Origin of the sequence: Amycolatopsis bullii, from assembly GCF_014654205.1 — a bacterium.
GTDB lineage: Bacteria > Actinomycetota > Actinomycetes > Mycobacteriales > Pseudonocardiaceae > Amycolatopsis > Amycolatopsis plumensis.
In genome coordinates this window covers 56,596-112,109 of the sequence record NZ_BNAW01000027.1, presented here as the reverse complement: position 1 = coordinate 112,109, position 55,514 = coordinate 56,596, and the positions used below count along the sequence as shown (strand labels likewise).

58 protein-coding genes (2 of these 58 only partly in view) are annotated in these 55,514 nt (G+C 71.1%); 36 read left to right on the top strand and 22 right to left on the bottom strand.

Features of this window, described 5'->3' with window-relative positions:
• The 7 genes from IE317_RS27045 to IE317_RS27015 all read left to right on the top strand — a co-directional run.
• Positions 1-190 carry the final stretch of an LOG family protein gene (locus IE317_RS27045; RefSeq protein WP_191314151.1) on the top strand. Its footprint begins 596 nt before the window's first position, so only the last 190 of its 786 coding nucleotides appear in the window; its start codon lies beyond the left edge, outside the window; its stop codon occupies positions 188-190.
• Positions 190-774, top strand: a complete 585-nt coding sequence (locus tag IE317_RS27040) for an LOG family protein (RefSeq protein WP_191314150.1) — start codon at positions 190-192, stop codon at positions 772-774. Before IE317_RS27045 ends, IE317_RS27040 begins: the two co-directional genes overlap by 1 nt.
• Before the next feature lie 554 nt (positions 775-1,328).
• Positions 1,329-2,963, top strand: a complete 1,635-nt coding sequence (locus IE317_RS27035) for a glycosyltransferase family 4 protein (protein ID WP_229902933.1) — start codon at positions 1,329-1,331, stop codon at positions 2,961-2,963.
• Positions 2,951-3,859, top strand: a complete 909-nt coding sequence (locus IE317_RS27030) for a glycosyltransferase family 2 protein (protein WP_229902932.1) — start codon at positions 2,951-2,953, stop codon at positions 3,857-3,859. The genes IE317_RS27035 and IE317_RS27030 overlap by 13 nt, the downstream gene beginning before the upstream one ends.
• Positions 3,860-3,922: 63 nt before the next feature.
• A complete protein-coding gene (locus IE317_RS27025; RefSeq protein WP_191314149.1) occupies positions 3,923-5,857 on the top strand; it encodes a hypothetical protein in 1,935 nt (644 codons plus the stop codon).
• A 42-nt stretch (positions 5,858-5,899) separates the two neighbouring features.
• Positions 5,900-7,228, top strand: a complete 1,329-nt coding sequence (locus IE317_RS27020) for an acyltransferase family protein (RefSeq protein WP_191314148.1) — start codon at positions 5,900-5,902, stop codon at positions 7,226-7,228.
• 41 nt (positions 7,229-7,269) lie between these two features.
• Positions 7,270-8,133, top strand: a complete 864-nt coding sequence (locus tag IE317_RS27015) for a class I SAM-dependent methyltransferase (protein ID WP_191314147.1) — start codon at positions 7,270-7,272, stop codon at positions 8,131-8,133.
• A 2-nt stretch (positions 8,134-8,135) separates the two neighbouring features.
• Here IE317_RS27015 and IE317_RS27010 read toward each other — a convergent pair whose 3' ends face one another.
• Positions 8,136-8,810, bottom strand: coding sequence for a lysophospholipid acyltransferase family protein (locus IE317_RS27010; RefSeq protein WP_191314146.1), 675 nt, complete (start codon positions 8,808-8,810; stop codon positions 8,136-8,138).
• A gap of 51 nt (positions 8,811-8,861) precedes the next feature.
• Between IE317_RS27010 and IE317_RS27005 the strand changes: the two genes are divergently transcribed.
• On the top strand, positions 8,862-9,764 hold the full coding sequence (locus tag IE317_RS27005; RefSeq protein WP_191314145.1) for a glucosyl-3-phosphoglycerate synthase: 903 nt from the start codon (positions 8,862-8,864) through the stop codon (positions 9,762-9,764).
• Here the strand turns inward: IE317_RS27005 and cydC are convergent.
• From cydC to IE317_RS26985, 4 genes are all read right to left on the bottom strand, one after another.
• Entirely contained in the window at positions 9,700-11,292 is a 1,593-nt protein-coding gene (gene cydC, locus IE317_RS27000; RefSeq protein ID WP_191314164.1) for a thiol reductant ABC exporter subunit CydC, read from the bottom strand. The two genes, IE317_RS27005 and cydC, sit on opposite strands and share 65 nt — an antisense overlap.
• A 119-nt stretch (positions 11,293-11,411) precedes the next feature.
• A complete protein-coding gene (cydD, locus tag IE317_RS26995; protein WP_191314144.1) occupies positions 11,412-12,968 on the bottom strand; it encodes a thiol reductant ABC exporter subunit CydD in 1,557 nt (518 codons plus the stop codon).
• An 8-nt stretch (positions 12,969-12,976) separates the two neighbouring features.
• Complete coding sequence (locus IE317_RS26990; RefSeq protein WP_191314143.1) at positions 12,977-13,945, bottom strand: cytochrome d ubiquinol oxidase subunit II; 969 nt, start codon at positions 13,943-13,945, stop codon at positions 12,977-12,979.
• Positions 13,946-13,948: 3 nt separating this feature from the next.
• Complete coding sequence (locus IE317_RS26985) at positions 13,949-15,109, bottom strand: cytochrome ubiquinol oxidase subunit I (RefSeq protein ID WP_191314142.1); 1,161 nt, start codon at positions 15,107-15,109, stop codon at positions 13,949-13,951.
• 60 nt (positions 15,110-15,169) lie between these two features.
• Between IE317_RS26985 and IE317_RS26980 the strand changes: the two genes are divergently transcribed.
• From IE317_RS26980 to IE317_RS26960, 5 genes are read left to right on the top strand one after another with little or no spacing between them, the layout of a single operon-like run.
• Positions 15,170-15,487 carry a helix-turn-helix transcriptional regulator gene (locus IE317_RS26980; protein ID WP_091304396.1) on the top strand — a complete coding sequence of 106 codons (318 nt, stop codon included), beginning with the start codon at positions 15,170-15,172 and terminating at the stop codon, positions 15,485-15,487.
• Positions 15,484-16,152 (top strand): permease prefix domain 1-containing protein, encoded by a 669-nt coding sequence (locus IE317_RS26975; RefSeq protein WP_191314141.1) that lies wholly within the window; start codon positions 15,484-15,486, stop codon positions 16,150-16,152. The genes IE317_RS26980 and IE317_RS26975 overlap by 4 nt, the downstream gene beginning before the upstream one ends.
• Positions 16,149-16,472 (top strand): DivIVA domain-containing protein, encoded by a 324-nt coding sequence (locus tag IE317_RS26970; RefSeq protein WP_191314140.1) that lies wholly within the window; start codon positions 16,149-16,151, stop codon positions 16,470-16,472. Before IE317_RS26975 ends, IE317_RS26970 begins: the two co-directional genes overlap by 4 nt.
• A complete protein-coding gene (locus tag IE317_RS26965) occupies positions 16,469-16,927 on the top strand; it encodes an SRPBCC family protein (RefSeq protein ID WP_191314139.1) in 459 nt (152 codons plus the stop codon). Before IE317_RS26970 ends, IE317_RS26965 begins: the two co-directional genes overlap by 4 nt.
• Positions 16,920-17,483 carry a DNA-3-methyladenine glycosylase I gene (locus tag IE317_RS26960; RefSeq protein ID WP_191314138.1) on the top strand — a complete coding sequence of 188 codons (564 nt, stop codon included), beginning with the start codon at positions 16,920-16,922 and terminating at the stop codon, positions 17,481-17,483. Before IE317_RS26965 ends, IE317_RS26960 begins: the two co-directional genes overlap by 8 nt.
• Positions 17,484-17,502: 19 nt before the next feature.
• Here IE317_RS26960 and IE317_RS26955 read toward each other — a convergent pair whose 3' ends face one another.
• Entirely contained in the window at positions 17,503-18,297 is a 795-nt protein-coding gene (locus IE317_RS26955) for an enoyl-CoA hydratase-related protein (protein WP_191314137.1), read from the bottom strand.
• A 199-nt stretch (positions 18,298-18,496) separates the two neighbouring features.
• Here IE317_RS26955 and IE317_RS26950 point away from each other — a divergent pair, with 199 nt between their 5' ends.
• Together IE317_RS26950 and IE317_RS26945 are read left to right on the top strand one after the other, a co-directional pair.
• Complete coding sequence (locus IE317_RS26950; protein ID WP_013222969.1) at positions 18,497-18,664, top strand: DUF3117 domain-containing protein; 168 nt, start codon at positions 18,497-18,499, stop codon at positions 18,662-18,664.
• A gap of 90 nt (positions 18,665-18,754) precedes the next feature.
• Positions 18,755-20,218 (top strand): leucyl aminopeptidase family protein, encoded by a 1,464-nt coding sequence (locus IE317_RS26945; RefSeq protein ID WP_191314136.1) that lies wholly within the window; start codon positions 18,755-18,757, stop codon positions 20,216-20,218.
• 436 nt (positions 20,219-20,654) lie between these two features.
• Here IE317_RS26945 and IE317_RS26940 read toward each other — a convergent pair whose 3' ends face one another.
• On the bottom strand, positions 20,655-21,554 hold the full coding sequence (locus IE317_RS26940; protein WP_191314135.1) for a LysR family transcriptional regulator: 900 nt from the start codon (positions 21,552-21,554) through the stop codon (positions 20,655-20,657).
• Between the two features lie 62 nt (positions 21,555-21,616).
• On the opposite strand from IE317_RS26940, the gene IE317_RS26935 reads away from it, so the two are divergent.
• Positions 21,617-22,795, top strand: coding sequence for an MFS transporter (locus IE317_RS26935; RefSeq protein ID WP_191314134.1), 1,179 nt, complete (start codon positions 21,617-21,619; stop codon positions 22,793-22,795).
• Positions 22,796-23,058: 263 nt separating this feature from the next.
• On the opposite strand, the gene IE317_RS26930 is transcribed toward IE317_RS26935, so the two are convergent.
• Entirely contained in the window at positions 23,059-23,703 is a 645-nt protein-coding gene (locus IE317_RS26930) for an O-methyltransferase (protein ID WP_191314133.1), read from the bottom strand.
• 190 nt (positions 23,704-23,893) lie between these two features.
• Here IE317_RS26930 and sigE point away from each other — a divergent pair, with 190 nt between their 5' ends.
• The 6 genes from sigE (at position 23,894) to IE317_RS26900 (ending at position 29,551) form a co-directional block, all read left to right on the top strand.
• Complete coding sequence (gene sigE / locus IE317_RS26925; protein WP_191314132.1) at positions 23,894-24,505, top strand: RNA polymerase sigma factor SigE; 612 nt, start codon at positions 23,894-23,896, stop codon at positions 24,503-24,505.
• The gene (locus tag IE317_RS26920) at positions 24,502-25,155 is read left to right on the top strand and encodes an anti-sigma factor family protein (RefSeq protein WP_191314131.1); all 654 of its coding nucleotides are present in this window, start codon (positions 24,502-24,504) and stop codon (positions 25,153-25,155) included. Before sigE ends, IE317_RS26920 begins: the two co-directional genes overlap by 4 nt.
• A 640-nt stretch (positions 25,156-25,795) precedes the next feature.
• Positions 25,796-27,313, top strand: a complete 1,518-nt coding sequence (locus IE317_RS26915; RefSeq protein ID WP_191314130.1) for a S1C family serine protease — start codon at positions 25,796-25,798, stop codon at positions 27,311-27,313.
• 77 nt (positions 27,314-27,390) lie between these two features.
• Positions 27,391-27,804, top strand: coding sequence for a Sec-independent protein translocase protein TatB (tatB, locus tag IE317_RS26910; RefSeq protein WP_191314129.1), 414 nt, complete (start codon positions 27,391-27,393; stop codon positions 27,802-27,804).
• Positions 27,801-28,250, top strand: a complete 450-nt coding sequence (locus IE317_RS26905; protein WP_191314163.1) for a GNAT family N-acetyltransferase — start codon at positions 27,801-27,803, stop codon at positions 28,248-28,250. The genes tatB and IE317_RS26905 overlap by 4 nt, the downstream gene beginning before the upstream one ends.
• Before the next feature lie 248 nt (positions 28,251-28,498).
• Entirely contained in the window at positions 28,499-29,551 is a 1,053-nt protein-coding gene (locus IE317_RS26900) for a hypothetical protein (RefSeq protein WP_191314128.1), read from the top strand.
• Positions 29,552-29,557: 6 nt separating this feature from the next.
• On the opposite strand, the gene IE317_RS26895 is transcribed toward IE317_RS26900, so the two are convergent.
• From IE317_RS26895 to IE317_RS26880, 4 genes are read right to left on the bottom strand one after another with little or no spacing between them, the layout of a single operon-like run.
• A complete protein-coding gene (locus IE317_RS26895) occupies positions 29,558-30,703 on the bottom strand; it encodes an Mrp/NBP35 family ATP-binding protein (protein ID WP_191314127.1) in 1,146 nt (381 codons plus the stop codon).
• 10 nt (positions 30,704-30,713) lie between these two features.
• Positions 30,714-31,214 carry a DUF1003 domain-containing protein gene (locus IE317_RS26890; protein ID WP_191314126.1) on the bottom strand — a complete coding sequence of 167 codons (501 nt, stop codon included), beginning with the start codon at positions 31,212-31,214 and terminating at the stop codon, positions 30,714-30,716.
• Positions 31,207-32,484, bottom strand: coding sequence for a magnesium transporter MgtE N-terminal domain-containing protein (locus tag IE317_RS26885; protein WP_191314125.1), 1,278 nt, complete (start codon positions 32,482-32,484; stop codon positions 31,207-31,209). Before IE317_RS26885 ends, IE317_RS26890 begins: the two co-directional genes overlap by 8 nt.
• 10 nt (positions 32,485-32,494) lie before the next feature.
• The gene (locus IE317_RS26880) at positions 32,495-33,403 is read right to left on the bottom strand and encodes an aminoglycoside phosphotransferase family protein (RefSeq protein ID WP_191314124.1); all 909 of its coding nucleotides are present in this window, start codon (positions 33,401-33,403) and stop codon (positions 32,495-32,497) included.
• 92 nt (positions 33,404-33,495) lie between these two features.
• Here IE317_RS26880 and IE317_RS26875 point away from each other — a divergent pair, with 92 nt between their 5' ends.
• A complete protein-coding gene (locus IE317_RS26875) occupies positions 33,496-34,371 on the top strand; it encodes a slipin family protein (protein ID WP_191314123.1) in 876 nt (291 codons plus the stop codon).
• Between the two features lie 4 nt (positions 34,372-34,375).
• On the opposite strand, the gene IE317_RS26870 is transcribed toward IE317_RS26875, so the two are convergent.
• Positions 34,376-35,038 carry a DUF4190 domain-containing protein gene (locus tag IE317_RS26870; RefSeq protein ID WP_191314122.1) on the bottom strand — a complete coding sequence of 221 codons (663 nt, stop codon included), beginning with the start codon at positions 35,036-35,038 and terminating at the stop codon, positions 34,376-34,378.
• 165 nt (positions 35,039-35,203) lie between these two features.
• Here IE317_RS26870 and IE317_RS26865 point away from each other — a divergent pair, with 165 nt between their 5' ends.
• The 6 genes from IE317_RS26865 to IE317_RS26840 all read left to right on the top strand — a co-directional run bounded on the left by IE317_RS26865 (position 35,204) and on the right by IE317_RS26840 (position 41,596).
• Positions 35,204-36,400, top strand: coding sequence for an acyl-CoA dehydrogenase family protein (locus IE317_RS26865; RefSeq protein WP_191314121.1), 1,197 nt, complete (start codon positions 35,204-35,206; stop codon positions 36,398-36,400).
• Positions 36,401-36,512: 112 nt separating this feature from the next.
• Positions 36,513-37,037, top strand: coding sequence for a general stress protein (locus IE317_RS26860; RefSeq protein WP_167455155.1), 525 nt, complete (start codon positions 36,513-36,515; stop codon positions 37,035-37,037).
• A 243-nt stretch (positions 37,038-37,280) separates the two neighbouring features.
• Positions 37,281-38,603 carry an ABC transporter substrate-binding protein gene (locus IE317_RS26855; RefSeq protein ID WP_191314120.1) on the top strand — a complete coding sequence of 441 codons (1,323 nt, stop codon included), beginning with the start codon at positions 37,281-37,283 and terminating at the stop codon, positions 38,601-38,603.
• Positions 38,600-39,571, top strand: a complete 972-nt coding sequence (locus tag IE317_RS26850) for a carbohydrate ABC transporter permease (protein WP_191314119.1) — start codon at positions 38,600-38,602, stop codon at positions 39,569-39,571. Before IE317_RS26855 ends, IE317_RS26850 begins: the two co-directional genes overlap by 4 nt.
• Positions 39,571-40,410 carry a carbohydrate ABC transporter permease gene (locus tag IE317_RS26845; protein ID WP_191314118.1) on the top strand — a complete coding sequence of 280 codons (840 nt, stop codon included), beginning with the start codon at positions 39,571-39,573 and terminating at the stop codon, positions 40,408-40,410. The genes IE317_RS26850 and IE317_RS26845 overlap by 1 nt, the downstream gene beginning before the upstream one ends.
• A gap of 4 nt (positions 40,411-40,414) precedes the next feature.
• Entirely contained in the window at positions 40,415-41,596 is a 1,182-nt protein-coding gene (locus IE317_RS26840; protein ID WP_191314117.1) for an ABC transporter ATP-binding protein, read from the top strand.
• A 62-nt stretch (positions 41,597-41,658) separates the two neighbouring features.
• Here IE317_RS26840 and IE317_RS26835 read toward each other — a convergent pair whose 3' ends face one another.
• Positions 41,659-42,504, bottom strand: coding sequence for a hypothetical protein (locus tag IE317_RS26835; protein ID WP_191314162.1), 846 nt, complete (start codon positions 42,502-42,504; stop codon positions 41,659-41,661).
• Between the two features lie 287 nt (positions 42,505-42,791).
• Here IE317_RS26835 and IE317_RS26830 point away from each other — a divergent pair, with 287 nt between their 5' ends.
• On the top strand, positions 42,792-42,986 hold the full coding sequence (locus IE317_RS26830; RefSeq protein ID WP_191314116.1) for a PspC domain-containing protein: 195 nt from the start codon (positions 42,792-42,794) through the stop codon (positions 42,984-42,986).
• Between the two features lie 395 nt (positions 42,987-43,381).
• On the opposite strand, the gene IE317_RS26825 is transcribed toward IE317_RS26830, so the two are convergent.
• The gene (locus IE317_RS26825; RefSeq protein ID WP_191314115.1) at positions 43,382-44,047 is read right to left on the bottom strand and encodes a TetR/AcrR family transcriptional regulator; all 666 of its coding nucleotides are present in this window, start codon (positions 44,045-44,047) and stop codon (positions 43,382-43,384) included.
• 119 nt (positions 44,048-44,166) lie between these two features.
• On the opposite strand from IE317_RS26825, the gene IE317_RS26820 reads away from it, so the two are divergent.
• Positions 44,167-45,666, top strand: a complete 1,500-nt coding sequence (locus IE317_RS26820) for an MFS transporter (protein ID WP_191314114.1) — start codon at positions 44,167-44,169, stop codon at positions 45,664-45,666.
• A 30-nt stretch (positions 45,667-45,696) separates the two neighbouring features.
• On the opposite strand, the gene IE317_RS26815 is transcribed toward IE317_RS26820, so the two are convergent.
• The 3 genes from IE317_RS26815 to IE317_RS26805 are packed head-to-tail and all read right to left on the bottom strand — an operon-like array spanning position 45,697 to position 48,319.
• Positions 45,697-46,356, bottom strand: a complete 660-nt coding sequence (locus tag IE317_RS26815; protein WP_191314113.1) for a response regulator — start codon at positions 46,354-46,356, stop codon at positions 45,697-45,699.
• A complete protein-coding gene (locus tag IE317_RS26810; protein ID WP_191314112.1) occupies positions 46,353-47,489 on the bottom strand; it encodes a sensor histidine kinase in 1,137 nt (378 codons plus the stop codon). The genes IE317_RS26815 and IE317_RS26810 overlap by 4 nt, the downstream gene beginning before the upstream one ends.
• Positions 47,486-48,319 (bottom strand): CPBP family intramembrane glutamic endopeptidase, encoded by an 834-nt coding sequence (locus IE317_RS26805; RefSeq protein ID WP_191314111.1) that lies wholly within the window; start codon positions 48,317-48,319, stop codon positions 47,486-47,488. The genes IE317_RS26810 and IE317_RS26805 overlap by 4 nt, the downstream gene beginning before the upstream one ends.
• 157 nt (positions 48,320-48,476) lie before the next feature.
• On the opposite strand from IE317_RS26805, the gene IE317_RS26800 reads away from it, so the two are divergent.
• Positions 48,477-48,965: a SigE family RNA polymerase sigma factor gene (locus tag IE317_RS26800; RefSeq protein WP_191314110.1), complete on the top strand. Its 489-nt coding sequence runs from the start codon at positions 48,477-48,479 to the stop codon at positions 48,963-48,965.
• Positions 48,965-49,675, top strand: a complete 711-nt coding sequence (locus IE317_RS26795; RefSeq protein ID WP_191314109.1) for a hypothetical protein — start codon at positions 48,965-48,967, stop codon at positions 49,673-49,675. The genes IE317_RS26800 and IE317_RS26795 overlap by 1 nt, the downstream gene beginning before the upstream one ends.
• Here the strand turns inward: IE317_RS26795 and IE317_RS26790 are convergent.
• Positions 49,672-50,718, bottom strand: coding sequence for a zinc-binding dehydrogenase (locus IE317_RS26790; RefSeq protein ID WP_191314108.1), 1,047 nt, complete (start codon positions 50,716-50,718; stop codon positions 49,672-49,674). The genes IE317_RS26795 and IE317_RS26790 overlap by 4 nt on opposite strands.
• A gap of 68 nt (positions 50,719-50,786) precedes the next feature.
• Between IE317_RS26790 and IE317_RS26785 the strand changes: the two genes are divergently transcribed.
• The gene (locus tag IE317_RS26785) at positions 50,787-51,548 is read left to right on the top strand and encodes a helix-turn-helix transcriptional regulator (RefSeq protein ID WP_191314107.1); all 762 of its coding nucleotides are present in this window, start codon (positions 50,787-50,789) and stop codon (positions 51,546-51,548) included.
• Here the strand turns inward: IE317_RS26785 and IE317_RS26780 are convergent.
• The 3 genes from IE317_RS26780 to corA all read right to left on the bottom strand — a co-directional run bounded on the left by IE317_RS26780 (position 51,534) and on the right by corA (position 54,283).
• A complete protein-coding gene (locus IE317_RS26780) occupies positions 51,534-52,373 on the bottom strand; it encodes a chromosome partitioning protein ParB (protein ID WP_191314106.1) in 840 nt (279 codons plus the stop codon). The genes IE317_RS26785 and IE317_RS26780 overlap by 15 nt on opposite strands.
• Positions 52,373-53,020 (bottom strand): metallophosphoesterase family protein, encoded by a 648-nt coding sequence (locus IE317_RS26775; RefSeq protein ID WP_191314105.1) that lies wholly within the window; start codon positions 53,018-53,020, stop codon positions 52,373-52,375. The genes IE317_RS26780 and IE317_RS26775 overlap by 1 nt, the downstream gene beginning before the upstream one ends.
• A 180-nt stretch (positions 53,021-53,200) precedes the next feature.
• The gene (gene corA, locus IE317_RS26770; protein ID WP_191314104.1) at positions 53,201-54,283 is read right to left on the bottom strand and encodes a magnesium/cobalt transporter CorA; all 1,083 of its coding nucleotides are present in this window, start codon (positions 54,281-54,283) and stop codon (positions 53,201-53,203) included.
• 320 nt (positions 54,284-54,603) lie between these two features.
• Between corA and IE317_RS26765 the strand changes: the two genes are divergently transcribed.
• Entirely contained in the window at positions 54,604-55,107 is a 504-nt protein-coding gene (locus tag IE317_RS26765) for a MaoC family dehydratase (protein WP_191314103.1), read from the top strand.
• 7 nt (positions 55,108-55,114) lie between these two features.
• On the top strand, positions 55,115-55,514 hold the 5' portion of the coding sequence (locus IE317_RS26760) for a DUF2332 domain-containing protein (protein WP_191314102.1). The gene runs 695 nt beyond the window's last position; only the first 400 of its 1,095 coding nucleotides appear in the window; the start codon lies at positions 55,115-55,117; the stop codon falls past the right edge of the window.

Below are 55,514 nucleotides of genomic sequence, written 5' to 3'. Positions count from 1 at the left end.
CACGAAGTTCCCGGTGGTGCTGTTCGGCAGCGACTACTGGGGCGGCCTCTACGACTGGATCAAGAACTCGGTGATGGCCGAGGGCAAGATCAGTCCGGGTGACCTGGACCTGCTGCACCTCACCGACGACATCGACGACGCCGTCCGCGTGGTCCAGGAGTCCTACAAGGCGTGGGAGGACACCCACTGATGCGCCGGATCTGTGTGTTCTGCGGCTCGTCGATGGGGTTTTCGCCCCGGTACGCGGAGCAGGCGGCGGCGCTCGGGAAGCTGCTGGCCCAGCGCGGCATCGGCCTGGTCTACGGCGGGGCGAGCGTGGGCACGATGGGCGTGGTCGCCGACGCCGCGCTGGCGGCGGGCGGCGAGGTGATCGGCGTGATCCCGGAGGCGCTCTCCAGCGTCGAGATCGCGCACGCCGGGCTGACCGAGCTGCACGTCGTCGCGGACATGCACGAGCGCAAGGCCAAGATGGCGGCCCTGTCCGACGGCTTCGTCGCGCTGCCGGGCGGCGCGGGCACCCTCGAAGAGCTGTTCGAGGTCTGGACCTGGGCCCAGCTCGGCCTGCACGGCAAGCCGATCGGCCTGGTCGACGTCGACGGGTACTACGCGCCCCTGATGACCTTCGCCGACCACATGGTCACCGAGGGCTTCCTCAAGGACGGCTACCGGCAGCTCCTGCTCACCGACGCCGACCCGGCCGCGCTGCTCGACCGGTTCGAGACGTACGAGCCGCCCGCGCCGCCGAAGTGGGCGAAGGAAGCGCCGGGGATCTGACCGCCGTGGCCGGGGTCACGGACCGGGGCCGGAACGGCGGTTCCGGCCCGGGGGACCGCCGTCGATGATTCGGCGAGGTTGCCGCCGTGTTTCAGTAACGCTGTTGTGCAATTCGTGCACGGCAAATCCGCGTGAGTTGTCCGGTGGCAACAAAGTTTCCGCGACTCCGGCCGGGCCGGGGGCCGCGGCGAGCCGGCCGCCGGTGGGTCCGGCCCCGGCGCCCCGCCCCGCGAGCAGGCCGGTCACGGCTGCGGACGCCCAGGTCGGGACCCCGGCGAGGGCGTGCTCCCGCGCCCGGAAACGGGCCGCGAGGCCATTCGGGTAGCATCCCTCGTGGTTTGGTGAGCCGAATCCTCTTGTCACCCTGTGCAACGGGAACCCGCGTGCAGATGGGTGACTTTTGACCCCTATAGTGTGGTTCTGCGTAGCGTCGTCGGGGGTCAGTTCGGCGCTTGCCCGAAGCCGGGGAACCGATTTCGACCAGCTTCGTGGAGCAGCAATGTTTCATGGTTGGTCAGAGCTTTCCGAAAGGGAAACAGACTGATGGGGCGGGCGTGAGTACCGATTTGCTGGCTGAGACGTTCGAAGTTGTCGACGACCGTGGCGTCGGTCTCGTCGGGGACGGTGCCCTCGACGAGCGCGAGCGCCGGCTGGTCATCGGCGCGGCCAACTACCACTCCCTGGTGCGGCGCGGCGCGACCCTGCGCCTGACCGTCGTCCGGGCGCTGCACCACGGCTACCCGTCGCTGACCGACGAGCGCTGCCTGCACATCGGCTGGACCCAGGACCGCGAGTCGGTCGGTTCGGTGGTCGTGCGCAGCCTGGTCGCTCCCGAACCCGGGGCGTCGGCCCCGGGCGGGTTCGTCGACCTGGTCATCGACGTCGGCGGCAAGCCGATCGTGCAGAACGGCTACCAGCAGCTCAACGGCCCGATCGGCAAGGCCAAGAAGCTGGTCCGGTCGCGGGTCCCGTTCCAGTACGACCACCTGCGCCAGCTGCGGACCGACGTCGTCGAGCGGCGCATGCGGTCCACGCAGCTGCCGCGGCGGCTGCCGGTCGCCGGCAACACGAACTACCACCGCGCGGCCACCACCGCCCGGCCCGCCATCCTGTTCGGCCTGCACTGGCTCGAGCTCGGCGGCGCGGAGCGCTGGGCGCTGGACTGCATCCAGCTGGCCAAGGAAGCCGGGTTCGTCCCGATCGTCGTCACCGACCGCGACTCGGCCCACCCGTGGATCACCCGTCCCGAGTTCGACGACACGGTGTTCATCCCGATCACCCACCCGATCAAGCTCGGCACCGATTCCGCGTTGTTCAACGGGCTGTTCTCCGCCTTCGACATCCGCGGCATCCACGTGCACCACAACACCTGGCTCTACGACCGGCTGTCCTGGGTGAAGTCGGTCTGGCCGGACGTCCCGGTCGTCGACTCGCAGCACGTCCTGGAGTGGCGGACCGGCGGTTTCGTCGACCACGCCGTCCAGGTGTCGGCGATGATCGACCAGCACCACGTGATCTCCCCGCAGCTGCGCGACTACCTCGTCCACCGGCAGAGCATCCCGGCGGACAAGGTCGTCCTCGCCACCCTCGCGAACGCCACCACCGCCGGGATCACCCCGGACACCGCCGCCGCCGAGGCGAAGTCCACGCCGTTCACGGTGACCTTCATCGGGCGCTTCCACCAGCAGAAGCGGCCGCACGTGTTCCTGAAGCTCGCCGCCGAGCTCAAGAAGTCGTCGCCGGTCCCGGTGCGGTTCATCATCCAGGGCGACGGCCCGCTCGCGGACGAGGTGCACGCCCTGCGCGGCCGGCTGGGCCTGACCGGCGTGCTCGAGGTCCGCGCGGCGGACCACCCGGTCAAGGAGACCCTGGCCGAGTCCGACGTCCTGGTCGTCACCTCGGAGAACGAGGGCCTGACCCTGACGACCTTCGAGGCGACCGCCGCCGGCGTCCCGGTGGTCTCGTCCGACGTGGGCTCGCAGGCCTCGGTGGTCCCCGAAGGACTGCTGTGCCCGCGGCACCCGTACGCTTTCGTGCGGCAGGCGGCCGAGAAGATCCGGACCATGATGTCTTCGCCGGACCAGCGCAAGCGCTGGTTCGAGGAGCAGGCCGCCAAGAACGAAGCCTTCGCCAAACTGCCCAAGGCCAGCGCCTGGGCCAAGGAGCTGTACCAAGGGTGGAAGCAGTGAACAAGGTCGCCGCGGTCGTCGTCACCTACAACCGCAAGGACAAGCTCCGCAAGGTGCTCGACCACATCCTGGCCCAGAGCCTGGCCCCCGAGTGGGTCGTGGTCGTCGACAACGCGTCCACCGACGGCACCGAAGAAGTGCTCGCGTCGTACCAGACCGACCCCCGGGTCACCGTGCTGCGCCTGTCCGAGAACACCGGCGGTGCCGGCGGCTTCTCGGCGGGCATGGCCAAGGGCTACGAGCTGGGTGCCGACTTCCTCTGGATCATGGACGACGACTGCTACGCGCAGCCGGACGCGCTCGAGGAGATGGTCAACGGCCTCGACAAGGCCGAACAGACCCTCGGCCACCAGATGCCCTTCGCCTGCTCGCTGGTGAAGTGGACCGACGGCGGCATCTGCGAGATGAACAACCCCGGCACGACCTGGGACTGGGGGCGGCTGATCTCCCTCGGCCAGCAGGCGGTGCTCGTCAACCACTGCTCGTTCGTGTCCGTGCTGATCCCGCGCTGGACGCTGACCCGCTTCGGGCTGCCGCTGACCGACTACTTCATCTGGTTCGACGACATGGAGTACACCCTTCGCGTGGCCCAGGCCGCGCCCGGGCTCCAGGTGCTGACCAGCGTCGTCGTGCACGACCTCCCGGAGAACCGGGGCGTCAACTTCGGCATGATCAACCACCAGAACGTGTGGAAGTACGAGTACGGCGCCCGCAACGAGCTCTCGTACCGGCTGCACCACGAAAGCCCGTTCGCCGCCCTCGGGTTCGCCATGCGCGTGCTCCGGGGCATGGCGCAGGGGCACGTTTCCCGGTCCCTGCGGCTGCGCATCGTGAAGGCCCTGGCGCGCGGGGTGAAGTTCGACCCGAAGCCGAAGTTCCCGCGCTCGGTGCTCTGACACCCGCTCCGATCCGCCACCGCGGCCGTGCCGCGAGTCGTGCCGTCGTTCAGGAGAACCCCGATGAAAGACCTGGTCAAGGACCCGACGCCGGTGACCGGCCAGGACGGCGAGCCGGCCGGTGCCGAACCGGCCGGCCCCACCGAGTCGCGCCGGCTCGGTGACCGGTTCCGCGCCTGGCGGCTCGTGGCCGAGGCCCCCTCCCGGGCGACGCTCCTGCTCAGCGGCCTGCTCACCATCCTCACCTGGCAGGTGCCGGCGTTCTCGCCCATCGAACCCAAGGGCGACTACGACTACGGGCTGCTGATCGCGATGGCCCGGCACTTCGGCCTGAGCTTCGGCGACCGGATCGCGACGACCTACGGGCCGCTGTACTTCCTGGCGATCCCGTCGACCACCGTCCGGGCCGAGGTGCTCGTCGGCTTCCTCTTCTGGTTCGTGTTCACCACCGGCTGCATCGCCGCCTGCTTCCAGGCGTTCCGCGGCCGGATCGGCACCGGGTGGGCGTGGGCGGCCTGCGTGGCGATCGCGGTGAGCTTCAGCATCGTGCCGCTGACCAGCGTCATCACCGCCACGCCCGGCTTCGTCGTGGTGCTGGCCGTCTGCCACGCCCTCGGCCTGCTGCCGAAGTGGGCGGAACGCTCGTTCCCGGTGGTCATGGGCCTGCTGGTGGCCGCCATGCTGCTGACGAAGTTCTCGGTCGGGCTGATGTGCGGCCCCATCGTGCTGGGCGCGGTGCTCGTCCGGCCCGGCAGGCGGCTGCGGGAGTTCGCCGAGTTCGCGGTCTCCGGCCTGGTCGGCCTGGTCCTGCTCTGGATCGTCGCGGGGCAGCCGCCGACGCAGGTGGTGCAGTACGTCGTCCGCGCGCTCTCGGTCGGCAGCGGGCACGCGCAGTCGATGGGCCTGGAACCGACGAACGCGGCGTGGGAGTACCTGGTCGCCGCCGCGGTGACGATTGTGCTGGCCGTCGCACTGGCCCGGATCAAGATGGACGGCCCGCGCTGGCCGCTGTGGCTGGGCCTGCTGGCCGGCACCTGGCTGCTGTTCAAGCAGGGGTTCGTGCGGCACGACTCGCACTCCGCGCAGTACTTCGCCGTGCTGTTCGCGCTCGCCGTCCTGGTCGCCGTGCTGCGGCGCAGCGCGGTGCTGGCCGTGGTCGCGGGCATCTCGCTGCTGGCCCAGGCGGCCAGCTTCGGCGGCGGCCTGTGGGTGATCGACCCGGCGCGCTCCCTGCACACCTTCGCCGACGGCGCCACCGTCGTCGTCTCCGGCTCCCACCGGGACGCCGTCCAGGAGGAAGCGCGGGCGGAGCTGCGCAAGCGCACCGACATCCCGCAGCGGTTCCTGACCCGGATCGGCACGCAGTCGGTCCGCTCCGAACCGTTCGACCAGGCCATCGAATGGACCTACGGCCTGAACGCGGCCATCCCGCCGACTCTGCTCAACTACGGCGCGTACACCGAGCTGCTCGACAAGATGAACGAGTCCTGGATCGCCGACGACGCCGAGGCGCCCCGGTTCATCATCCGCGAGAACACCCGGACGACGCTCGACGGCCGGTTCGCGCTCTGGGACCCGCCCCGCACGGAGCTCGCCGAGACCTGCCGGTACAGCCTGGTCGACTCCACGGACCACTGGCAGCTGCTCGAGCGCGGCCCGAACCGGTGCGGTGCCGAGCGGGAACTGTCCAGCACGCAGGTGGCCGCCGGGCAGTCCGTCCCGGTGCCTGCCGCCGCCGACGGCGTGGTCGTCGCCCGGGTGTACCCGGAGCAGTCGCTGGCCGAGCGCGTCTGGGGATTCCTCTTCAAGCCGGACGAGCTGCACGCCAGCCTCGACGGCGAGGCGTTCCGGCTGCCCTGGACGCACAGTGACGCGCCGCTGATGGTCGCCGCGCCGCAGGAACCGTCGGTCGCGCTGGCCGGGCGGCCGCTGCAAGCACGGACCCTGTCGATGAGCGCGCCGGGACGTGTGGTTTTCTCCGTGGTCAGCCGGCACTGACCCGGCCCAGCTCGAACACCGGAACGCGGAGGAAGCCCGACGATGGACGCAGAGAACGGCCGTGTGCTGACGGCGCCCCCGGCCGGGGCGCCGGCGGTGGCCGTCGCCGCCGACGGGGCCGCCACGCCGAAGACCGAGGCGAAACCGGCCAAGTCCGCCAAGCCGGGTGCGCACATCGGCCAGCTCACCGGCATCCGCGCGGTGGCCGCGCTGTGGGTGCTCGCCTTCCACTTCCGGCCGGAACTGCTGAAGTCGTTCGGCTTCCTGTACCCGCTGGTCCCGCTGTTCAACGTGGGTTACCTCGGGGTGGACCTGTTCTTCGTGCTCAGCGGGTTCATCCTGACCTTCACCCACCTCGACCGGATGGCCGAGGGCTGGGGACCGAAGAAGATGGCCGGGTTCCTCTGGCTGCGGCTGTCCCGGATCTGGCCGGTGCTGTTCTTCATGCTGCTCGTGTGGGGGGCCTACCACGCCTTCTCGCTGGAGGCGAACAACGACGGGCGGCTGCAGGCGGCGCTCGACCCGTCCCGCTTCCTCTCGCACGTCTTCCTGGTGCACGCCTGGAGCACCGCGCACCACGACTGGAACCCGGTCGACTGGTCGCTGAGCGCCGAATGGCTGGCCTACCTGGCCTTCACCGTGCTCGTGGTGGTGCTGGCCCGGATGCTCGTCCACGTCAGCAGCCGCGCGCTGCTGGTGACCGCGGGGATCCTCGTGATGCCGATGGTGGTGATCGGCATGGGCTTCCAGGACGGCAGCGACCTGCTGTGGAACGGCGACACGATCGTCGCGGGGATCGTCCCGTTGCGGGTGCTCACCGAGTTCTTCGCGGGCGCGGTGGTCGCCCTGCTGGTGATGCGGCACGGCGCGACCGTGAAGCTGCCGTGGTTCCTGAAGCCGTCCGCGATCCTGGTGGCGATCGTCGTGGTCGTCTACGCCGTGCAGCGGTGGGACCCGGCGCCGCGGTTCCGCTTCGACCAGGACTGGCGGATCAACGGCCACCTCATGTGGGGTTCGACCGAGACCGTGGTCGTGGTGCCGCTGTTCCTGCTGCTGATCGGCTCGCTGGCGGTGAGCCGCCGCGACCCGGCGACGAAGGTGCTGGCCAGCCGGGTGCTGGTGTGGGGCGGGAAGATCTCCTTCGCCCTGTATATGGTGCACTGGTTGTTCCTCGACCTGGCGCGCAAGGTGATTTCGACGAAGTTCGTCATCCCCGACGAGCTCTCCGGCTGGCAGAGCTGGCCGTACCGGCTTACCGTGCTCGTGGCGATCGGGCTGGCGGTGCTGAGTGCCCACCTGGTGTACCGGTTCGTCGAAGAGCCCTGCCGCCGGATCATGCGGACCCTGCTGCCCTCCTCGATGAGGGTGTGAGCGCAGGCCGCGGCCTGGACGTGAATCGGAAGGACATTGCCATGCGCGACCTCATCCGCCGGAGCCTGCGGGCCGACCGGCTTCGGCGTTCCCTGCGCGACAAGGTCGCGCGGGCGGTCGAAGAAGCGGTCGGCCGGCACTTCGCGGAGCAGTCCGCCAAGCTGGACGACCTGAGCCGGGAGGTCGCCGAGCTGCGGCGGCAGGTGCCCGCGGAAGCCGGCGTCCAGACCGAGCGGGTGGTCGAGCGGGTGATCGAGCACATCAGCCACGTCGAGCACCGCGTCCGCCGGGACCTGGAGTTCGCGGGGGAGGCCGAAGCCGCGTCCCGCAGTGCCGCGTTCGTCCGGGACCACATGAAGGCCGCCCGTCCGTTCCCCTCGCCGCACAGCACGCTGGAACACGGCCTGTCGCTCGCCCCCGCCGGCGGCCTGGCGCTCGAGTTCGGCGTGTACTCGGGGACCACGCTCAAGATCATCGCCAACGCCCGCGGCGGCGAGTCGGTGTACGGCTTCGACTCCTTCGAGGGACTGCCGGAGACCTGGCGCTCGGGTTACCCCGCCGGGACGTTCGACATGGACAGCCTGCCCGACGTGCCGGGCGCCGAACTGGTCGTCGGCTGGTTCGACGACGTCCTCCCCGGCTTCCTCGAGGAGCACCCCGGGCCGGTGGACCTGCTGCACGTGGACTGCGACCTGTATTCCTCGACGAAGACCGTCCTCGAACTCGTCGGCCCCCGCCTGCGGCCGGGGTCGATCGTGGTGTTCGACGAGTACTTCAACTACTCCGGCTGGCAGGAGCACGAGCACCGGGCGTGGCTGGAGTACGTCGAGCAGGCCGGGATCAAGTTCGAGTACCTGGCCTACACGGTCGACCACGAGCAGGTCGTCGTGAAGGTGCTCGGCTGACTTCAGGCCGCGCCTTCGCTCGGCCGCTTGTGGTAGGTGTCGACGTACTCCTGGCCCGAGATGTCCAGGATCGCGTACATCACCTCGTCGGTGACCGACCGGCGGATCGCCGGCGCGTAGTCCTGGCCTTCGTAGCGTGAAAAGTCCAGTGGCTTGCCGAACGTGATGGCGATCTTCGCCAGGCGCGGGATGCGGGCGCCCTTGGGCTGGAGGTTCTCGGTGCCGGTCAACGCGACCGGCACCACCTTCGCGCCGGTCGCCAGGGCCAGCGCCGCGACGCCGGTGTGGCCGCGGTGCAGGCGGCCGTCCAGGGAGCGGGTGCCCTCGGGGTAGATCGCGAAGACGCCGCCCGCGTCGAGCACCTTGCGGGCCGCCTCCAGGGCGGCGAGCCCGGCCTGGGCGTTGCCGCGCTCGACCGGGACGTACCCGAGGCCGCCGAGGAACGCGGCCAGCGCCTTGCCCTTGAGGCCCTTGCCGGCGAAGTACTCGGCCTTGCCGAGGAACTTGACCTGCCGCGGGGTCGCGAAGGTGATCACGCCGGTGTCGAGGGCGGCGCGGTGGTTGGCCGCCAGGAGCACCGGGCCGCTGAGCGGCACGTTCTCCACGCCGTGCACTTCGGGCCGGTACACCGCCCGGACGAGCGGGCCCAGCACGAACCGGACAAGCAGCGCGATCAAGTGATCCTCCTCCTCGGTGGCGATGCCCCCAGCATGGCACGATCGCTACTCGTGAGTTGGTTCGAGCGGCGTACGTGGCAGGAGCCCGGTTGGACGCCCGAAGACATCCTGGCCGCGAAGGGTGACCGGACGGTTTCGGTCGTGCTACCGGCCCTGGACGAAGAGCGGACCGTGGGTGACGTCGTGGCCTCGGTCCGCCCGCTGGTCGGCTCGGTCGTCGACGAGCTGGTCGTCATGGACTCGGGTTCCACGGACGCGACCGCCGAAACCGCCGCGGCCGCGGGAGCGCGGGTCGTGCGGCGCGAGGACGTCCTCCCGGACCTGCCGCCGGTGCCCGGCAAGGGTGAGGTGCTCTGGCGGTCGCTGGCCGCGACCAGCGGCGACTTCGTCGTCTTCCTCGACTCCGACCTGGTCGACCCGGACCCGGCGTTCGTGCCGTCGCTGCTCGGTCCGCTGGTCACCGGGAGCGGCGTCCACCTGGTCAAGGGCTTCTACCGCCGCCCCCTGCGGCTGGAGAGCACCGGCGGCGGGCGCGTCACCGAGCTGCTGGCGCGGCCGGTGCTCTCGGCGCTGCGTCCCGCGCTCGGCGGGCTGATCCAGCCTCTCGGCGGCGAGTACGCGGGCACGCGCGAGTTCCTCGAGTCGGTGCCGTTCGCCGCGGGCTACGGCGTCGAGATCGGGCTGCTGCTCGACGCCGAAGCGCGGTACGGCCTCGACGGGCTGGCCCAGGTCAACCTGGGCGTCCGCAAGCACCGGAACCGCTCGCTGCACCAGCTGGGCGCGATGTCCCGGCAGATCCTCGGCACGGCACTGGACCGCTGCGGTGTCCCGGCCGCGGACGCGCCGTTCACGCAGTTCGTGCAGGTGGACGAGGAGTGGCTGCCGGACGTCACGGACGTCCGCGTCGCCGATCGGCCGCCGATGCGGGAAGTGCTCGCCCGTCCTCGAGGGTGACGACCTCGTCGAAGCCGTCGAGGTGTTCGGGGCGGTGGGTGACGAGGACCACGCTGCCGGTCGCCTGCGCGAGGACCCGGTTCAGGACGGCGTCGCCGTGCGCCGGGTCGAGCCCTTCGACGGGTTCGTCGAGCACGAGCACGTCCGGCGCGGCCAGGACGGCCCGGGCGAGGATCAGCCGCTGCCGCTGACCGCCGGACAGCGCGTCGCCGTCCGGGCCGGTGTCGCGGTCGAGGTCCAGGTCGAACCCGGCGGTCTCGCAGGCGTGTGCGAGTTCTTCGTCGGTCGCGTCCGGCTTGGCGAGCAGGAGGTTCTCGCGGACGGTCGTGTGGAAGACGTGGGCGTCGGCCTCGGCGCCCGAGATGAGCGCCGGCAGGCCGGCGTACTCGCCGAGCGGGTGGCCGTCGAGGGTCACCCGGCCGTCGGTGGGGGCCTGGCTGCCGAGCAGGAGGCGGAGGAGGGTGGTCTTCCCGGCGCCGCTGGGGCCGAGGATCCCGACGCGCTTGCCGGGCGGCAGGTCGAGATCGACGTCCTTTAAGGCAGGTGCCCGCCCCGGATGGCGGACGCCGGCTTTCTCGAGCCGGAAATGGCCTTCCCGCGGGGTGCGGGTCCCGGCCGGGACGGCCGGTTCGCTCAGCACGGCGCGCACCCGGGAGGCGGCGGCCCGGATCTCGGGCACCCGCCGCGCGGCCCCGATCAGCGGGAGCACGACCTCGAAGGCGCTCACGGCGCCCAGGGTCAGGGCGGCGGTCCACGGCACGGAGGCGTGGCAGAGCACCCCGACGGCGACGGCGGTGACCAGCTGGACGAGCACCCCGGCGGCGGTGAGCAGGGCGGTCTTGCCGGCGGCCGCTCGTTCGTTCCCGGTGATGTCGTCGACGACCCGGGTGGCGGCACGCTGGTGTTCGTCGAGCGCCCCGGCGGCGACGAGTTCCCGCCGCCCGGTGACGAGCTCGACGGCCCGTTCGGCGAGTTCGGCCCGCTTCGGGGCACTTTCCCGCGCGGCGGCCGCGGTGAGCCGGACGACGAGCCACGGAAGAAGAACCCCGGCCACGACCAGCCCGCCGCCGAGCACCCCGGCGGCGGGCGCCGACGCGGTGGCCGTCACGACGACGGCGAACGAGCCCACGATCCCGGCCACCCCCGCGGGCAGCAGCCACCGCAGGACGGCGTCCTGCAGGGCGTCCACATCGGACACCAGCCGGGTGACGAGATCACCGCCGGAGTACCGGGTGCCGGGGACGAGGGCCTGGTAGACGCGCGTCCGCAGCTCGCCGAGCCACCGGAGGACGACGTCGTGCCCGGCAAGCCGTTCGGCGTACCGGAGACCACCGCGCAGCAGGGCGAGGGTCCGGACGGCAACAATGGCGAGGGTGAGCGCGGCGAGCGGCGGTCGTTCGGCGGCGCGGAGCAGCAACCAGGCGGCGGTGGCCATGAGAGCCAGGGCGGCGAGTTCGGCCGCGGCTCCTAGGAGAGCGGCGCGGAGGAGGCGGAAGAGGTCCTTTGTGGACACGGCCCAAATCCCCAGAGCAGCCCCCACCCGTCCCGGGGGGCGTCCCCGGTTCCATCCTACCGGCCCCACCCCGGAAACAAGGGCCGCTCGGCGATCTGTGGACAACTGCCGCCCTGTGGATGGCGAACTTGACATCACGCTGCCACCTCCGTATGCACCCGGCCGCCGCGGAGCTCGATCACCCGGTCGGCCAGCGAGACCATCGCCGGGCGGTGGGCCACCAGCACCGCCGTCCGTCCCGGCAGCAACCGCCGGGTGGCCGACAGCACCGCCTCCTCCGTCCGGGAATCCAGCCGCGCCGTCGGCTCGTCCAGCAGCACCAGCCCCGCCGAAGTCCGCGCCAGCGCCCGCGCCAACCCCACCCGCTGCCGCTGCCCGGCCGACAACACCTCGCCCAGCTCACCCACCGGCGTCTCGTACCCCGCCGGTAGTCCCGCGGCCACCGAATCGAGTGCCGCCGCCCGGGCCGCCGAACGAACGTCGGCCGCCGGAAGGCCGAGGCGGATGTTCGAGGCCAGTGACCCCCGGAACAACGTCGGCCGCTGCGGGACCCACGCCACCTCGGCCAGCCAGTCCGGCGAAGCCAGCGAGCGCAGGTCCACGCCGTCCACCAGCACCCGCCCCGACGAAGGCGTCACGAACCCCAGCAGCACCGCCAGTACCGTGCTCTTCCCCGATCCGCTGGGCCCGATCAGCGCCACCCGCGCGCCGGACGGCACCGAAAAGTCCACATCGGACAACGCCGGAATCCCGTCGTAAGCCACCGACACCCGCTCGAAGACCACCGAAGGCGCACCCCGTCGCCGGGTGAGAACCGCCGGCCGCGAACGAACGACCGGCACGGAGAGGGCCTCCCGCAACGCCGCCAGTCCCTCCGCCGCCGCGTGGAACTTCGCGCCCGCCGCCCGCAGCGGCAGGTACGCCTCGGGTGTCAGCAGCAGGATCAGCAGCGCCGTCCGCGCGTCCAGCCCGCCCGACAGCAACCGGAAGCCGATCGGCACCGCGACCAGCGCGACCGAAAGCGTCGCCACCAGTTCCAGCACCAGCGCCGAAAGGAACGCCACCCGCAGCGTCTTCATCGTCGCGTCGGCGTGGGCAGCGGCCATCGAACGCACCGTCGCCGCCTGGGCCGCCGCCCGGCCGAACACCTTCAACGTCCCGAGGCCGCGGACGACGTCGAGGAAGTGCCCGCCCAGCTTCGTCAGCAGCTCCCACTGGACCGCCGCCTTCGCCTGCTTCCCGACCAGGATCGCGAACACCGGGATCAGCGGCAGCGTGAGCACCACGACGAGCGCGGACGCCAAGTCCGCCGCGAACAGCCGCACGAGCACCGCAGCCGGCACCACCACCGACACGACCAGCGACGGCAGGTAGCCGGTCAGGTAGCTGTCCGTGGCGTCGACACCGCGCGTGACCTGCGTCGCGACCACCCCGGCACGGTCCGAAGTGGACCCGAGCAGGCGAAGTCGCAGCGCATCCCGCACCGAGGCCGCAAACCGTCCACTGAGGACGCCGTGGCTCCAGGTGAGCAGCACCCGCGCGGCGATGGCCACGACCAGGAGCAGTGAAACCCCGCCACCGGTGAGCAGCGTGGCGAGCCCCTCGGCCTGGAGGAGCACCGAAGCCGCGGTGAGCACCGCGAGCAATCCCAAAACGACCAGGTACCGCCGGAGTCCGGGCAGCGCGGGCACGTGTCCTCCTAGAAGTGCAGCAGCGAGCGCTGGTCGACGGGACGGCGGTGCGCCCGCCAGGTCAGCCACTGCACGACCAGCAGCACCACCAGGGCCGGGGGCGCGAACCAGGCCAGCACCGCGAAGGTCTCCGGCGCCGTCGCCGCCTCCGTCACGTCGAGCGGGCCGGCCGGAGTCACCACGACGGTGGGGAACCGCAGGAGGCCGACGAGCAGCGCCGGACACGCCGAAAGCACCATCGACCCGACGAGCGCCACCCGGTGGCGGCCGGTCCGGAGCCCCAGCCACGTGCCGCCCCAAGCCAGGAAGGCCAGCGCCGCGACTCCGGCACCGAAGGCCGTGACGCCGCGCAGGGCGAAGAACCCCCAGCCCGCGGCGACCACCAGGAAAGCCAACGCGGGCGCGGTGAACGCCCGGGCCAGGCGCACCGCCCGGCCGGTCAGCTCGGCCGGCGCGCGCACCGCGAGGAAAGCCGCACCCTGCAGGCAGAACAACGCGACGAACCCGAGTCCCCACAGCGCGGCATACGGGTTGAAGAGCGCGAGCACGTCGGCGACCGGCGGCAGCCCGATGACGAGGTTGCCGAGGAACAGGCCCCACGACAACGCCGTCACCAGCGCGCCGCCGACGATGCCCGCCGTCCAGGCGCCGCGGCGCGCGTCCGGGCGGCGGCTGCGCAGCTGCATCGACGCCGTGAACGTCACGAGGCCGAGCAGCAGCGTCACGACCAGGACGTACGCCCCGGCGAACACCTTGCCCTCCAGGTGCGGGAACGCGCCGAACAGCAGCCCGACGGCCGCCACCAGCCACACCTCGTTCGCCAGGAAGAACGGCCCCAGCGCGCCGAGCGTCTGACGTCGTCGCCGCTCGTCGGCCTCGAACGCGGGCAGCAGCATGCCGACGCCGTAGTCGTACCCCGCGAGCGCGAAGTACCCGCAGGTCAGCAGGCCCAGGACGCACCACCAGAAGATCGTCATCGGTCAGACTCCGCTCAGGACGGGCAGTTCGGCGGACGCTTCGACCGGCTCCGGGCCGCGCTTGGCGACGCGCGCCATGAGCACCCAGTCGGCCACCGCGAGCGCGGCGAACAGCAGCGTGAAAGCGATGAAGGAGAACAGGATCTGGCCGGCCGGGACGTCCGCGATCGCGTCGGCGGTCTTCAGCTTCCCCCAGACCAGCCACGGCTGACGGCCGAGCTCGCGCACCAGCCAGCCCATGATCGCCGCGAGGAACGGCAGCGGGATCGCCGCGACCATCAGGTAGTGCAGGAACCGCGCCTTGGTGAGCCAGTTCCGGATCAGCAGCAGCGCACCCAGCAACGCGCACAGGAACATGACGAACCCGAGCATGATCATCAGGCCCAGCGGCAGCCCGACGCCGGTTTCCTTGAGCTTGTCCGGCTGGTACTTCGCCAGTTCGCCGAACTGCGCGAAGCCCTGGTTGACCACGAAGATCGAGCCGACGAGCGCCGCGACGACACCGATCCGCATCGAGCGGCGGAAGAACTCGACCTCGCCGGTGCGCTTGAGGAAGTGCCACGCGCTGACGCCGACGACGAAGAACCCGCCGGTCACCAGGGCGGCGCTGAGCACGTGCGGCAAGGACGCGGCCAGCGCCGGGTTGGCGAACAGCGCGCCGAAGTCGTCGAGGCGCAGGGTGCCGTTCTCGACGCGGCTGCCGACCGGGTTCTGCAGGAACGAGTTGGCCAGCATGATGAACAGCGCCGACGCGTACGCGGTCAGCGTGACCAGCCAGAGCAGCGTCAGGTGCAGCCACTTGTTCATCCGCCCGAAGCCGAGGATCCACAGGCCGAGGAACGTCGACTCGAGGAAGAACGCGACCAGCGTCTCGATGGCCAGCGGCGCGCCGAAGACGTCGCCGGCGAAGGCGGACAGGCCGGTCCAGGTCAGCCCGAACTGGAACTCCATCACGATGCCGGTGACGATGCCGAGCGCGTAGTTGATCACGTACAGGCGGCCCCAGAACCGCGTCATCCGCAGGAGCTCGGGCTTGCCGCCGAGCGTCCAGCGCGTCTGCATCACGGCCACCAGCGTGACCAACCCCAGCGTGAGCAGCACGAACAGGAAGTGGAACGAAGTCGTCGTCGCGAACTGGAGTCTCGCGACCGGGAGTGCGTTCATGTAGGCAGACTACACATAGCCTGGCTACATGTAGCAAGGCGACGTGTAGACTGCGTACCCATGAAGGCGGACACCCTGCGCGGGCACCTCGACGCGTTGCTGCTGGCCGTGCTCGACGGCCGGAAACTGCACGGCTACGCGATCATCGAGGCGCTCCAGCTGCGCAGCGACGGCGCGCTCGACCTGCCCACCGGCACCGTCTACCCGGCGCTGCGCCGGCTCGAGCGGGCCGGCTGGCTGGCCAGCGAATGGGACGTCGTGTCCGGCCGCAAGCGCCGCACGTACCGGCTCACGCGCTCCGGGGAGCAGGCCCTGGCGGCGGAACGCGCCGAGTGGCGGGAGTTCACCACGGTCATCGGGGGAGTGCTGGGAACGTGATCGACGCATACCTGGGGGAGCTGGACCGCAGACTGCACGGCTGCGGGCGGTTCAAGGCCGACCTGCTGGAAGAGGCCCGCGACGGGCTGCACGACGCCGCCGAGGCCTACCGCGCGGGCGGCTGGACCGACGAAGAGGCCGAACGCCGAGCCGTCGCCGACTTCGGCCCGGCGGCCGTCGTCGCCCGCGACTACCAGGCCGAGCTGGGCATGCTCAGCGGCGTCCGCACCTTGTGGAAGCTCGTCATCGGCGTCCCGGCCATGCAGATGCTCTGGGACTACGCGCGGATCCTCACCTTCGGCGAATGGACGAAGCTGTCGACGCCGACCCCCGGGTGGTACAAGGTCGTCGCGCACGTCTCCCACGGCGCGGTGTTCGTCGTGCCGGTGATCGGGGTGCTCGCGCTGCTCGGCATCCGCTGGCTGAGCCGCCGCCTCGACGGCACCGGGCTCGCCCGGTTCTGCGGGGTCCTCATCGCGCTCGCGGTCGGCGTCAACCTCGCTTCGGTCGGCCTGCTGATCGCGGCGACCGGCGTCGTCGACGTCTCGAGGCTGTTCCTCAGCGTCCCGTGCGCGCTGCTGATGCTCGCCTGGGTGGCGCTTTCCGTCCGGCTCGTCGTGCTCGCGAGACGTTCCTGGGGTGGGTATGCCACGATCGTCGCGTGACGACCGCGCTGATCTACCTCGTAGTCATGCTGCTGGTGGCCGCCGTGGTGTTCCTGCTCGCCGCGGTGGTGTTCGGCCGGGGTGAGGAGCTCGCCCCGCTGCCGCCGGGCAGCTCGCCCACGCGGCTGCCCGCCGAGGACATCACCGGCGAGGACCTGGCCGACGTCCGCTTCCAGCTGGTGTTCCGCGGCTACAAGATGTCCGAAGTGGACTGGGTGGTGCGGCGGCTCGGTGTCGAGATCGACGAGCTGCGCGCCCGCGTCGCCGAACTGGAGCAGCGCGAACGCGAGCGGGAGAGCTCGCCAGAGGCTTCCCCGTGACGGATCTGATCCTCTCGGTCGACGTCCGCGCCCCGGCGGGGACGACCTGGCTGGCGCTGACCGACTGGGCGCGCCAGGGCGAGTGGATGCTCGGCACCGAGGTTGAGGTGGTCGAGGGCAACGGCCGCAGCGTCGGTTCGCGGCTGTCGGCGTTCACCGGCGTGGCCGGCCTCGGCTTCACCGACACGATGGAGATCACCAGCTGGGAGCCGCCGGTGCGGTGCGGGGTCCGGCACCTCGGCAGCTTCGTGGCCGGGACCGGCGTGTTCCAGGTGGTGCCGAAGGGGCCGGCGCGCTCGACGTTCGTCTGGGCCGAGCACCTGCGGCTGCCGTTCGGGCCGCTGGGCCGGCTGGGCTGGCCGGTCGTGCGGCCGGCGTTCGCGCTGGGGGTGCGCCTGTCGCTGCGGCGGTTCGCGCGGTTCGCGGAGAACTATTCGGTGGGTGGGGATGAGTGAGCTGATCGGCGCCGACGGCGTCGCACGGTGCAGCTGGGGCAATTCGACCCCGGACTACGCCGCGTACCACGACGAGGAGTGGGGCACGCCGCTGCACGGGCAGGACGAGCTGTACGAACGGCTGTGCCTCGAGTCGTTCCAGTCGGGCCTGTCGTGGATCACGATCCTGCGCAAGCGCGAGGGCTTCCGGAAGGCGTTCAAGCAGTTCAAGCCGGCGAAGGTGGCGAAGTTCGGCGACGCCGACGTCGAGCGGCTGATGCAGGACGCGTCGATCGTCCGGAACCGGGCGAAGATCCTGGCCGCGATCAAGAACGCGCAGGCCATCGCGGCCTTGGACACTCCGCTGGACGAGCTGCTGTGGTCGTTCGCGCCCGCTTCGCACGTCCGTCCGCGCACCATGGCCGACGTCCCGGCGATCACGGACGAGTCCAAGGCGATGGCGAAGGAGCTGAAGAAGCGCGGCTTCGTCTTCCTCGGCCCGACGACCTGCTATGCCCTGATGCAGGCCACCGGCATGGTCGACGACCACGTCGCCGGCTGCTTCCGGGCGGTCTGAGCCCGGAAGCAGCCGGACGTCACCTGCCCTGGAAGGACGGCTTGCGCTTGCCGACGAAGGCCTCGACAGCCTCGGTGTGGTCGGCGGTCGCGCCGAGCGCCGTCTGGGCCGCGTCCTCGGCGTCGAGGGCCGCCTCGAACGTCGACTGCGCGGCGAGGTTGAGCACGCCCTTGATCTTCGCGTAGGCGACGGTCGGCCCGGCCGCCAGCTTCGCCGCGACCTTCTGGGCGCGGGCGGCGAGCTCCTCATCGGGCACGACCTCGCCGACCAGGCCGAGCCGCAGCGCCTCGGCCGCGTCGACGGTGCGGGCCAGCAGCATCAGCTCGGCGGCGCGGCCGTAGCCGACCAGCCGCTGCAGCGTCCAGGACGCGCCCGAGTCCGGGCCCAGCCCGACGTTGGCGAACGCCATCAGGAACGACGACGACTCGGCGGCGATCCGCAGGTCGCTGGCGTAGGCGAAGGCGGCCCCGGCGCCGGCGGCGGTGCCGTTGACCGCCGCGATCACCGGTTTCGGCATGGCCACGATCGTCTTGACGATCGGGTTGTAGTGCTCCTTCACGGTGTGTAGCGGGGCCGGGTCACCCGCTTGCAGCAGCCCCACGTGTTCCTTCAGGTCCTGCCCGGCGCAGAACGCCTTGCCCGAACCGGTGAGGACGACCGCGCGGACTGCTTCGTCGTCCGCCGCCTCGCGCAGCGCCGCGAGCAGTGCTTCCTTCAGCTCCACGGTCAGCGAGTTGTACGCCTGCGGCCGGTTGAGGGTGAGGGTGCGCACCCCGTCGGCATCGGCGGTCAACAGGACGTCGGATGTGGTCACGTCTTCTCCTTGCGCGGAAAACTTCGGTCGGCCGAGAGTCTTTCACCTCGCGCGGGCCGCATACCAGCACCGATACGGCGGCAAAAGATCCCCTCCGCTGATGCGCCCGGCCGCTGATGAGGGACAATGGACAGCAGACCCGGCTGGCTTTCACGCGAGCGCGACCCGGGCGCGCCGGTTGAGACGGAGGGAGCACGCTATGGCGGCCATGAAGCCCCGGACCGGAGATGGTCCCCTCGAAGTGACTAAGGAGGGGCGGGGCCTCGTGATGCGCGTACCGCTCGAGGGTGGTGGGCGACTCGTCGTCGAACTCTCCGCGGAAGAAGCGAAGGACCTCGGCGCCGCACTGGCGGAGGTCACCGGCTGAGCCTGCCTTCCCGATCCGTCCTTCCTTCGCACCCCGGTCTCCCTTCGGAGGCCGGGGTCGCGGTTCCTCTGCGCCCGAAGGTTGCTCACTGTGCGTAATCCGCTACCGCCCGTTCCGGCTACCCTGCTCGACCTCGAGGTCGCGGGACAGCTTCGCCGCGGCGTCCCGACGGCCCGGCTGGTGGCCGCGCCCGACAGTGATCCCAACAACGATGACGTGGAGCCCTTGGAGATCGAGGGCGTCCGGATCACCGGCAAGGCGGGCGACGTCCAGACGGTGCCCGGCGACGGGCCGCGCTGGGTCGCGGGCCTGGGCGGCGGCGAGCCGAAGGAGTACCGCAAGACCGGCGCGGCGCTGGTCCGCGCGGTGAACGCGGCGCTGGCCGAGGACGTCGAACACGGCGGCAAGGCGTTCCGCGCGGTGCAGCTGGAGCTGCCCGAAGAGGCCTCGGGGGAGCACGTCACCGAGCTGGCGCTGGGCCTCCTGCTGGGCGGCTACCGGTACAAGGTGACCGGCACGGACCCCTCGCCGTCCGTGCGGACGGTGCGGCTGGTGGGCGACGACCCCGCGCTGCCGTCGCTGGTCGAGCGCGCTTCGGCGCTGGCGGCGGCGACGGCGCTCACGCGTGACCTCGCGAACACGCCGTCCAACGTGAAGACACCAGCCTGGCTGGCGGACACGGCGGCGCGCGTCGCCGGCCCGCGCGTCGAGGTGACGGTGCGGGACGAGAAGTGGCTCGCGGCGGAGGGCTTCGGCGGCGTCCTGGCGGTCGGCGGCGGTTCCGCGCGCCCGCCGCGGCTGATCGAAATGGCGTACAAGCCGTCGGGGGCGTCGTCGCACCTGCTCCTGGTCGGCAAGGGCATCACGTTCGACACGGGCGGCCTGTCGATCAAGCCGGCCGACGGGATGCACCTGATGCGCACGGACATGGCGGGCGGCGCGGCGGTGATCGCGGCGATCCGCGGCATCGCGGCCCTGGGCCTGCCGGTGCGGGTGACGGCGCTGATCCCGTGCGCGGAGAACCACGTGTCGGGTTCGTCGTACCGCCCGGGCGACATCGTCCGCCACTACGGCGGCAAGACGACCGAGGTGGGCAACACGGACGCGGAGGGCCGGATGGTCCTGGCGGACGCGCTGGTCTACGGGATCAAGCGGTTCACCCCGGACTACGTGGTCGACGCGGCGACGCTGACGGGCGCGATGAAGGTCTCGCTGGGCCTGCGCACGGGAGGGTTGTTCGCCTCGGACTCGGCACTGGCGGCAGCGGTGATTTCGGCGGGCGAGCGCGTGGGCGAGGCGTGGTGGCGCATGCCGCTGGTGGAGGACTACGCGGAGAACGTCCGCGGCGAGTTCGGCGACGTCCGCCAGACCCCGGGCGGCCCGGGCGGCATCACGGCGGCGCTGTTCTTGAGGGAGTTCACGTCGGGGTTGCCGTGGGCGCACCTGGACATCGCGGGGCCGGCGCGGTCGGAGAAGAACTACGACGAAGTGGTCCCGGGGGCGACGGGCTTCGCGGCGCGGACGCTGGTGGAGCTGGCGGCTTCGCTGGCCTGAGCCGGGAGTTGCCCACAGTTCGGCTGGGCTGTGGACAAGTCGCTGGTCAGGGCGGTTTGTCGGTGGTGGCCGGTAGACTGGAACTGGGGACGCCCCCCGTGGAGGGCGGGGGAGTTTCCGGGGCTCGCTCTGCGGCCTCACGCGGCCCGACAGGCACGTCGACGCCCAAACCCGCACCCCGCCCAGACCTCCCCGCCGCCCCGATCCGAAGCCAGAACACGGCCGGCAGTGCCGGGTCAAGGCACGCTTTCCCGCCTTGACCCGGTGCTGTCGGCCGTAGTCACAATTGCGGCTTCGGGGTGGTGGGCACCAAGCTCGCCTACTGAGGCGCCCTGTCATCACCCAGGTCAGCCGCATCTTCGGACCGAGCACGACCACCAGAACTCGGGCTTCCACCATGGACCCGCAACAGCGACCGACTTTGCCGGCAGAGCGGTCAGCCCTTGGCCGTCGCCAGCACGTGGTCGCGGAACCCCGTCACCGCCGGCGTCATCGGTTCCTCCGCCCGCCACACCAGCCCGATCGTCCGGAACGGCGGCGGCGACAGCGGCACCTCCGCCACCCCGGCCGGCGTGCCCGGCCCGAACCGCGGCAGCAGCGCCACCCCCAGCCCCGCCGCCACCAAGCCGCGCACGGTGTCGGACTCCTGGCCCTCGAAGGCGATCCGCGGCGTGAAGCCCGCCGCCGCACAGAGCTCGTCCGTCAGCGTCCGGACGCCGTAGCCCTGCTCGAGCAGCACGAACTCCTCGTCCGCCAGTTCCGCCACCCGCACTTCGCGGCGCCCCGCCAGCCGGTGGCCCGCCGGGACCGACAGCAGGATCTCCTCGTCCACCAGCCCCGCGCAGGCCAGCGCCGGGACGTCGGGCAGCGGCGCCACCAGCGCCAGGTCCAGCTCACCGGCCACCAGCCGGTCGACCATGTCCTGCCGTGATCCCTGCACCAGCGTGAACCGCACGCCGGGGTAGCGCGCCCGGTACCCGCGCAGCAGCGAAGGCACCAGCGACCGCCCGAGCAGGTGCAGGAACCCCAGCACGACGTGCCCCGACTCCGGCGACACCTCCTCGCGCGCCAGCCGGACGCCCGTGTCGAGCGCCGCCAGCCCGCGTTCCGCCGCCTCGGCGAGGAGTTCCGCCACGCGCGTCAGCCGGATACCGCGGCCGTCCGGGACCGTCAGCGGCGCACCCAGCGCGTCCGCCAGCGCCGCGAGACGGCGGCTGACGGTCGGCTGCGGGACGCCCAGCAGTTCGGCCGCGCGTGTGACGTTCCTCGTCTCCCGGAGCGCGGCGAGCAACGGCAGGTGCGGCGCGACCTGCGCGGACAGCGAATCATGCGTCACCGCATCAATTCTTCCACCCAAGTGCATTAGACGTATTGATTAGGGCTGCTTACTTTCAGGACGTGACCTCCACCCGCCGAGTCAAGACGGCCGTCGCCGCGGCCGGGATCTCCTCGTTCGCGCTGCTCTACGCGCCGCAGCCGGTGCTCCCGCAGCTGGCGGCGCAGTACCACCTCGACCCCGGCGGCGCGGCGCTCGCGGTCAGCGTCGCGACCGGCGCGCTCGCCATCGCGGTCCTCCCGATCGCGGCGCTGTCCGAAGTGGTCGGCCGCCGTCCGGTGATCCTGACGTCGGTCGTCGCGTCGGTCGTGCTCGGCCTGCTCCTGCCGCTGATGCCGACGTACCCGGCACTGCTCGTCCTGCGCGCGCTGCAGGGCGTCGCGATCGCCGGGTTCCCCGGGGTGGCGGCCGCCTACCTGGCCGAACGCCTCGGCCGGGCGGGCGTCGCGGCGGCGGTCGGCGCGATGATCGCGGGCAACACGGTCGGCGGCATGCTCGGCAGGCTGGCCAGCGGCTTCACGGCGGGCCCCCTCGGCTGGCGCGGCGCGCTGCTGGTCGTCGCGGGCGTGGGGGCGGTGTGCTCGGCGATCACGGTCGTGACGCTGCCGCCGGGCGTGCGCCCTGGCCGCGTCGGGGGCGTCGGGCGCGGGCTGCTCACGGCGCTGAGCAAGCCGGTGCTGCTGGCGCAGTACGCGGTGGCGCTGCTGGCGATGGGCTCGTTCGTCGCCCTCTACAACGCGGCCGGCTTCCGGTTGACCGGTTCACCGTTGGACCTGTCGCCGGCGGTGGCATCCCTGGTCTTCCTGGCTTACGCGACGGGCTCAGTGTCGTCCGCGGCGGCGGGGCGGCTCGTGGCGCGGGTGGGCCGCCGCCGGGCGTTGATCGGGGCGCTGCTGCTGACGGCGACGGGCGCGGCGCTGACGCTGCCGGACTCGTTGCCGCTGGTGATCGCCGGATTTTTGGTGCTGACCTGCGCGTTCTTCGCGGCGCACGCGGTGGCGAACGGCTGGGCGGCGGCCGACGCACCGGAGACCGCCCGCGGCCAGGTGGGCGGGATGTACACGGCGACGTACTACCTGGGCAGCAGTGTGGGCGGGGCTGCTGGGGCTTGGGTGTACGGGCACGCGGGCTGGTCGTGGCTGATCGCGGTGGTGTCGGTCTGGCTGCTGCTGGCGGTGGTGGCGGTGAGGGTGGGGACTCGGGTTCGGGGTGAGCGGCTGGAGCTGGTGAATGCCGGGTGAGCCGCCCGGCCACCTGCTGCCGGGGGTTCTTCCTCTCGGCGGCTGGTGGCTCGAGGCTGTCCCCCCCCCACCCCGAAGCCCGATTGTGCCGCCGGCCGTGTTGTGGCTTCGGATCGGGGTTGCGGGGAGTGTGGGCCCCGTAGTGGTCCAGTCGGCCCCCACCCTCTCCGGGGGGCGTCCCCAGGTCCAGTCTACTGGCCCCCACCGACGAAACTGCCCGCGAACAGCGAGTTGTCCACAGCGTGGCGAGCTTGTGGACAGCGTCAGGTAGCGGCCCCGACCAGCAGTCCGCCACCCACCGGCAGCAGCGCCGGGACCAGGCGTTCGTCCTCCCGGAAGGCCCGCGCCACCTCGCGCAGGGCCATCGTCTCCGGATCCCGGTGGGCCGGGTCGATCACCCGGCCGCCGGCCAGCACGTTGTGGAACGCGATGATCCCGCCGCGCCGCAGCAGCGACACGCCCAGCTCGTAGCATCCCGGGTACTCGATGTGCGCGGAATCGACGAACACCAGGTCGTAGCCACCCGGCGTGAGGCGCTGCAGCACGTCCAGCGCGCGGCCGATGATCAGCCGCGTGCGGCCCGGCGCGAAGCCGGCTTCGCGGAACGTGGCCCGCGCCGCCCGCTGGTACTCCGGCTCCACGTCGATCGACGTCAGCACGCCGTCGGGGGCCATGCCGCGCAGCAGGCTGAGCCCGCTCACCCCCGCGCCGGTGCCGACCTCGACGACGGCCTTCGCGCACAGCGTCGCGGCCAGGAAACGCAGCGTCGCGCCCGCACCCGCGCTGAGCGGGGTGCAGCCCAGGTCTTCGGCCCGTGCCCGCGCCGAAGACAGCACCTCGTCGTCGGGCAGGTACCCGTCGACGAACCCGGAATCGGCCGGTGCGGCCGCAGGGGTGGGCGTGTTCACGCACGGAGGTTAGCGTTGGTTGTCGATAAATCCGCGCAGGCTCCCTGGTAAGCACCCCGGAAGAAGTTCTCAGCCTGCTCTCAGTCCAGTCTCACTAGAACCATAAGGAGTCCGGAGAGACTGAAATCCGAACACACGGGAACACCGTGACGAGGGCCCGCGTTGGGTGGAGCAGACAGGAGAAACGCTGATGGAGGTGCCTGCTCCCGCGATGCAGAACGCCGTTGCCGACGCCGGGGCCCAGCCCGTGACCCTGGACGAAGCGGCCTGGACGCCGCCGTCCTGGGACGAGGTCGTCCGCGAACACGGCGACCGGGTCTACCGGCTCGCCTACCGCCTGACCGGCAACACCCACGACGCCGAGGACCTCACGCAGGAGACCTTCATCCGGGTGTTCCGCTCGCTGGCGTCCTACAAGCCCGGTACGTTCGAGGGCTGGCTGCACCGGATCACCACCAACCTGTTCCTGGACATGGCCCGCCGCCGCTCGCGCGTGCGGATGGAAGGCCTCCCCGAGGACACCGACCGCATCGTGGGCGACGACCCGAGCCCCGAGCAGGTCTACTCGGACACCCACCTGGACCCGGACCTGCAGGCGGCGCTCGACGAGCTGCCCCCGGAGTTCCGCGCCGCCGTGGTGCTGTGCGACGTCGAAGGGCTGTCGTACGAGGAGATCGGCGCCACGTTGGGTGTCAAGCTGGGCACCGTCCGCAGCCGCATCCACCGTGGGCGTCAAGCGCTGCGCGCGTCGCTGGAGCGTCGTCGCGCTCACGCACCGCAGTCTGCGAAGGTGACGGTATGACCGCACCGCGAGGCTGGGCACTTCCCGAGTCGCACCTGCTGCCGGACGTCGTGGTGGCGTTCGTCGACGGCGAGCTGTCTCACGGCGCCCGCGACCGAGCGGCGTCGCACATCACCCGCTGCACCGCGTGCGCGGCGGAGGTGCGCGCGCAGCGTCAGACGGTCGAGGCGATCCGCCGCGCGGGGGCGCCGTCGATGTCGGCCGGGTTCCTGGCGAGCCTGCAGTCGATCCCGCAGCACACGGAGCTGCCGAGCACGCCGGACAACCTGGCGATCACGGCGGACGGCCAGTTGGTCGCGGTCCAGCGCCCCGACCGGGTCGCGGGCCTGCGTGATTCGGGCGTCCTGGGTGGTGTGGCGCCGTTGGGATCATCGGCCCCGCTGGGCCAGTCCCCGAACGTCCTCGGCGGCGGCCGGTTCAAGCGCCGCGCCGCGCAGGGAGCGGGCGTGGTGGTGTCGGGCCTGGTGCTGAGCGCACTGGCCCTGGTGGGCACGTCGGCGGATGGAGACGGCGCACCTGAGACGGGCGGCGGCGCGCCGCAGCCGGCGAACCTCCTGCCGGCCCAGATGGCGGTGCCCCAGCAACCGGCGGCCCCGGCCTCGACACCGGCGAGCACGACACCGGTGGCGGTTCCGGCGGGCATCCGCTGAGTGGACTTTGAAGGCCGCTGCGAATCTGTTCGCGGCGGCCTTCGGTGTGTGCTGGGTCGGGTGAGCCGGGACCACCTTGGCTCTCGCGCCCGCGGGCTGCTCTCGAACGGCTGACGCCGCCGGAAACTCTCCGGCAGGGGTCCGGCGAGGTCGGTCGCTGTTGCGGTGTTCCATGACGGAAGCCGGAGGCTGGCGAGCGGGCGCCTTCCCGAATGGACGGCCGACCTGGGTGGTGTCAGGTCGCCTCGGCCGACTGGCAGCTCGGGTGCCCACCACCCCGAAGCCGCAATTGTGACTACGGTCGGCAGTGTTGTGGCTTCGGATCGGGGTGGTGGGGAGGTCTGGGTGGGGTGCGGGTTTGGGCGTCAGCGTCCCGTCCACGCCGGGTGGGGCACCTGAGGGGGGACACAGCCCGCCCGGAAACTCCCCCACCCTCTCCGGGGGGCGTCCCCAAGTCCAGTCTATCGGCGGTGGGCGACAAAACCGCCGTTCAAGGCGCCGCAGGGCCGTTTTGTCCACACCCGCCCCAGCTTGTGGACAAGCGGCTCAAGAAACAGCCACTTCACCCGTGGACCGGCAGACTCGGAGCACCGGGCTTGGGTATCGTCACGCCCAGCCACCTGATCTTCTGCACCGGGGAATGATGACCGAGCCGAACGTGAATCCCGAGCAGCCCGACGCGCGCGAAGCCGACCGGCTGGGCCCGCGGCCGCTCGCGCGGCCGGCCGTCGATCCGGCGCAGGCCGCCGTGTTCGGCAGGCCGCAGGGGGTCGATGGTGCGTTCGACAAGCTCTACTCCCCGCAGAAGACCAACGGCGTCAGCCTCGCCCCGCCCGCGCCCGAGTCGCTCGCCGAGGCGTTCCGGCGGCCGCCCGGGGCTGAAGGGGTGCTGCTCGAACGGCCTCGGGAAGCCACCGGTGACGCGCCGGAGGTCGAACCGCCCCTGTGGACCGGCACCCGTGACCCGTGGCGTGATCCCGGGGCCGCCGCGGTGCTCGCCGGGCCCGCCGTGCCCGCCGAAGACGAAGAAAAGCCCGCCAAACGGCCGCCCGGCGCGCTGCTCAGCCTGCCCGAGGTGCTCTTCGGACGGCGCGTGCAGCCGAAGGCGCTCGTCCTGCTCGGCGTCGTCGCGCTGCTCGTCGGCGCCGCCGGCGGCTTCGTCGGCTGGTGGGTCGGCGACACCGGTAACGAGCTCACCGGCTCCGCCACCATCGCCGAAGCCGAGGCCGGCAAGGAACGCCCCGCGGGGTCCGTCGCCGAAATCGCCAAGCGCGTCGCGCCCGCCGTCGTTTCGCTCGAGGTGTTCAAGCCCGGCGCCGAATCGGGCGAGCAGGGCTCCGGCGTCATGATCGACCCGCAGGGCTACATCCTCACCAACGAACACGTCATCGCCTCCGCCGCCGCGGACCCGGGCGTCAAGATCACCTCCGTCTTCATCGACGGCACCCGCACCGAGGCCAAGCTCGTCGGCGCCGACCAGAAGACCGACCTCGCCGTCGTGAAGGTCAACGTCACCAACCCGACCGTGCTGCAGGTCGGCAAGTCGGCGGACCTGCAGGTCGGCGACACCGTGATGGCGATCGGCTCGCCGCTGGCGCTGCAGAACTCGGTGACCGCCGGCATCGTCAGCGCGCTGAACCGGCCGATCACCGCGGGCGGCGACAACGGCGCCCCGCCGGTCACCTACGAGGCCATCCAGACCGACGCCGCGATCAACCACGGCAACTCGGGCGGCGCGCTCGTCGACTCCACCGGCGCGCTGGTCGGGATCAACTCGTCGATCCGGTCGGCGGGCGCGGACGGCGGCAGCATCGGCATCGGCTTCGCCATCCCGAGCGACTACGCGATCAAGATCGCCAAGGCGCTGATCAAGGACGGCAAGGTCCAGCACGCCGACATCGGCATCAACGCGTCGTCGACGGTCGCCGGCTCGTCGACGATGGGTGCCCAGGTGAAGAACGTCGCGCCCGGCGGCCCGGCCGCGAACGCGGGCATCAAGGAGGGCGACGTGATCACGAAGATCGGCAACCGGCTCGTCCGCGACTCGGCGGAACTGACGGTCGCGGTCCGCGCGCACGACGTCGGCGAAGTGGTCCCGGTGTCGCTGGCGCGCGACGGCGCGAGCTTCGTCGTGGACGTAACCCTGGCTTCCGACTGAGTTCCCGCTTTCGGCCTGCCGGAGCGCGGCGGGGGGCGGGTACCCTGGGCGGGTAGGTTCCGAGTGGAGGTAGACGGGTGTTCGACAGTGTCGGATGGGGGGAGATCCTCGTCCTCATCATCGCCGGTCTGTTCATCCTCGGCCCGGAACGGCTGCCCGAGGCGGCGTCCTGGCTCGCGAAGAGCGTAAAGAAGGTCCGCGACTTCGCGACCGGCGCGCGTGAACAGCTCCGCGAGGAGATGGGCCCCGAGTTCGACCAGCTGCGCAAACCGCTGGAAGACCTCCGCGGACTGCGGAACTTCGACCCGAAACGCGTGGTGACGCAGCACCTGTTCGACGGTGACGCCGACCCGCTCGGCCTGAAGGGCATCACGAACGGCAGCAGCACCCCGTCGAACGGGACCAACGGCTACCTGGCCGGCCAGACCCAGTCCGCGCCGGAGCCGCTCAAGCCGGGCGAGCGCCCGCCGATCGACCCGGACGCGACATAGTCGACATCGGGTTTCTCACCGAGTCCGACCGCACCCGCTGGGAGGAACTGGCCCGCGGCAAGGACGCGTACTTCGCGGTCGAGCGCCCCGACGACGCGTACGAGCGGACGTGGCGGCGCCTCCTCGACGACGACCGGATCCGCGGAATCGCCGCCCGGCTGGACGGCCGCATGATCGGCACGGCGCACTACCTGCTCCACGCGAGCATCTGGTACGCGGGAAAGTGCTACCTCGCGGACCTGTTCGTGGACGGCGAAGTCCGGCGGCAGGGCGTGGCGACGGCGATGATCGAGTGGGTCGCGCGCGACGCGGAGGAGCAGGGATTTCCCAGCCTGTACTGGAACACGCTGGAGGACGCCCCGGCCCGCGCGCTGTACGACAAGGTGGGCAAGGTCCACGAGGGCTTCCTCCACTACAGCTACCGGCGATCCACAACGCGGCGGTGATGTGGACAGCTGCCCGGGGGAGCGGCTTTCCGGCGGGTTTTGTCGGCCGGTGCCGATAGACGGAACATGGGCACGGCCCCCAGGGAGACGGGGGCTGCTTTCGGGACGGGCGCTGCTCGCGGTGCTCGGATGTCCGTTTCCGGAGGTTTCCCTAGTCCCCGCTCACCAACCCCGCCCAGCTGATCGCTTCCTCCCTACGGTCGACCCGGGGGCGGCTGTCCGCCGTCCGCAGTCGAAGGGGGAGAACCGTGAAACTCAGATCGCTGGGCTGCGCCCTGCTCACCCTGGCCCTGCTGGCACCGAGCCAAACCGCCGAAGCCGCCACAACCGCCGCCTGTAGCTGGACCTCCACTGCGCTGGGTGCTGGTGGCAACGTCAGTGCCAAGGTGACCGCCACCGATGGGCGGGGCAACTTCGCCGGCTGGGCCCTTCCCACCGACCGGCTCGGCGATACCGTCCGGGCCGCCGGCTGGCGGAACGGGACCTACACCGACCTCGGGACCGCCGGGACCAACGGGGCCGGGGTCACCGCCGAGAACCGTTCCGGCGCCGTCGCCGGGACCGCCTTCCGCTCCATCGCCGGGGTCGTCATCGAGAAGGCCTTCAAGAGCTCCGGCGGGACACTCGTGCAGCTGCCCTTCCCGACGTCGAGCCAGCTGCCCGCCGGCTACACGCGCTCCGCCGCCGTCGGGATCACCGACTCCGGGGACGTCATCGGCGTCGTGCGGAAGCAGGACGGGTCCGGGGTGATCGCCGTCCGGTGGGCCGCCGACCGGCCGGACGCCGTGACGCTGCTGACCGGGGCACCCTCTTCCGGCATCGGCCCGGTCGCCGTCGACAGCGATGGCTCGATCCTGCTGACCAGTTCCGAAATCTGGCGCAACGGCACGCTGACCCGGCTCGGCACCCTGCCCGGCCTGAAGTACGCCTGGCCCGACGCCATCAAGAACGGCCACGTCGTTGGCTACGGCGTCTACAACGGCAAGAGCGTCGGCGTCTACTGGGACCAGCAGCACGCCGCCCACATCCTGCCGAACTCCAGCTACAACCTGTCCAACGGCAACCCGCAGTTCTCGGTCAACGCGAGCGGCCTGATCACCGGCCGGCTCGACGAGGCGAACGGCGGCAACGACCTGGCGGGCACCGGCTACGGCCTCTGGGACCGGGGCACCTTCGTCGCGAAGTTCGGCGACCTCAAGGCCGACCTGCCGGTCGTCGTCGGCGACGACGGCTCCGCGGGCGGCTACCGCTACGACTCCGCCACGCGGCACTCGACCGCCTACGTCTGGCGCTGCTCCTAGGACCGCTCAGCGGCCGGCCGGGGTGACGTTCAGCATCATCCCGGCCAGCCCACGGGCCCGGACCGTCAGCTTCTTGGCCGCTTCCTGCAGGACGACCGACGCCGGGGCCTCCGGCGCCGCCAGGACCAACGGCTCGCCGGCGTCACCCTGCGAGACCATCCGCGGGTCCATCGGGACCTGCCCGAGCAGCGGCACCTCCGAGCCGATCGACTTCGACAGCGACGAAGCCACCGCCTGGCCGCCGCCCGAGCCGAACAGCTCCAGGCGGGAGCCGTCCGGCTGCTCCAGCCACGACATGTTCTCGATGACGCCGGCCACGCGCTGACGCGTCTGCAGCGCGATCGCCCCCGCCCGCTCGGCCACCTCGGCCGCCGCCTGCTGGGGGGTGGTCACCACCAGGATCTCGGCGTTCGGGATCAGCTGGGCCACCGAGATCGCGATGTCGCCGGTGCCCGGCGGCAGGTCCAGCAGGAGGATGTCCAGGTCGCCCCAGAACACGTCCGCCAGGAACTGCTGCAACGCCCGGTGCAGCATCGGGCCGCGCCACACCACCGGCGTGTTGCCCGGGGTGAACATGCCGATCGAGATCACCTTCACGCCGTGGGACTGCGGCGGCATGATCATCGTGTCGACCTTGGTCGGCTTCTCGCGCGCGCCCAGCATGCGGGGGATCGAGTGGCCGTAGATGTCCGCGTCCACGACACCGACCGACAACCCGCGCGCGGCCATCGCCGCCGCCAGGTTGACCGTCACCGACGACTTGCCGACGCCACCCTTGCCCGAGGCCACGCAGTACACCCGGGTCATCGAGCCCGGCTGCGCGAACGGGATCACCGGCTCGGCCGCGTCGCCGCGCAGGGACTTCCGCAGCTCGGAGCGCTGCTCGTCACTCATGACGTCCAGCTCCACGCGAACGTCCACGACGCCCGGGAGCTTCGAAACGGCGTCGCGGGTGTCGTTGGTCAGCGTCGCCTTCAGGGGGCAGCCCGCCACCGTCAGGTAGATCCCGACCGTGACGACGCCGTCGTCACCGACGACCACGTCCTTGACCATCCCCAGGTCCGTGATGGGTTTCCGGATCTCGGGGTCTTGCACGCTCTTCAGCGCGCTGCGGACATCGTCGACGCTGGGGAGCTGCTGCGTACTGGTCACCCAGTCCATGTTACGAGCCGGTAGGAGTGCGGGACTTCCTGGGCTGGATGGACAGGTCCTCCCGGAGCCGGTCCAGCTCGGTGCGGAGGTAGTCGCGCGTGGCCACTTCGCCGATCGCCAGCCGCAGCGCCGCCAGCTCCCTGGCCAGGTATTCCGTGTCCGCCTTCGTCTGCGCCGCGCGGTTGCGGTCCTCCTCCAGGGAGACGCGGTCGCGGTCGTCCTGCCGGTTCTGCGCCAGCAGGATCAACGGCGCCGCGTACGCCGCCTGCGTCGAAAACGCCAGGTTGAGCAGGATGAACGGGTACGGGTCCCACTGCAGCGACACCGCCGTGATGTTCAGCACGATCCACACGATGACGATCAGGGTCTGCCAGAACAGGTACTTCCCGGTGCCGAGGAACCGGGCCAGCCGCTCGGACAGCCTGCCGAACGTGTCCGGGTCGATGTTCAGCCTGAACCGGTTCTGGCCGCGGGGCTGGTCCAGCCGCCGTCCCGAAGTCAGCTCAGGCACGGTCTTCCTCCAAGGTGTCGTGCAGCCCGGTCTCCCGCCAGTCCTCCGGCAGCAGGTGGTCGAGGACGTCGTCGACGGTCACCGCGCCGATCAAGTGGTCTTCGGTGTCGACGACCGGCCCGCAGGTCAGGTTGTAGGCCGCGAAGTACCGCGTGACCTCGGCCAGCGACGCCCCGGGTTTCAACGGCGGGAGCCCGGTGTCCACGGCGCTGGCCACCAGCTCGGCCGGCGGCTCCCGCAGGAGGCGCTGGAAGTGGACGACGCCGACGTAGCGCCCGGTCGGCGTCGCCGTCGGCGGGCGGCAGACGAACACCATGCTCGCCAGCGCCGGCGGCAGCTCGGCGTTGCGGATGTGGGCCAGCGCCTCGGCGATCGTCGTGTCCGGGGTCAGCACCACCGGCTCCGGCGTCATCAGGCCGCCCGCGGTGTCCGACGAGTACTCCAGCAGCCGCCGCACCGGCGCGGACTCCTCCGGCTCCATCAGCTCCAGCAGGCGGCTCTGGTCGGCCGGGGCGAGCTCGGCCAGCAGGTCGGCCGCGTCGTCGGGGTTCATCGCCTCCAGGACGTCGGCCGCGCGCTCCTCGGCCAGGTAGGCCAGCAGCTCCTTCTGGTCGTCGTCCGGCAGTTCCTCGATGACGTCGGCGAGGCGCTCGTCGTCCATCGCGTCGGCGACCTCGTGCCGCCGCTTGAGCGGCAGGTCGCGCACCGTCGCGGCGATGTCGGCCGGCCGCATGGTGTCGAACAGCATGAGCAGCTGCCCGGCCCCCTGCGGCTGGCGGGCGAGGTCGGTGAGGCCGAGCCCGGCCACCTCCGACCACGGCAGCACCTGCATGGCCGAGCGGCGGCGGCCCAGCCCGAGCCGCCGCTCGCGGATGGCGAGCTTCGCCAGCACCCAGTCGCGGGTGCGGGTCGGCTCCATCCCGGCGTCGACGACGGTGATCCGGGTGTCGGAGCCGGCCAGCGTGGCGTGCGCGTCGAGCAGCTGGCCGAGCACCAGGACCTCGTTGGGGCGCTGGTTGAACTGGCGCATGTTGACCGAGCCGGTGGCCAGGGTCACGGCGGACGGCTCGATCGAGGTGACGCGCAGCATCGGGACGAAGACCCGCCGCCGGGTGCTCAGCTCGACGACCAGGCCGAGGATCCGCGGCGGCTGGGCGTCCAGGCGCAGCCCGGCGACCAGGTCGCGGACGCGGCCGATCGACTCGCCGTCCGGGCCGAATACCGGCAACCCGGACAGCTGAGCTGCGAAAACCCTGTTGACCGCGGCCATGCCGCTGACACTATCGGCTGGCCGCCCAGGGAGCGATTTCCGCCACTGTGACGAAGGCCGGGTCGTCGCTGTCTTCGCCGGTTTCCGCGAACTCTTCGATCATCCAGATCCAGTTCTGCACCGCGCGCACGAGCGTCCAGGCGCGAGCGCGTTCAGCGTCCAGTTCGTGCGAAGCGACGATCAGCGCGAACCGTTCGTCCAGTGTGGACTCGGTGAAGCGGTTCCAGAACAGCGGGATGACACCCCACTCGAGGTCGCCCGCCAGTGGCTTGGGGTCGATCACCAGCCACGGCTCGCGGGTGGCCGCCAGGACGTTCTGGAAGTGCAGGTCCTCGTTCACCAGCAGGTCACCGGCCGATGGCCCGAGTTCGCGGCAGATCGCGACGGCGTCGTCGACGAGCCGCTTCTCGAACGGCTCGCCGAGCTCCGCCCAGCGACGCGGGAGTTCTTCGGTCAGCCGTGCCGCCTCGGAATGCAGCCGCCGCCGCATCGACACCGGTGCGGGGACGGCGAGGCGCCGCGCCAGGCCGCCGATGAGCGGGATCGCCGAGCGCAGCGGGAGGTCGCCGAGGGTGCGGTCGGGGTCGAGCCGTTCGAGCAGCAGGACGCCGTCGTCCGGCGCGGACTCCAGCAGCACGGCACCCCGGCCGGCCCATGTGGACAGTGCGAGCGGCTCGTCGGCGGACTCCGCGTCCCGCCAGCCCAGCTTCAGCACCACCGGCGTGCCGTCGGCCAGGCGCGCGGGCTGCACCACGCCGACGTAGCCGTGCATCGCCTCACCCTCGAACGCACACCCCCACTTCCGGGCGTACTCCGCGGCGAGCTCGGGCAGCGCCGCGAGCCACGGGACGGCCTCCGGCCCGAGCACCTTCGGCGCGCGGGCGGCGAACAGCGGGGGAACGCGAAGATCGGTCACCACCCCACCCTGGCAGCCGCGTCCAACGCATTTCGTCAGCTGCCAGGCGGGCGTACGCTGGGCTTTCAAGGGGAAACGCAACCCCGGGAGCAGTCATGGTGGTGGAGATCCTCAGCGCCGTCGTCCTCGCGGGCGGAGTCTGGCTCGCGTCGAGCGTGCGCGTCGTGAAGCAGTACGAACGCGGGCTGATCTACCGGTTCGGGCGGGTGCGGTCCCGCGTCCGCGAACCCGGGCTGGCGGTGCTCGTGCCGTTCGCCGACCGGCTCCAGAAGGTCAACATGCAGATCGTGACCATGCCGATCCCGGCCCAGGACGGCATCACCCGCGACAACGTCACGGTCCGCGTCGACGCCGTCGTCTACTTCAAGGTGATCGACCCGGTCGTCGCGGCGGTCAACGTGCAGGACTACCGGTCGGCGGTCGGCCAGGTCGCGCAGACGTCGCTGCGCTCGATCATCGGCAAGAGCGAGCTCGACGACCTGCTGTCCAACCGCGAGCGCCTCAACGAGGGCCTGGAGCTGATGATCGACAGCCCGGCGCTGGACTGGGGCATCCACATCGACCGCGTGGAGATCAAGGACGTCGCGCTGCCGGAGGCGATGAAGCGCTCGATGTCGCGGCAGGCCGAGGCGGAGCGGGAACGGCGCGCGCGCGTCATCTCCGCCGACGGTGAGCTGCAGGCGTCGCACAAGCTCGCGCAGGCCGCCGCGACGATGGCCGACACGCCATCGGCGCTGCAGCTGCGGCTGCTGGAGACCGTGGTGCAGGTGTCGTCGGAGAAGAACTCGACGCTGGTGCTGCCGTTCCCGGTGGAGCTGCTGCGGTTCCTCGACGCGCAGACGCCGAAGCGGGCCCCGGCGGCCGAGCCGGAGCCCCAGCCGGAGGTGGCCGAGGCGAAGCCGGAGGTGAACGGCCACGCGACGCCGTCGCCGCGCAGCCCCGGCGACGCCGTGCTGCCGTCGGCGGACTGACCGCTCAGGGGGCCGTCGTGCCCAGGATGATCAGGGTGGTGAGGAAGCCGACCCACAACGCGATCACGACGTAGCCGACGATCACCGCGGCCGTGGCCAGCCCGCGGCCGCCCGCCTCGCCGCGGTTGGTCTTGCTCAGCGCGATGTGGCCCATGACGAGCCCGGCGATCGCGGTGATCCCGGAGCAGAAGCCCAGGATCGAGCACACGAGAGCGCCGATGGCCAGCGCGTTGTCCTGCGTGCGCGGGGCCGCGTACGGCGAGCCGTACGGGAGGGGCTGCGCATAGGGCGCCGAGTACGGCTGCCCGTAGGCGGGTGGGTACTGCTGCTGCGGGTAGGGCTGGCCGGGAGGCGCGTAGGGCGTGCCGGGGATGTACGCGGCCGGCGTCTCGTACGCGCCGGGCGGCAGCTGACCGGGCTGCTCGGAGGTGACGGTCTGCTCGGCGGCAGGCGGGACGTCCGCCGCGACGGTGGCGGTGGTGTCGGCAGGAGGGGCGTCCGCGGTGGCGGTCGTGCCCGTCGCGGACGCCTCGGCGCCGGTGGCGTCGACGGCCGGCGGGTCGTAGTTCTCCGGCTCGTACGGCGCCGGGTCCGCCGTCGGCGGCGGGTCGTACGCCGCGGTCGGGTCGGCGGCCGGACGGTCCTTTTCCCCGGACGGGTCGATCATGGCGGGTCCCCTCGTGCGTGTGGGGACCACGTTAGCCGGGGACGTCCCGGCCCGGTTCGGTTCCCCGGAGCGTGAGCGCCCTCATAGCAGGGTTTCGGCTTTCGGGTCATACTCACCGGTAACCCAGCGCCGGGAGCGGCGTCCTACTCCGGAAAGGGAGCCGTGATGGCCCGTCTCGCCCAGACCGCCGGCCTGACCGACGTGCAGTCGGAGATCCTCGCGACCGTCCGCCAGTTCGTGGACAAGGAGGTCATCCCGCACGCCCAGGAGCTCGAGCACGCCGACACCTACCCCGCCGACATCGTCGCGGGCATGAAGGAAATGGGCCTGTTCGGGATCACCATCTCGGAGGAGTACGGCGGGCTCGGCGAGTCGCTGCTGACCTACGCGCTGGTCGTCGAGGAGATCGCGCGGGGCTGGATGAGCGTGTCCGGCGTGATCAACACCCACTTCATCGTGGCGCACATGATCTCCCGCCACGGCACCGAGGCGCAGAAGCAGCACTTCCTGCCGCGGATGGCCACCGGCGAGGTCCGCGGCTCCTTCTCGATGTCGGAACCCGACCTCGGGTCGGACGTCGCGGCCATCAAGACCAAGGCGAAGAAGACCGATGACGGCTACGTCATCGACGGCTCGAAGATGTGGCTGACCAACGGCGGGTCGTCCAACCTGATCGCGCTGCTGGTGAAGACCGACGAAGGCGCCGAGAAGCCCCACCAGAACCTGACGACGTTCCTGGTCGAGAAGCCGGAGGGCTTCGGCGAGGTGGCGCCCGGGCTGACCATCCCCGGCAAGATCGACAAGATGGGCTACAAGGGCGTCGACACGACCGAAGCGGTCTTCGACGGCTACCGGATCGGTGCCGACATGGTGCTCGGCGAGGCGCCGGGCAAGGGCTTCGCGTACATGATGGACGGTGTCGAGGTCGGCCGCGTCAACGTGGCGGCCCGCGCCTGCGGCATCGCGATCCGGGCGTTCGAGCTCGCCGTGGAGTACGCCCAGCAGCGCAAGACGTTCGGCAAGGCGATCGCCGAGCACCAGGCCGTCGCGTTCAAGCTGGCCGAGATGGCGACCAAGGTCGAGGCGGCGCACCTGATGATGGTGAACGCGGCCCGCCTCAAGGACTCCGGCGCGCGCAACGACGTCGAAGCCGGGATGGCGAAGCTGATCGCGTCCGAGTACTGCGCGGAGGTCACGCAGGACGCGTTCCGCATCCACGGCGGCTACGGGTACTCGAAGGAGTACGAGATCGAGCGGCTCATGCGTGAGGCACCGTTCCTGCTCATCGGCGAGGGCACCAGCGAGATCCAGAAGACCATCATCAGCCGCGGCCTGCTGCGGGAGTACAAATCGCGGTCCTGAACGACGTTTGTCGCTCTGTCGACAAATCGCGCCCGGCCTTTCGGGGTAAGCGGCTCGCACCGCCGGTGGGTTCTTGACAAGATGGACGCCCAGGACCACGAGTGCGCAGGTGATGATGGTGAGTAGTCCCTTTGGCGGGGGGCGGGCGCCCGGTGGCCTGCCGCGGCTGCCGACCCCGCCGACCGGCTGGCCGATCGGGTCGTACGCGACCTACGGCGAGGCGCAGAAGGCGGTCGACTTCCTCGCCGACAGCGAGTTCGCCGTCGGCGACGTCACGATCGTGGGCGTCGACCTGATGCTCGTCGAGCGGGTGATCGGCAAGCTCAGCTGGGGCCGCGTGCTCGGTACCGGCGCGGTGTCCGGGGCGTGGTTCGGCCTGTTCGCGGGGCTGCTGCTGGGGTTGTTCGTCAACCAGGGGTTCGCGCTGCAGGTGCTCACCGGGCTGGTGCTCGGCGTGCTGTCCGGGCTGATGTTCGCCGCGATCGGGTACAGCATGTCGCGGGGCCGCCGGGACTTCTCCTCGGCGAGCCAGCTCGTCGCCGGCCGCTACGACGTCCTGTGCCAGCCGCGCTCGGCGGAACAGGGCCGGGAACTGCTCGCCAAGCTGGCGCTGAAACCGCCGTCCGCGAACCCCTGAGAAACCCGAGCTTTAGCACGGGAAAATCACGATTCGGCGCGCGGTGCGCTGAATCGTTACCGATACTGCTTGCGGGGTGTGATCGCCCGGCATAAGTTGGCCGACACCAGTCGGGCGGCCTCGCCCTGCAGCGCGGCGGCCCGAGCACTAGCACGTCGGGGTGCTGGCGCGGTTTCGCCTCATCGCGTCGCGGTGCCCACCGGGTTCCGCGGTAACCGGCGTGCACGCGGGTGAGGAGGCCTTATGGGGAAGAGGATCGGCGCGGGCAAACGAGGACGGTCGCCCGGCCGCACCGCCGTCCTGCTGGGGGCAGGGGCATTGGTGACCGGCATGCTCGCCGGTTGCGCGACGAGTTCCGGGCTCAAGATCAACATCTACATGTCGCCCGAGGACAACTTCCAGAAAGTGGTCGACGGCTGCAACGTGAAGGCCGCCGGCCGGTACGAAATCATCTACAACAAACTCCCGCGTGGAGCGGACGACCAGCGGCTGCAGATGGCGCGCCGGCTGGCGGCGGGTGACACCGCCATGGACATCCTGGGCCTCGACGTCACGTGGGTCTCGGAGTTCGCCGAAGCCGGCTGGGCCGAGGAATGGACCGGCCAGAACAAGGCAGCGGCGTCGCAGGGTGTGCTGCAGGGGCCGCTGGACACCGCGACCCACAACGGGAAGCTGTACGCGGCCACGAAGAACACCAACGTCCAGCTGCTCTGGTACGACGACCGGGTGACGCCGAAGCCACCGGCCACCTGGGACGAGATGATGCAGAAGTCCCAGGAGCTCAAGGGGCAGGGCAAGCCCTACGAAATCGTGTTCACCGGCGCGCAGTACGAAGGCCTGGTCGTCTTCTACAACACGCTGGTCGCCTCGATGGGCGGGCACATCCTGTCCGACGACGGCAAGTCCGTGGTGATGGACGAAGGCGCCGTGAAGGCGCTGGAGCTGCTCAAGAAGGTCTCGACCTCGGGGCTCACCGACCCGTCGCTGAGCAACATGAAGGAAGACGACATCCGGCAGGCGTTCCAGCGCGGCCAGGCCGCCTTCCAGCTCAACTGGCCGTACGTCTACGCCGCCTACGCCAAGGACAAGAAGGCGGACCTGCCGCACTTCAAGTGGGCGGTCTACCCCGCGGCGCAGGCCGGGATGCCCGCGCGGACCACGATCGGCGGGTTCGACCTGGCGGTGAGCACGTATTCGCAGCACAAGCCGGAGGCCTTCGAAGCGGCGCTGTGCCTGCGCAGCCCGGAGAGCCAGAAGATCTCCGCGATCAACGACGGGGTGCCGCCGAGCATCGAATCGGTGTACCACAACGACGTTCCGCTCGACCCGGGCAAGCCGGCTTCGGCCGACAACCCGAACATGGCGATCCAGTACCCGATGCGCGACGCCATCCTCGCCGCGCTGAAGACCGCCGCGGTGCGCCCGCTGACCCCGGCGTACCAGAACGCCTCGACGGTCATCTCGAAGGTGCTTTCGCCGCCGTCGGACATCGACCCGCAGGCCACCGCGGCCAAGCTGCGCGAGCAGCTCGGTGACGCGCTCCAGTCGAAGGGAGTGATCCCGTGACCGTCCAGGACTCGACCCCGGCCGGGACCACCGGGGCCCCGGTCGCCGAAGGGGCGACGGCCCGCAAGCAGGGCAAACCCGCCCTCTCCGAAGGGAAGAAGGCCGAGCGGCGGCTCGGGCTGTGGCTGTGCGCGCCCGCGTTCATCGTGATGATCGCGGTCACCGGCTACCCGATCCTCTACTCGATCTGGCTGTCGCTGCAGCGGTACGACCTGCGCTTCCCGGCCCAGCAGCAGTTCATCGGCTTCGACAACTACGCCGCCGTGCTGTCCAGTTCGTACTGGTGGACGGCGTTCGGCACCACGATGTTCCTCACCGTCGTGTCGGTGGCGATCGAGTTCGTGCTCGGCATGGCGCTGGCGCTGATCATGCACCGGACGCTCGTCGGCCGCGGCCTGGTCCGCACCGTCGCGCTGATCCCGTACGGCATCGTCACGGTCGTCGCGGCGTTCTCGTGGTACTACGCGTGGACGCCGAAGACCGGCTACCTGGCGAACATGCTCGCCTCGGACGCGGCCCCGCTGACCGAGCAGTGGCCGTCGCTGTTCATCATCATCGGCGCCGAGGTGTGGAAGACCACGCCGTTCATGGCGCTGCTGCTGATGGCCGGCCTGGCGCTGGTGCCGGACGACCTGCTCAAGGCCGCGGCGATGGACGGCGCGAGCGCGTGGCAGCGGTTCACCAAGGTGATGCTGCCGGTGATGAAGCCGGCGATCCTGGTGGCGCTGCTGTTCCGCACGCTCGACGCGTTCCGCATCTTCGACAACATCTACGTGCTCACCAACGGCGCGCAGGACACCGGGTCGGTGTCCATGCAGACCTACGACAACCTGGTCAAGGGCCTCAACCTGGGCATCGGGTCGACGATGGCGGTGCTGATCTTCATCACGGTGGCGATCATCGCGTTCATCTTCATCAAGGTGTTCGGCACGGCCGCACCGGGTTCGGACAACGGGGGTAAGCGCTGATGGCGATGGGAACCGTCACGACGGGCCGCAAGGTCAGGTGGGGCCTGGTCGACATCCTCGTGCTGGTGTTCGCGCTGGTGCCGGTGCTCTGGGTGGTTTCGCTGTCGTTCAAGACCAAGGACACGATCACCGACGGGTCGTTCATCCCGCAGTCGTGGACCTGGCAGAACTACGCGGACATCTTCCAGACGTCGGAGTTCCTGCTGGCGCTGGTGAACTCGATCGGCATCGCGATCATCTCGACCGTGATCGCGGTGGTGCTGGGCACGATGGCCGCGTACGCGGTCGCCCGGCTGGACTTCCCCGGCAAGCAGGTGCTCGTCGGGCTGTCGCTGCTGATCGCGATGTTCCCGCAGGTGTCGCTGGTGACGCCGCTGTTCAACATCGAGCGGAACATCGGGCTGTTCGACACGTGGCCGGGGCTGATCCTGCCCTACATCACGTTCGCGCTGCCGCTGTCGATCTACACGCTGTCGGCGTTCTTCCGGGAAATCCCGTGGGAGCTGGAAAAGGCGGCGAAGATGGACGGCGCGACGCCGGCACAGGCGTTCCGCCGGGTGATCGCGCCGCTGGCCGCGCCGGGCGTGTTCACCACGGCGATCCTGGTGTTCATCTTCTGCTGGAACGACTTCCTGTTCGCCATCTCGCTGACGTCGACCACGGCGTCGCGCACGGTGCCGGCGGCGCTGTCGTTCTTCACCGGGTCCTCGCAGTTCGAGGACCCGACGGGGCAGGTGTGCGCGGCCGCGGTCGTGATCACCGTCCCGATCATTGTGTTCGTGTTGTTCTTCCAGCGTCGCATCGTGGCGGGGCTGACCTCCGGTGCGGTGAAGGGGTAGCGCTATGGCAGAGATCGTGCTCGACAAGGTGTCGAAGAAGTACCCCGACGGTGCCCTCGCCGTGTCCGAAGTGGACATCACCATCGCCGACGGAGAGTTCATCATCCTGGTCGGCCCGTCCGGCTGCGGGAAGTCGACGACGCTGAACATGGTGGCCGGCCTGGAGGACATCTCCTCCGGCGAGCTGCGCATCGACGGCCGGCGGGTCAACGAGAAGGCCCCGAAGGACCGGGACATCGCGATGGTGTTCCAGTCCTACGCGCTCTACCCGCACATGAGCGTCCGGGAGAACATGGCCTTCCCGCTGCGGCTGGCCAAGGTCGACGACAAGACCGTGCGGGCGAAGGTCGAAGAGGCGGCCAAGATTCTCGACCTGACCGCGCACCTGGACCGCAAGCCGGCCAACCTCTCCGGTGGCCAGCGCCAGCGCGTCGCGATGGGCCGGGCGATCGTCCGCAGCCCGAAGGCGTTCCTGATGGACGAGCCGCTGTCCAACCTGGACGCCAAGCTGCGCGGCCAGATGCGCACGTCGGTGTCGAAGATCCAGAAGCAGCTCGGCACGACGACGCTGTACGTGACGCACGACCAGACCGAGGCCATGACGCTGGGCGACCGGGTCGTGGTGCTGCGGGCCGGGTACGTGCAGCAGATCGGCTCGCCGCAGTTCCTCTACGACAACCCGGCGAACCTGTTCGTGGCCGGGTTCATCGGCTCGCCGTCGATGAACTTCGTCCCGGCGACGCTGGAGAACAACGAGCTGCGGAGCGCGCTGGGCACGACGCCGCTGACCGACCGGGTCCGGCAGCTGGTGGAGCGGGCGAACGCGCCCCGCGACGTGCTGGTCGGTATCCGGCCGGAGCACTTCGAGGACGCGGCGCTGGTCGAGGCCGGGCAGAAGACGGGCGGCGGCACGTTCACCGCGCACATCGACGTGCTCGAGTCGATGGGCTCGGAGAAGTTCGCCCACTTCACGCTGGAAGGCGAGACGGCGACGTCCGAGGAGCTGGCGGAACTGGCCGCGGACAGCGGTTCGTCCGACGTCCCGGGCGCGGAGTCCCAGATCGTGGCCCGGTTGTCGGCGGAGTCGTCGGCGAAGGAGAACGCGGACCTCGAGGTCTGGTACGACGCGGACAAGATCAAGGTGTTCGACCCGTCGAACGGCAAGAACCTCACCTACGAGGACTGACTCTGCCGCAGCGCTCGTGAGTGGGAAACAGGGTTGGAACACTGTTTCCCACTCACGAGGCGTCACGGGAGGCGGGGGAGGATCGCGTTCGCGGCGCTGCGGGCGAGGGCGCAGGTGGCGTCGCCCGCGGTGCCGGCCGTCTCGACCACGCTGATCTCGGCCAGTTCGCGGCGGCCCGGCAGGCCCGGGGCCGGCTGGGTCGTGTCGACCAGGCAGAACGCACCCGAGAGCCGGACGCGGGCGTCGCGGCCGCCTAGCCTTTCGGACGGCCCATCCGGTTCTGCCGTCTCCACCGTCAGCTTGAAGCTCACCTTGCCGCGGATGCAGCTGTGCCCGGACAGGCCGATCGTCGGCTGGCTGTTCGGGCCCGCGGCCGCGTCGAGGTCGTGGTTGTCGAGCGGGACGCACGGCGCCACCCGGCCCCACGAGCCCTCCGGGAAGGTCAGCCGCCCGACCCGGTGCGCGGTGATGGCCGCCAGCGCCGAGCCGACGGCGGCGTCCGCGACGTCGCAGCGGGCCGCCTGGTCGCCGGTGTCGTCGGTGACCGACAGGTCCAGCCGGGTGCCGTCGGCGAAGGTGACGGCGCGGGTGCACGCGCTGCGGTCGTTGAACATCGACTGCTGGATCGCGACGCCCTCGGGCACCGGCCCGGCGTAGTCGTAGGGCTTGATGTTCGGGTCGGAGTCGAAGGCCAGCGGCCCGACGACGATCGTGCGCCGGCCGGCCGTGGCGTGGCAGTCCTCGAACGTCGGGACGGCTTCCGCGCCGGGCACCTTGAGCAGGCTGCAGTAGTCGATGCTGCCGAAGTCGCCGAGCGCGTCGGCGGCGGTCAGCGGCGTGGGCCCGGAATCCGGCTCGGGCGCGGCCTGGGTGGTGGTGCAGCCACCGGTGAGGAGGGCGCAGAGCATCGCGACGGCCAAGCTTTTCGGACGCGGGTTCACGGGGTGCAAGTATCACCACATCGCGCGGAAAAACCAGCCCTGACGGGGACATCTCTCAATCTTTTCCACCGTGGCCGGGGCAAACGGGCAGCTCAAGGGAGTTTTGCGGGCAGCGGCAGGGATTCCGCCCTCGTTATGAAGCTTTTTCGGTTTTGCCGTCCCCTAAGGGAGCGATCCACCCCGCGAGCGATGCGGAAGTGGGTACTCCGGTGGTGAAGTGGTGGTATCGGAAGTTCGAGGAAAGGGAAACGACGATGAGCGCACCGGTCACTCAGAGGCTGTCTCGTCCGCGCCACGGCCGCATGATCGGCGGCGTCTGCGCGGGCCTGGCCCGGCGCTACGGCATGAAGCCCGGCACCGTGCGGCTCCTGGCCGTGCTGTCGTGCCTGCTGCCCGGCCCGCAGTTCGTGGCCTACCTGATCATGTGGGCGGTCATCCCGTCCGAGTAAGCCGTTGGCGGGCAAGCGAAACTGGTCGAAGGCGAACCGCTCCTGGGGTTCCTGGAGCTGGCCGGCGCACTGCGGATGGAGCCGTGGAGTGGCTCCCGGAGGCCTCCGACGCGCTGCCCGGGGCAGCGCCGAGGTGCGGGACACGGCGTTGTGGGCGTTGCTGAAGCTGCGGGATTGCCGTGCGGTGGCGCCGCAGCCGGCCCTGTGCACCGAACGGATGCGGGAGGAACGGCCCTTCATCGGCTCGGGCCGGGCTTCCGAATCCGCCGGGCGAGGTGCCCTCGGGTGGTCGGCGTCGCGGACGAGCCGGTGCTGGCCGCGCTCGCCGGGGCGGCTCGCCGGAGGGAACTGCCGCGGGCCACAGGGGCGTGGTCCGGGCCGTGCGTGCTCCTGAGTCAGGGGCGCCAGCAGGACATTGCTTCGTCCACCTCGTCCACCTCCAGCGGCGGGCGCGGCAGTTTCGACGGTTTACCGGGCTGAGCCCGCAGGCCGTCCAGCAGCATCGCCAGGCAGCGGCGCCACAGGTCCGGCTCCACCGCGGACGTGAACTCGATCACCGAGCCGATCATCATGTGCAGGAGCGGGGTGTCCGTCGGGGAGAAGTCGGCGCGCAGGCCGCCCGCCCGCTGGGCGCGTTCGACGAGTTGTGTGATCAACGGCACCAGGCGCGCTTTTCCCTCGGCCACGTGCTCGTGGCCGAACTTGTTCGACAGCATGATCTCGCGCAGCCCGCGGTCGCCCGAGTGGAGCTCGATCGACTTCCAGGTGAAGTCGACGAACGCCTGCCAGGCGTCCTCGGCCTTCAGCGCCTCTTCGGCGAGGTCGCCGATCTCGTCCATCCGGTCGGCGAACATGGCCTCGACCAGGTGTTCCTTGCTGGGGAAGCGGCGGTAGACCGTGCCGACGCCGAGGCCGGCGTGGTGGGCGATGTCGTCCAGCGTGGCTTCGAGCCCGCGCCGGCCGAACACTTCGCGGGCCGACGCGAGGATGCGACGGCGGTTGAGTTCAGCGTCACGCCGCAGCGGCCGCGCCGGTGCGGCGGGACCAGCGTCCCGTGCCATGCCCTCCAGTCTAGCTCGTGAAGTAGAGGCGGCATCTCCGGTTCTTGTGTACCTTGGGCGGAGTAAGGGGAGATACCTACTCCACATAGTCTTCCGATCACTTTCTGTGAGGATCCTTCATGTCCGAGTCCACACTCGCCGTCGCGCCGTCGGGGGACACGCGCGCCGCCGAGAACCCCCACCACGACAGACGGTGGCTGATCCTGGTGATGATCGGCATCGCGCAGCTGATGGTCGTGCTGGACGCGACCGTCGTGAACATCGCGCTGCCGTCCGCCCAGGTCGACCTGGGCTTTTCCAACGACGCCCGGCAGTGGGTCGTCACGGCCTACGCGCTCGCGTTCGGCAGCCTGCTGCTGCTCGGCGGGCGGCTCGCGGACCTCTTCGGCCGCAAGAACGCCCTCCTCGTCGGCCTGGCCGGCTTCGCCGCGGTGTCCGCGCTCGGGGGCGCGGCGACCAACATCGAGATGCTGCTGGTCGCCCGGGCGGCACAGGGCGTGTTCGGCGCGCTGCTCGCGCCCGCCACGCTTTCGCTGCTGACCACGACGTTCACCGACCCGAAGGAGCGCGGCCGCGCGTTCGGTGTGTTCGGCGCCATCGGTGGTGGCGGCGCGGCGGTCGGGCTGCTGCTCGGCGGCGTGCTCACCGAGTACCTCGACTGGCGCTGGTGCATGTTCGTCAACATCATCTTCGCCGTCATCGCGTTCGCCGGCAGCTCGGTGCTGCTGCGCAACCAGAAGGACGCCGGCCCGCGGCCGAAGCTCGACCTGCCGGGCACGGTGACCGCGTCGGCCGGCCTGTTCGCGCTGGTCTACGGCTTCGCGAACGCCGAGTCGGACTCGTGGTCGTCGGTGTCGGTCTGGGGCTTCCTGGCCGCCGGCGTGGTCCTGCTGGGCGTGTTCGTCTGGCTGCAGCAGCGCGTGGAACACCCGCTGCTGCCGCTGCGCGTCCTGCTCGACCGGGACCGCGGCGGCTCGTACCTGGCGATGTTCCTGCTCGCCATCGGGATGTTCGCGATCTTCCTGTTCCTGACGTTCTACGTGCAGCAGAACCTGCAGTTCACGCCGATCCAGAGCGGTGTCGGGTTCCTGCCGATGGTGGCGACGCTGATGCTGTCGGCCACCACGGCGACGGCCGTGCTGCTGCCGCGGTTCGGCCCGCGGCCGCTGGTGCCGACCGGCATGGCGATCGCGGCCGCGGGCCTGTTCTGGCTGAGCGGCATCGGTCTCGAGAGCACGTACGTCTCCGGTGTCCTCGGCCCGCTGCTGGTGATGGGCTTCGGCATCGGGCTGGCGATGGCGCCGGCGATGAGCGTCGCGACCTTCGGTGTCGAGGCGCACGACGCCGGTGTCGCCTCGGCGGCGGTGAACACGATGCAGCAGGTCGGCGGTTCGATCGGCACGGCGCTGCTGTCGACGCTGGCCGGCAACGCGGCCGCGGCCTACATCGCGGGCAAGGCCCCGACGCCGCAGCTGGCGGCCGAGGCGGCCATCGAGAGCTACACGACGGCGTTCACCTGGGCCGCGGTGATCTACGTGGCGGGTGCGGTGCTCAGCGGCCTGCTGCTGCGCCCGGGCGTCCCGAAGGGGGAAGCGGCGCCGGGCGCCGTGCACATGTAGCGGTTCCGGTGACGTGACCGGGCTTCCCGGTCACGTCACCAGGCCGTGCCGGTAGGCGTACACGACCGCCTGGACGCGGTCGCGCAGGTCCAGCTTGGTCAGGATGCGCGACACGAACGTCTTCACCGTTTCCTGGCTGATGAAGAGCCGCTCCGCGATCTCGCTGTTCGAAAGGCCGTCCGCGAGCAGGCGCAGCACCTCCAGCTCGCGCGGGGTCAGCGGGACGTCCGGAGCGGCGTCCGCGGCGGGCCGGATCCGGGCGCCGTACCGGCCGACCAGCCGGCGCGTGACGTCCGGATCCAGCAGGGCCGCACCCGTGGCCACCGTGCGGATCCCGTGCAGCAGCCGGTCCGGCGGCGCGTCCTTGAGCAGGAACCCGCTCGCGCCCGCGCGCAGCGCCTCGTAGACGTACTCGTCGAGGTTGAACGTCGTCAGCACGAGCACCTTGACCGGGTGCGGCACCCCGGCCCCGGCCAGCAGGCGGGTGGCCTCGATGCCGTCGAGCACCGGCATGCGCACGTCCATCACGACGACGTCCGGGTGCAGCCGGGCGGCGAGGTCGACCGCGGCCCGCCCGTCGCCGCACTCGCCCACCACCTCGAACCCGGGCTGGGCGCCGATGATCGTCACCAGGCCGGTGCGGATCAGCATCTGGTCGTCGCAGACGAGGACCCGGATCGGCGCGGTCACGACGGGTTCCCGGTGGGAATCCGGGCGCAGACGGCGAAACCCGCGCCGTCGCGGCCCGCGCTGAAGTCGCCGCCCAGCACGCCGACGCGCTCCCGGAGCCCGGTGAGCCCGCGGCCGCTCCCGCCGGGGGACACGCTCCCGGAACCGGCCGTGCGGACCGCCACGGTGATTTCCCGGTCGCCGTGGCGCACCTCGACCGAGGTGTGGCTGCCGCGGGCGTGCTTGAGGGCGTTCGTCAGTCCTTCTTGGACGACCCGGTAAGCCACCAGGTCGGCGCTGCCGGCGGACTCCGCGGGCGGGCCCTCCTCGGTGAACTCCACCGGCTGCCCGGCCTGACGGGCCTGCTCCACCAGGGCGAGGAGGCCGCCGTCGGCCGGTGCCTCGGCTTCGTGCCCGGGGTTGAGCAGGTCGAGCAGGTGCCGCAGGTCGGTGATGGCCCGCCGGCCGGTGTCGGTGATCGCCGTCAGGGTCTGGTCCAGCCGGTCGGGAGCGGCCGTCAGGTACCGGCCGGCCTCGGCCTGCACGACCATCGCCGTCACGTGGTGGGTGACGACGTCGTGGAGTTCGCGGGCGATGGTGGCGCGCTCGGCGGCCCGGGTGTCCTCGGCGACGCGGCGCCGGTGCGCGGCCTCCGCGGCGCGGGTGGTGCGCAGCCAGGCCCCGATGCCCCAGGCGAACACCAGGAGCAGGTAGAACGTCACAAGCTCCGACGGCGGTTCCGAACCGACGTGGGCGAGGGCGATCGCCAACCCCACGTACGCCACGGAGAACAGGACAGCGGTGAGGCCCCGGCGCCGTTCCAGGTGGGCTCCGGCGCTGACCAGCGCGAAACCGAGTGCGGTGCCCGCGACCGAGTGGTAGCCGCGGAGCTGGTCGACGGCGAAGCCGAGCGCCACCAGCGTCAGGCACACCGCGGGCCACCGCCGCCGCACGGCGAGCGGGAGGCTTTCGAGGACAACCACGACGACGGCCAGCGCGTCGAAGGGGCGGGACGGCACGCCGCCCAGCTGCGTCCCGTGGCTCTGGAGCACCGGCAGGAACGACGAGGCCAGGAACAGCAGCCCGAGCGGGAGGTCGCGGACCACGACGTCGAGCCGGCGCCACCGCGCCACGGCCGTCCGCTGATCGATCACCGGGAAAGTGTAGTGACGGCGTCGGCCCGCTCGGCACGGCGACGAGGCACCAGGCGGCCGCGTCGCCGGCCCACCCACAGGAACGCACTGGCCGCCAGGACGCAGAACAGCACCGAGTAGAGGCTGCCTTCCGGCCCGAAGTCGCCGCCGGTGATGATCGACGGCCCCGACGTCACGGCGTCGAGCAGGCCCTGCGGGGTGCCGTTGCCCGAGACCTCCGCACCGAAGATCCCGGCGGCGGCGAAGTTCCAGCCGAAGTGCAGGCCGATCGGCAGCCACAGCTTGCGCGTGGCGACGTACGCGGCGGTCAGCAGGCCGCCGGCCTCGATCGCGATGGCGAGGGCGCCCCACAGACTCGCGTGCGGGTTGAACAAGTGCATCAGGCCGAACAGCACGCCGGTCAGCACCAGCGCGAGCCACGTACCGGCCCACTTTTCGGCGAACCGGAACAGGATCCCGCGGAACAGCAGCTCCTCGGTGACCGCGGCGGCGGCCATGAAACCGATCTGCCCCACCGCGCCGGGCACGGAGCCCCAGCCCCGGACGTCGTAGTCCCCGAGAAGGGCGATGTTCGCGATGACGAGCCCGAACAGCGCGAGTCCGATCACCATCCCCCGGCCGAGCGCGAGCCCGGCGCCCGGCCCGGCGAGCTCGGTGACCGGGCGGTGCTCGGTCTTGCGCACCACCCACCGGTAGGCGAGCACCGCGAGCACGGCGGTCAACCCGCCCAGGGTCAGCGTGAGCCACGGATTCCCGTCCACCGCGGAAACCGCCAGTTGCCCGACGAACGCGGCTGCGGCCACGGCCAGCAGCTGCCAGACGACCTTCATGAAAACCCCTTCACCTCACCCGCGGCGGAAGCCCCGCGGCCTGGGAAGAACGCTAGGGATCCGGCGCGCGGGAATCGTCACCGTCGCGGGGACACCTGCGCGTAGCTCGCACGGGGGACGCTTGAACCTCCCGGAGGCCTCGCGCACTAATAGGGGTGTGTCGAGAGACGTCGATTTCAGCGAGTACTTCGCCGCGCGGGTCCAGCGCTTCCGGCGGGTGGCGTTCGCGCTCAGCGGGGACTGGCACGCGGCCGAAGACCTGGTCCAGGCCATGTTCGTCCAGCTGTACCGGCGCTGGCGCCGGGTCCGGCCGGGCACGGTCGACGCGTACGCGCGCCGCATCCTGCTGAACCTGTTCCTGGCCGGCCGCCGGGTCTCCGGGCGCGAGTACGTGACGTCGTCGGTGCCGGAGCGCGAGTCGCCACCGGGCCGGGACACGTCCTTGCGCCTCGACGTCGAGCGCGCGCTGGCCGGGCTGACGCCCCGGCAGCGGGCGATGGTGGTGTTGCGGTTCCTCGAAGACCTCCCGGTGCGCGAGGTGGCGGCGCTGCTGGGCGTCGCGGAAGGAACGGTCAAGTCCCAGACGGCCCGCGGGGTCGAGGCGTTGCGCACGGCCCTGCCGGCGCCGGCGACGGAGGAGTCGTGATGGAGGACGTCCGGTCGGCCTTGACGGTCTACGTGACGGAAGGCGAGCCCCCGCTCGGCCTGTCCGGCGAGGCGGTGCTGACGGCGGCTCGCCGGTCCCGCCGTCAGTACCTGCTCACGGGGGCGGTGGCGGTGTGCGTGGCCGTCCTGGCGCTCGGGCTGGCGGTGGTGGTGCTGCCGAGCCGGACTCCGGTGGCGGGGCCGTCCTGTCCGCCCGGGTCGACCCGCGAGGCTTTGGCGGAGCGCTTGAGCTGTGTGCTGGAACACGCGCTGCGCCCGCTGCTGCCACCGGACGCGCGGCTTTCGCCGGGCTCGTTCGCCGTGGTCGCGGACCCGGTGGGCGACGCGCCCCGGGAGACGGATTTCCGCACGGACATCCGGGTGACGGACGCGCGGGGGACGGGTTCGGTGTCGGTGGTGCTGTACCCGACACCGAATTCGGCGACGCCCTCCTGCGTGCCGGGCGAGTGGATCTCGTGTTCGGTGGAGCGGCTGCCGGAGGGAATCCTGCAGCTGACGACGGACCAGTCGACCGGGGCGCTCGTCCACCGGGCGGCGTTGTCGGCGCCCTGGGGGTACGTGGCGGTCTCCGCGAGCGACAGCGGGGAGCCGGAGCGGAAGGACCTGCAGACGCCGTCGCAGCGGCCGGAGCCGGTGCTGACGCTGGAGCAGGTGCGGGCAGTCGTGTTGACACCGGGGCTGGCCTTCTAGGGAACGAGGGCGACGAAGCCGAGGCCGGTCGTGCGCTCGGCCAGGCCGAGCGCGGCCGCCGGGTCGTCGAGGCCGGCCGTCACCAGCTCGACGACCGAAAGGTCCAGTGCCCCGGACCGGACCAGCTGCCAGACCGTCGTCACCGTCCGATCGTCGCTCATCCAGGAGCCGCGCAGGGTGAGGCGGCGGTGCATCAGGTCGCCGTACGGGACGGTCAGGTCGTGGCGCACGCCGCCGACGAGCACCAGGGTGCCGCGCACCCGCAGGCTGTCGTAGGCGGCCATGGTCGCGGCCGCCGACGGCGTGGCGCCGAGCGTGTCGACGGCGATGTCCACCGGGCCGATACCCGCCGCGTCGTCCGCGCGGTCGCCGGTCAGCCGGTGGGTGCGCACACGCGGGCCGAGCGCGGCCAGCCGGGCGAGTGCCTCCTCGTTGCGGCCCACGGCTGTCACGGTCGCCGCGCCTTCGGCCAGGGCCGTCAGCACCGCCGCGCCGCCCAGCTGGCCGGTCGCGCCGACGACGGCGACGTCGCGTCCGGCCACCGGGGCCGCCGCGTGCAGGCCGGTGGCGGCGATGCAGAGCCACGGCAGGAACGCCAGGCGGGCCGGGTCCGGGTAGGTTTCCGCGCCGGGCAGTTTGACCAGGGTTTCCTTGGCGCACAAGGCTTTCTCCGCGAAGACGCCGTCACGCCACACCGCGCGCATGCGGTCGGTGCGCGCGCTGCCGGCGCCGGAGCCGCCGAGGCCGACCCAGCCCACCAGGACCTCGTCGCCGCCGCCCGCGTCGAGCAGCGCGGTGTCCAGCACGATGTCGCCCGGCTCGACGTGGAAGACGTCCGGCGCGACGGCGAGCACGCGCCCGACGCAGGACGGTCCCAGGACCAGGGGAACCGGCAGGCCACCGCGGTTGCCCCGCACCACGGCGTTCGTGTACGCGGGGACGTGCGCGGCGAGCACCTCCACCAGCACGCCACCGCCCTTGAGCGTCGGCTCCGGCACCTCGGAGAGGCGTACGTCCTGTTCGTTCGCGATCCAAGCTTGCATGGGTCCAGCCTCGCCCAGCCTTAACCTGGTATCCAGAATCGCGTTATTCTGGTACTGGAGGTTCCAGGGTGGGCACCGAGCTGGGCGCGTTCCTGCGCAGCCGCCGGGAACGGCTGGCCCCGGAAGACGCGGGCCTGCCCGCCACCGGGCGCCGTCGCACTCCCGGGCTGCGCCGCGAAGAACTCGCCCTGCTGGCCGGCATCAGCGCCACCTGGCTCACCTACCTCGAACAGGGCCGCGACGTGCGCCCCTCCGGCCAGGTGCTCGACGCCTTGGCCCGCGCGCTGCGGCTGTCCGGCGCCGAGCGGGAGCACCTGCACCGCCTGGCCGGCGGCGGGGCGACACCCGGCGAAAGCGTGGGCGAAGAAGCCGCGCCCGAAGTCGCGGGCGTTCCGGCGTTGCTGGGCGAGAACCCCGCGTACGTCACCGGCCTCTGCTACGACGTTCTGGCGTGCAACGCCGCCGCCGAGGAGCTGTTCCGGGGCATCGGGCGCGGGGGCAACGTCGTGCGCTGGCTCTTCACCGAAGCGGCCGCGCGCGAGGTGCTGGTCGACTGGGAGCAGGAAGCGCGCGGCGTGCTGGCCCGGCTGCGGGCGATCGCCGGACGGCACCCGGGCCACCCGCGCGTCACCCGGCTCGTGGCCGAGCTGACCGAAGCCAGCCCCGAGGTGCGCGAGTGGTGGCCGCACTACGACATCCAGTTCAGCCACGCCGGCCACAAGCGCCTCCGGCACCCCCGACTGGGTGTGATCACCGTGCCGCACGCCGCGTTCCACGTCGCCGAGCGACCCGAGCAGACGCTGGTGGTCTACCACCTAGTGACGCCGTGACCGCAGTGCCTCGATGACGTCGTCGTCCCAGCGGTGGGTGCGGATCAGCCGGTACCGCTCCGCCGCCACCCACATGTACGCCTCGGCGTCCGTGCGGTCGCCGATCAGCCCCGCCTGCCGGAGCATCCCCACCACCGGCACGAACTCCTCCTCGAACCAGCGCTGCGCCACGCTCGCCCGGTCGCAGAACTTGCCTTCGTCCTGCATCAACCGGAAGCCCCACGCCTCCACGTGCTCGCCCAGCCGTGCGTAGTCCCACGGGTCCGACACGATCACCGACGCCCGCGCGTGGCCGGTCAGCGGGACGCGCTCCAGGAACAGCCTGCGGTAGTCCTTGACGATCAGGTCGCCGCGGTGACGGATGCCGCCCGGGTCCAGTTTGGTGCGCACCACCGTCACCGAAGCTTCTATTGTGGACAGTCCTTGCGCGATCGCGACCGAAACCCGGTGGTGGCCGTCGATGATGAAGTGCAGCTCGCCGACGCGGTAGACCTCGATCGGCGGGATCTCCTCGCCGCGGCGGGCGGCCAGGGCCAGGCGTTCCCAGCGCTCGCGGACGCGGGCCGACGTCGGGCGGAAGCGGCGGTCGAAGTCGCGGCTGCGGTCGACCGTGCCGACGATCGACTCCAGCTTGATCACCCGCAGCCCGATCCGGTGCTCGCCGAGGTAGCCGAGCGCCTCCACCACCTCGTGGAACGGCAGCATGATGTTGACGTCGTCGGGCTCGCGGCGCAGCCACGTCGAAAGCCGCGAGAGCACCTGGCCGCGGCGCGCGCGGAGGAAGTCGTTCTCCGCGTCGGCGCGGGGGAATCCCGTCTCTTTCATCAGAACTCCATGATCCGGTGGCCCACCACGTTGCGGATCCGCGTCGAGCCGACGACCCGGTCCGGCACCAGCTCGCCGTGGGGGTGGATGTGCCCGTGCAGCAGCCACTTCGGGCGCAGCACCTCGATCGTGCGGTGCAGGCAGGCGAACCCGCGGTGCGGCGGATCCGCGCGGTCGCCCAGGTCCAGCGGCGGCGAATGCGTCAGCAGGACGTCGACGCCGCGCCCGTCGCGCCACCGCCGGAAGCGGGCGCGCCGGACCAGCCCGCGGGCCCGCCGCGCCTGCTGGCGCTGCGTCCACTGGTTCGGGCCGTCGTTGTAGCGGATCGAGCCGCCGAGCCCGGCGAACCGCAGGCCGGCGACGTCGACGAGCCGTCCGTCGGCGTTGATGCCGCCCGCCGGGCCGGGCCAGACCGTGGGGAAACCGTCCTTCATGGACAGCCCGCCGTAGCGCGTGTAGCCGCTCAGGTCCGGGTCGTGGTTGCCGGGCACGAACACGCACGGCACGTCGAGCGCGCTCGCCAGGAACGCCAGGTAGTCGTAGGGCAGGTCGCCGGCGCCGATGACCAGGTCGACGGAGTGGCTGCGGACGGCGTCGGTCCACAACCGCTCGTCGACCTCGTCGGAGACGACCAGCGCTTTCGGCATGCGCCCAGGATAGGACGCTCCGCCGTTATTTCATCCCGTGCGCGAACCCGGGGTCGGCGACGATGACGAAAGTGATGACGACGATCCACAGCACGCTGAGCGCGAGCGCCCAGAACTTCAAGTTGGACAGCATGCGAGGCATCACGAACTCTCCGAATACGGTGGGGAAGAAAAGGGGACCTAGAGCCAGCCGTTCTTCCGGAATATTCGGTACAGCAACAGGCAGATCGCCAGGATCACGGTGATGACCAGCGGGTACCCGAACTTCCAGTGCAGTTCGGGCAGGTAGTCGAAGTTCATCCCGTAGATGCCCGCGATCATCGTCGGCACGGTGATGATCGCCGCCCACGACGTGATCTTGCGCATATCGGTGTTCTGCTGCAGGGAAATCTTGGCGACGGTCGCGTCGACCAGGGTGGACAGCAGTTCGTCGAACGCCGCCACGCGTTCGGACACCGTCGTGAGGTGGTCGGCGACGTCGCGGAAGTACGAGCGGACGTCGTCCGGCACCAGCCGCGTGTACCCCTCGGCCAGGCGCTGGATCGGCGTCGCCAGCGGCATCACCGCGCGGCGCAGCTCGAGGACTTCCCGCTTCATCAGGTAGATCTGCTCGGCGCTGACCTGCGAGCGGGGCGCGAAGACCTGCGCCTCCATCACGTCGATGTCGTTCTCGATCCGGCCCGTGACGTCGAGGTAGTGGTCGACGACGTGGTCGGCGATCGCGTGCACGACCGCGGACGGGCCCAGCTGCAGCCGCTCCGGGTCCTCGTCGAGCTCGCGGCGCAGCCGCGCCAGCCCCGAATGGTTCCCGTGGCGCACCGTGATCACGAAGTCCCGGCCGAGGAACACCATCAGCTCGCCGGTCTCGACGATCTCGTTCGCCGTGGTGGGCGACTCGTGTTCGACGTACCGGACGGTCTTGACCACCAGGAAGAGCGTGTCGTCGTAGCGCTCCAGCTTCGGCCGCTGGTGCGCTTCGAGGGCGTCCTCGACCGCCAGCTCGTGCAGCCCGAACGTGTCCGCGACGCCCTGGATCTGCTGGGCGTCCGGCTCGTGCAGCCCGATCCAGACGAACCCTTCGTGCCGCTTCCGGACTTCCTTGATCGCCTCGGAGTGGGTCCAGCGGCCGGGCAGGCGTTCACCGCCGACGTAGACCGCGCAGTCGACGACGTACGCGGACAGCGGCACCGGGACCGGGCGCACGGGAACAGTGCCCTTGTTGCCGCGGCCGCGGAGGCCGCCGAGCGAGGGAATGGCAGGCATGGGATCTCCTGGTGTCGTGCGTGGTCGTGCGAGACGACGGACCAGGGGCGGAAGATTCGTCCGCCCGGCGACACACCAGCGTTCCCGGGGTGAGAAGGCCTACCAGGAGATGAGCCGGAAGGCCGGTGAGGTGGGAACGCTGGGACTACTAGGGAGCGGACTATCGCCACTACTCATCGAGTTCCTCACCTCCTTCGGGCCGACGGCAACAGTGGTGGGGCTCGCGTTGACGCGCGAACACCGATGGTTGAGGGTACTCCTCACTACGGATGCGTGTCGTACCAGGCTCACGCGGTGTTACGCGGGACAGGAGAAGACGAGTGCAGTTCGGCCGGTACTACGAGGAGTTCGAGGTCGGTGCGGTCTACAAGCACTGGCCGGGCAAAACGGTCACCGAATACGACGACCACCTGTTCTGCCTGATCACCATGAACCACCACCCGCTGCACATGGACGCGCACTACGCCGGAGAAACCACCGATTTCGGCAAGAACGTCGTGGTCGGGAACTACATCTACTCGCTGCTGCTGGGGATGTCGGTGCCCGACGTCTCCGGCAAGGCCATCGCGAACCTCGAGGTCGAGTCGCTGAAGCACGTCAAGCCGACCTTCCACGGCGACACGATCTACGGCGAGACCGAAGTGCTCGACAAGACGCCGTCGAAGTCCAAGGACGACCGCGGCGTCGTGTACGTCGAGACGCGCGGCTACAAGCAGGACGGCCTGATCGTGTGCACCTTCCGGCGGAAGGTGATGGTGCCGAAGCGCTCGTACGGGGAGACTCGGGGCGGCGAGCAGCCGGGCCGTCCGGTGCCGCACGAATGAGGCTCTGATGGACCTGGACGCGATCAAGGGGACACTCCGCACGTTCGCGGAAGTCGAGGCCCGCGGGGTCTCGCCGCTGTACGAGCACCTGGCGCTGCAGGCGGCCGAGGACGACGACGTCGCCGGGCTGCTGGCGTCGGCCCGCGACGGCGAGGTGCGCGGGACGCTGCTGATGGCGGTCGCGCACCGGCTCGTGCAGGCCGACCCGATCCACCCGCTCTCGCGGTACTACCCGTCGCTGGGCGGCTTCGACGGCGTCGACTCCGACACGTGGCCGCTGTTCCGGTCGTTCCTGCTGGAGCGGGCGTCGAAGGCGCGTGAGCTGATCGCCTCGCGGTACACGCAGACGAACGAGGTCCGCCGGGCCGCGTTGCTGTACCCGGGCGTGGCGCGGGCGGCGCGCGAAG

What these genes read in the sequence shown, in the direction of transcription:
- IE317_RS26875 (WP_191314123.1), top strand. Translation starts at nt 33,496, where the DNA reads ATGGTGGTGGAGATCCTCAGCGCCGTCGTCCTCGCGGGCGGAGTCTGG.
- IE317_RS26835 (WP_191314162.1), bottom strand. Translation starts at nt 42,504, where the DNA reads ATGCTCTGCGCCCTCCTCACCGGTGGCTGCACCACCACCCAGGCCGCG.
- IE317_RS27025 (WP_191314149.1), top strand. Translation starts at nt 3,923, where the DNA reads ATGAAAGACCTGGTCAAGGACCCGACGCCGGTGACCGGCCAGGACGGC.
- IE317_RS26985 (WP_191314142.1), bottom strand. Translation starts at nt 15,109, where the DNA reads ATGAACGCACTCCCGGTCGCGAGACTCCAGTTCGCGACGACGACTTCG.
- IE317_RS26775 (WP_191314105.1), bottom strand. Translation starts at nt 53,020, where the DNA reads ATGCCGAAAGCGCTGGTCGTCTCCGACGAGGTCGACGAGCGGTTGTGG.
- IE317_RS26790 (WP_191314108.1), bottom strand. Translation starts at nt 50,718, where the DNA reads ATGCAAGCTTGGATCGCGAACGAACAGGACGTACGCCTCTCCGAGGTG.
- IE317_RS26840 (WP_191314117.1), top strand. Translation starts at nt 40,415, where the DNA reads ATGGCAGAGATCGTGCTCGACAAGGTGTCGAAGAAGTACCCCGACGGT.
- IE317_RS26820 (WP_191314114.1), top strand. Translation starts at nt 44,167, where the DNA reads ATGTCCGAGTCCACACTCGCCGTCGCGCCGTCGGGGGACACGCGCGCC.
- IE317_RS26915 (WP_191314130.1), top strand. Translation starts at nt 25,796, where the DNA reads ATGATGACCGAGCCGAACGTGAATCCCGAGCAGCCCGACGCGCGCGAA.
- IE317_RS26950 (WP_013222969.1), top strand. Translation starts at nt 18,497, where the DNA reads ATGGCGGCCATGAAGCCCCGGACCGGAGATGGTCCCCTCGAAGTGACT.
- IE317_RS26860 (WP_167455155.1), top strand. Translation starts at nt 36,513, where the DNA reads ATGATGGTGAGTAGTCCCTTTGGCGGGGGGCGGGCGCCCGGTGGCCTG.
- IE317_RS27040 (WP_191314150.1), top strand. Translation starts at nt 190, where the DNA reads ATGCGCCGGATCTGTGTGTTCTGCGGCTCGTCGATGGGGTTTTCGCCC.
- IE317_RS26855 (WP_191314120.1), top strand. Translation starts at nt 37,281, where the DNA reads ATGGGGAAGAGGATCGGCGCGGGCAAACGAGGACGGTCGCCCGGCCGC.
- IE317_RS26845 (WP_191314118.1), top strand. Translation starts at nt 39,571, where the DNA reads ATGGCGATGGGAACCGTCACGACGGGCCGCAAGGTCAGGTGGGGCCTG.
- IE317_RS26920 (WP_191314131.1), top strand. Translation starts at nt 24,502, where the DNA reads ATGACCGCACCGCGAGGCTGGGCACTTCCCGAGTCGCACCTGCTGCCG.
- IE317_RS26865 (WP_191314121.1), top strand. Translation starts at nt 35,204, where the DNA reads ATGGCCCGTCTCGCCCAGACCGCCGGCCTGACCGACGTGCAGTCGGAG.
- IE317_RS26780 (WP_191314106.1), bottom strand. Translation starts at nt 52,373, where the DNA reads ATGAAAGAGACGGGATTCCCCCGCGCCGACGCGGAGAACGACTTCCTC.
- IE317_RS26795 (WP_191314109.1), top strand. Translation starts at nt 48,965, where the DNA reads ATGGAGGACGTCCGGTCGGCCTTGACGGTCTACGTGACGGAAGGCGAG.
- IE317_RS26980 (WP_091304396.1), top strand. Translation starts at nt 15,170, where the DNA reads ATGAAGGCGGACACCCTGCGCGGGCACCTCGACGCGTTGCTGCTGGCC.
- corA (WP_191314104.1), bottom strand. Translation starts at nt 54,283, where the DNA reads ATGCCTGCCATTCCCTCGCTCGGCGGCCTCCGCGGCCGCGGCAACAAG.
- IE317_RS26830 (WP_191314116.1), top strand. Translation starts at nt 42,792, where the DNA reads ATGAGCGCACCGGTCACTCAGAGGCTGTCTCGTCCGCGCCACGGCCGC.
- IE317_RS26825 (WP_191314115.1), bottom strand. Translation starts at nt 44,047, where the DNA reads ATGGCACGGGACGCTGGTCCCGCCGCACCGGCGCGGCCGCTGCGGCGT.
- IE317_RS26805 (WP_191314111.1), bottom strand. Translation starts at nt 48,319, where the DNA reads ATGAAGGTCGTCTGGCAGCTGCTGGCCGTGGCCGCAGCCGCGTTCGTC.
- IE317_RS26960 (WP_191314138.1), top strand. Translation starts at nt 16,920, where the DNA reads ATGAGTGAGCTGATCGGCGCCGACGGCGTCGCACGGTGCAGCTGGGGC.
- IE317_RS26870 (WP_191314122.1), bottom strand. Translation starts at nt 35,038, where the DNA reads ATGATCGACCCGTCCGGGGAAAAGGACCGTCCGGCCGCCGACCCGACC.
- IE317_RS26990 (WP_191314143.1), bottom strand. Translation starts at nt 13,945, where the DNA reads ATGACGATCTTCTGGTGGTGCGTCCTGGGCCTGCTGACCTGCGGGTAC.
- IE317_RS27020 (WP_191314148.1), top strand. Translation starts at nt 5,900, where the DNA reads ATGGACGCAGAGAACGGCCGTGTGCTGACGGCGCCCCCGGCCGGGGCG.
- IE317_RS27015 (WP_191314147.1), top strand. Translation starts at nt 7,270, where the DNA reads ATGCGCGACCTCATCCGCCGGAGCCTGCGGGCCGACCGGCTTCGGCGT.
- IE317_RS26885 (WP_191314125.1), bottom strand. Translation starts at nt 32,484, where the DNA reads ATGGCCGCGGTCAACAGGGTTTTCGCAGCTCAGCTGTCCGGGTTGCCG.
- sigE (WP_191314132.1), top strand. Translation starts at nt 23,894, where the DNA reads ATGGAGGTGCCTGCTCCCGCGATGCAGAACGCCGTTGCCGACGCCGGG.